Annotated in this window: 50 protein-coding genes (1 of these 50 only partly in view); 30 read left to right on the top strand and 20 right to left on the bottom strand. The window is 62.7% G+C overall.

What is annotated here, in order from left to right:
- On the top strand, positions 1 to 583 hold the end of the coding sequence (locus LL972_RS01135) for a transferrin receptor-like dimerization domain-containing protein (RefSeq protein ID WP_323134197.1). 1,703 nt of this gene lie to the left of the window's left edge; only the last 583 of its 2,286 coding nucleotides appear in the window; the start codon falls outside the window, past its left edge; the stop codon is at positions 581 to 583.
- A gap of 158 nt (positions 584 to 741) precedes the next feature.
- Here LL972_RS01135 and LL972_RS01130 read toward each other — a convergent pair whose 3' ends face one another.
- Entirely contained in the window at positions 742 to 2,130 is a 1,389-nt protein-coding gene (locus tag LL972_RS01130) for a DEAD/DEAH box helicase (protein WP_228326058.1), read from the bottom strand.
- A 377-nt stretch (positions 2,131 to 2,507) separates the two neighbouring features.
- On the opposite strand from LL972_RS01130, the gene LL972_RS01125 reads away from it, so the two are divergent.
- On the top strand, positions 2,508 to 3,497 hold the full coding sequence (locus tag LL972_RS01125; RefSeq protein WP_228326057.1) for a fumarylacetoacetate hydrolase family protein: 990 nt from the start codon (positions 2,508 to 2,510) through the stop codon (positions 3,495 to 3,497).
- A gap of 43 nt (positions 3,498 to 3,540) precedes the next feature.
- Positions 3,541 to 4,203 (top strand): maleylacetoacetate isomerase, encoded by a 663-nt coding sequence (maiA, locus tag LL972_RS01120; protein WP_228326056.1) that lies wholly within the window; start codon positions 3,541 to 3,543, stop codon positions 4,201 to 4,203.
- Positions 4,204 to 4,719: 516 nt separating this feature from the next.
- On the opposite strand, the gene LL972_RS01115 is transcribed toward maiA, so the two are convergent.
- Positions 4,720 to 5,853 (bottom strand): PilT/PilU family type 4a pilus ATPase, encoded by a 1,134-nt coding sequence (locus LL972_RS01115; RefSeq protein WP_228326055.1) that lies wholly within the window; start codon positions 5,851 to 5,853, stop codon positions 4,720 to 4,722.
- A gap of 98 nt (positions 5,854 to 5,951) precedes the next feature.
- Between LL972_RS01115 and LL972_RS01110 the strand changes: the two genes are divergently transcribed.
- The 14 genes from LL972_RS01110 to LL972_RS01045 all read left to right on the top strand — a co-directional run bounded on the left by LL972_RS01110 (position 5,952) and on the right by LL972_RS01045 (position 22,278).
- Positions 5,952 to 6,335 carry a DUF4398 domain-containing protein gene (locus LL972_RS01110; protein WP_228326054.1) on the top strand — a complete coding sequence of 128 codons (384 nt, stop codon included), beginning with the start codon at positions 5,952 to 5,954 and terminating at the stop codon, positions 6,333 to 6,335.
- Positions 6,332 to 7,222 carry a hypothetical protein gene (locus LL972_RS01105; RefSeq protein ID WP_228326053.1) on the top strand — a complete coding sequence of 297 codons (891 nt, stop codon included), beginning with the start codon at positions 6,332 to 6,334 and terminating at the stop codon, positions 7,220 to 7,222. Before LL972_RS01110 ends, LL972_RS01105 begins: the two co-directional genes overlap by 4 nt.
- 345 nt (positions 7,223 to 7,567) lie before the next feature.
- A complete protein-coding gene (locus tag LL972_RS01100) occupies positions 7,568 to 7,786 on the top strand; it encodes a YdcH family protein (RefSeq protein ID WP_002814034.1) in 219 nt (72 codons plus the stop codon).
- A 288-nt stretch (positions 7,787 to 8,074) separates the two neighbouring features.
- Positions 8,075 to 9,445, top strand: coding sequence for a pyridoxal-phosphate dependent enzyme (locus tag LL972_RS01095; protein WP_228326052.1), 1,371 nt, complete (start codon positions 8,075 to 8,077; stop codon positions 9,443 to 9,445).
- An 89-nt stretch (positions 9,446 to 9,534) separates the two neighbouring features.
- Positions 9,535 to 10,734, top strand: a complete 1,200-nt coding sequence (locus LL972_RS01090; RefSeq protein WP_228326051.1) for a cystathionine gamma-synthase — start codon at positions 9,535 to 9,537, stop codon at positions 10,732 to 10,734.
- The gene (locus tag LL972_RS01085; RefSeq protein ID WP_228326050.1) at positions 10,731 to 12,113 is read left to right on the top strand and encodes a glycosyltransferase family 4 protein; all 1,383 of its coding nucleotides are present in this window, start codon (positions 10,731 to 10,733) and stop codon (positions 12,111 to 12,113) included. The genes LL972_RS01090 and LL972_RS01085 overlap by 4 nt, the downstream gene beginning before the upstream one ends.
- Positions 12,114 to 12,211: 98 nt before the next feature.
- Entirely contained in the window at positions 12,212 to 12,997 is a 786-nt protein-coding gene (locus tag LL972_RS01080) for an ABC transporter permease (RefSeq protein WP_228326179.1), read from the top strand.
- The gene (locus LL972_RS01075; protein WP_228326049.1) at positions 12,994 to 14,280 is read left to right on the top strand and encodes an ABC transporter ATP-binding protein; all 1,287 of its coding nucleotides are present in this window, start codon (positions 12,994 to 12,996) and stop codon (positions 14,278 to 14,280) included. Before LL972_RS01080 ends, LL972_RS01075 begins: the two co-directional genes overlap by 4 nt.
- Before the next feature lie 40 nt (positions 14,281 to 14,320).
- The gene (locus LL972_RS01070) at positions 14,321 to 16,729 is read left to right on the top strand and encodes a methyltransferase domain-containing protein (RefSeq protein ID WP_228326048.1); all 2,409 of its coding nucleotides are present in this window, start codon (positions 14,321 to 14,323) and stop codon (positions 16,727 to 16,729) included.
- A gap of 51 nt (positions 16,730 to 16,780) precedes the next feature.
- Positions 16,781 to 17,842 carry a glycosyltransferase family 4 protein gene (locus LL972_RS01065; protein ID WP_228326047.1) on the top strand — a complete coding sequence of 354 codons (1,062 nt, stop codon included), beginning with the start codon at positions 16,781 to 16,783 and terminating at the stop codon, positions 17,840 to 17,842.
- Positions 17,843 to 17,862: 20 nt separating this feature from the next.
- Positions 17,863 to 19,611 (top strand): glycosyltransferase, encoded by a 1,749-nt coding sequence (locus LL972_RS01060; protein WP_228326178.1) that lies wholly within the window; start codon positions 17,863 to 17,865, stop codon positions 19,609 to 19,611.
- 31 nt (positions 19,612 to 19,642) lie between these two features.
- Entirely contained in the window at positions 19,643 to 20,242 is a 600-nt protein-coding gene (locus LL972_RS01055; RefSeq protein WP_228326046.1) for a glycosyltransferase, read from the top strand.
- Between the two features lie 79 nt (positions 20,243 to 20,321).
- A complete protein-coding gene (gmd, locus tag LL972_RS01050) occupies positions 20,322 to 21,356 on the top strand; it encodes a GDP-mannose 4,6-dehydratase (protein ID WP_228326045.1) in 1,035 nt (344 codons plus the stop codon).
- Positions 21,340 to 22,278: an NAD-dependent epimerase/dehydratase family protein gene (locus LL972_RS01045; RefSeq protein ID WP_228326044.1), complete on the top strand. Its 939-nt coding sequence runs from the start codon at positions 21,340 to 21,342 to the stop codon at positions 22,276 to 22,278. The genes gmd and LL972_RS01045 overlap by 17 nt, the downstream gene beginning before the upstream one ends.
- A 180-nt stretch (positions 22,279 to 22,458) precedes the next feature.
- Here LL972_RS01045 and LL972_RS01040 read toward each other — a convergent pair whose 3' ends face one another.
- From LL972_RS01040 to LL972_RS01010, 7 genes are all read right to left on the bottom strand, one after another.
- Complete coding sequence (locus LL972_RS01040) at positions 22,459 to 24,711, bottom strand: sugar translocase (RefSeq protein ID WP_228326043.1); 2,253 nt, start codon at positions 24,709 to 24,711, stop codon at positions 22,459 to 22,461.
- Between the two features lie 88 nt (positions 24,712 to 24,799).
- The gene (locus LL972_RS01035; protein ID WP_228326042.1) at positions 24,800 to 25,237 is read right to left on the bottom strand and encodes a GtrA family protein; all 438 of its coding nucleotides are present in this window, start codon (positions 25,235 to 25,237) and stop codon (positions 24,800 to 24,802) included.
- Positions 25,224 to 26,153, bottom strand: a complete 930-nt coding sequence (locus LL972_RS21665; protein ID WP_228326041.1) for a WxcM-like domain-containing protein — start codon at positions 26,151 to 26,153, stop codon at positions 25,224 to 25,226. The genes LL972_RS01035 and LL972_RS21665 overlap by 14 nt, the downstream gene beginning before the upstream one ends.
- A complete protein-coding gene (locus LL972_RS01025; RefSeq protein WP_228326040.1) occupies positions 26,150 to 27,121 on the bottom strand; it encodes a glycosyltransferase family 2 protein in 972 nt (323 codons plus the stop codon). Before LL972_RS01025 ends, LL972_RS21665 begins: the two co-directional genes overlap by 4 nt.
- Positions 27,106 to 28,209 (bottom strand): DegT/DnrJ/EryC1/StrS family aminotransferase, encoded by a 1,104-nt coding sequence (locus tag LL972_RS01020; protein WP_228326039.1) that lies wholly within the window; start codon positions 28,207 to 28,209, stop codon positions 27,106 to 27,108. Before LL972_RS01020 ends, LL972_RS01025 begins: the two co-directional genes overlap by 16 nt.
- Positions 28,210 to 28,659: 450 nt before the next feature.
- Positions 28,660 to 29,604 carry an electron transfer flavoprotein subunit alpha/FixB family protein gene (locus LL972_RS01015; protein WP_228326038.1) on the bottom strand — a complete coding sequence of 315 codons (945 nt, stop codon included), beginning with the start codon at positions 29,602 to 29,604 and terminating at the stop codon, positions 28,660 to 28,662.
- Positions 29,604 to 30,350, bottom strand: a complete 747-nt coding sequence (locus LL972_RS01010; RefSeq protein WP_104649390.1) for an electron transfer flavoprotein subunit beta/FixA family protein — start codon at positions 30,348 to 30,350, stop codon at positions 29,604 to 29,606. Before LL972_RS01010 ends, LL972_RS01015 begins: the two co-directional genes overlap by 1 nt.
- A 231-nt stretch (positions 30,351 to 30,581) precedes the next feature.
- Between LL972_RS01010 and rfbB the strand changes: the two genes are divergently transcribed.
- The 4 genes from rfbB (at position 30,582) to rfbD (ending at position 34,046) form a co-directional block, all read left to right on the top strand.
- Entirely contained in the window at positions 30,582 to 31,637 is a 1,056-nt protein-coding gene (rfbB, locus tag LL972_RS01005) for a dTDP-glucose 4,6-dehydratase (protein ID WP_228326037.1), read from the top strand.
- A gap of 62 nt (positions 31,638 to 31,699) precedes the next feature.
- Positions 31,700 to 32,587, top strand: coding sequence for a glucose-1-phosphate thymidylyltransferase RfbA (gene rfbA, locus LL972_RS01000; protein WP_228326036.1), 888 nt, complete (start codon positions 31,700 to 31,702; stop codon positions 32,585 to 32,587).
- The gene (rfbC, locus tag LL972_RS00995) at positions 32,584 to 33,141 is read left to right on the top strand and encodes a dTDP-4-dehydrorhamnose 3,5-epimerase (protein ID WP_228326035.1); all 558 of its coding nucleotides are present in this window, start codon (positions 32,584 to 32,586) and stop codon (positions 33,139 to 33,141) included. The genes rfbA and rfbC overlap by 4 nt, the downstream gene beginning before the upstream one ends.
- Entirely contained in the window at positions 33,138 to 34,046 is a 909-nt protein-coding gene (gene rfbD / locus LL972_RS00990) for a dTDP-4-dehydrorhamnose reductase (RefSeq protein ID WP_228326034.1), read from the top strand. The genes rfbC and rfbD overlap by 4 nt, the downstream gene beginning before the upstream one ends.
- 115 nt (positions 34,047 to 34,161) lie before the next feature.
- Here the strand turns inward: rfbD and LL972_RS00985 are convergent, their stop codons facing one another.
- Positions 34,162 to 35,565 (bottom strand): mannose-1-phosphate guanylyltransferase/mannose-6-phosphate isomerase, encoded by a 1,404-nt coding sequence (locus LL972_RS00985; RefSeq protein WP_228326033.1) that lies wholly within the window; start codon positions 35,563 to 35,565, stop codon positions 34,162 to 34,164.
- Positions 35,566 to 35,610: 45 nt separating this feature from the next.
- A complete protein-coding gene (locus LL972_RS00980) occupies positions 35,611 to 36,957 on the bottom strand; it encodes a phosphomannomutase/phosphoglucomutase (RefSeq protein ID WP_024938344.1) in 1,347 nt (448 codons plus the stop codon).
- A 134-nt stretch (positions 36,958 to 37,091) separates the two neighbouring features.
- Between LL972_RS00980 and LL972_RS00975 the strand changes: the two genes are divergently transcribed.
- Positions 37,092 to 37,823 carry a CoA transferase subunit A gene (locus tag LL972_RS00975; protein ID WP_228326032.1) on the top strand — a complete coding sequence of 244 codons (732 nt, stop codon included), beginning with the start codon at positions 37,092 to 37,094 and terminating at the stop codon, positions 37,821 to 37,823.
- Positions 37,823 to 38,461: a CoA transferase subunit B gene (locus LL972_RS00970; protein WP_228326031.1), complete on the top strand. Its 639-nt coding sequence runs from the start codon at positions 37,823 to 37,825 to the stop codon at positions 38,459 to 38,461. Before LL972_RS00975 ends, LL972_RS00970 begins: the two co-directional genes overlap by 1 nt.
- A gap of 23 nt (positions 38,462 to 38,484) precedes the next feature.
- Here the strand turns inward: LL972_RS00970 and LL972_RS00965 are convergent, their stop codons facing one another.
- The gene (locus LL972_RS00965; protein WP_228326177.1) at positions 38,485 to 41,220 is read right to left on the bottom strand and encodes a rhamnan synthesis F family protein; all 2,736 of its coding nucleotides are present in this window, start codon (positions 41,218 to 41,220) and stop codon (positions 38,485 to 38,487) included.
- A 109-nt stretch (positions 41,221 to 41,329) separates the two neighbouring features.
- On the bottom strand, positions 41,330 to 42,979 hold the full coding sequence (locus tag LL972_RS00960) for an electron transfer flavoprotein-ubiquinone oxidoreductase (RefSeq protein ID WP_228326030.1): 1,650 nt from the start codon (positions 42,977 to 42,979) through the stop codon (positions 41,330 to 41,332).
- Between the two features lie 126 nt (positions 42,980 to 43,105).
- Between LL972_RS00960 and LL972_RS00955 the strand changes: the two genes are divergently transcribed.
- Positions 43,106 to 43,705, top strand: a complete 600-nt coding sequence (locus LL972_RS00955; protein ID WP_228326029.1) for an alpha-ketoglutarate-dependent dioxygenase AlkB family protein — start codon at positions 43,106 to 43,108, stop codon at positions 43,703 to 43,705.
- Here LL972_RS00955 and LL972_RS00950 read toward each other — a convergent pair.
- The 4 genes from LL972_RS00950 to LL972_RS00935 all read right to left on the bottom strand — a co-directional run bounded on the left by LL972_RS00950 (position 43,702) and on the right by LL972_RS00935 (position 47,447).
- Entirely contained in the window at positions 43,702 to 44,364 is a 663-nt protein-coding gene (locus tag LL972_RS00950) for an ABC-type transport auxiliary lipoprotein family protein (RefSeq protein WP_228326028.1), read from the bottom strand. The genes LL972_RS00955 and LL972_RS00950 overlap by 4 nt on opposite strands.
- Positions 44,361 to 45,287 (bottom strand): MlaD family protein, encoded by a 927-nt coding sequence (locus LL972_RS00945; protein ID WP_023902524.1) that lies wholly within the window; start codon positions 45,285 to 45,287, stop codon positions 44,361 to 44,363. The genes LL972_RS00950 and LL972_RS00945 overlap by 4 nt, the downstream gene beginning before the upstream one ends.
- Before the next feature lie 2 nt (positions 45,288 to 45,289).
- Entirely contained in the window at positions 45,290 to 46,132 is an 843-nt protein-coding gene (locus LL972_RS00940; protein WP_228326027.1) for an ABC transporter ATP-binding protein, read from the bottom strand.
- Between the two features lie 85 nt (positions 46,133 to 46,217).
- Positions 46,218 to 47,447: an MlaE family ABC transporter permease gene (locus tag LL972_RS00935; protein ID WP_429002102.1), complete on the bottom strand. Its 1,230-nt coding sequence runs from the start codon at positions 47,445 to 47,447 to the stop codon at positions 46,218 to 46,220.
- A gap of 49 nt (positions 47,448 to 47,496) precedes the next feature.
- On the opposite strand from LL972_RS00935, the gene LL972_RS00930 reads away from it, so the two are divergent.
- Positions 47,497 to 48,756 (top strand): threonine/serine ThrE exporter family protein, encoded by a 1,260-nt coding sequence (locus LL972_RS00930; RefSeq protein ID WP_228326026.1) that lies wholly within the window; start codon positions 47,497 to 47,499, stop codon positions 48,754 to 48,756.
- A 57-nt stretch (positions 48,757 to 48,813) separates the two neighbouring features.
- On the opposite strand, the gene LL972_RS00925 is transcribed toward LL972_RS00930, so the two are convergent.
- From LL972_RS00925 to LL972_RS00915, 3 genes are all read right to left on the bottom strand, one after another.
- Positions 48,814 to 49,266 (bottom strand): H-NS family nucleoid-associated regulatory protein, encoded by a 453-nt coding sequence (locus tag LL972_RS00925; RefSeq protein ID WP_228326025.1) that lies wholly within the window; start codon positions 49,264 to 49,266, stop codon positions 48,814 to 48,816.
- A 144-nt stretch (positions 49,267 to 49,410) separates the two neighbouring features.
- Positions 49,411 to 51,105 (bottom strand): proline--tRNA ligase, encoded by a 1,695-nt coding sequence (locus LL972_RS00920; protein WP_228326024.1) that lies wholly within the window; start codon positions 51,103 to 51,105, stop codon positions 49,411 to 49,413.
- A gap of 114 nt (positions 51,106 to 51,219) precedes the next feature.
- Positions 51,220 to 51,621: a DUF4124 domain-containing protein gene (locus LL972_RS00915; RefSeq protein WP_228326023.1), complete on the bottom strand. Its 402-nt coding sequence runs from the start codon at positions 51,619 to 51,621 to the stop codon at positions 51,220 to 51,222.
- A 131-nt stretch (positions 51,622 to 51,752) separates the two neighbouring features.
- Between LL972_RS00915 and pssA the strand changes: the two genes are divergently transcribed.
- From pssA to LL972_RS00890, 5 genes are all read left to right on the top strand, one after another.
- A complete protein-coding gene (pssA, locus tag LL972_RS00910; protein WP_104583307.1) occupies positions 51,753 to 52,526 on the top strand; it encodes a CDP-diacylglycerol--serine O-phosphatidyltransferase in 774 nt (257 codons plus the stop codon).
- 40 nt (positions 52,527 to 52,566) lie between these two features.
- A complete protein-coding gene (locus LL972_RS00905) occupies positions 52,567 to 53,034 on the top strand; it encodes an alanine acetyltransferase (protein ID WP_228326022.1) in 468 nt (155 codons plus the stop codon).
- On the top strand, positions 53,031 to 53,513 hold the full coding sequence (gene rimI, locus LL972_RS00900) for a ribosomal protein S18-alanine N-acetyltransferase (protein ID WP_172453334.1): 483 nt from the start codon (positions 53,031 to 53,033) through the stop codon (positions 53,511 to 53,513). The genes LL972_RS00905 and rimI overlap by 4 nt, the downstream gene beginning before the upstream one ends.
- Positions 53,514 to 54,310: 797 nt before the next feature.
- Positions 54,311 to 55,444: a pectate lyase family protein gene (locus LL972_RS00895; RefSeq protein WP_228326021.1), complete on the top strand. Its 1,134-nt coding sequence runs from the start codon at positions 54,311 to 54,313 to the stop codon at positions 55,442 to 55,444.
- Between the two features lie 249 nt (positions 55,445 to 55,693).
- On the top strand, positions 55,694 to 56,836 hold the full coding sequence (locus LL972_RS00890; protein ID WP_228326020.1) for a pectate lyase family protein: 1,143 nt from the start codon (positions 55,694 to 55,696) through the stop codon (positions 56,834 to 56,836).
- Positions 56,837 to 57,195 lie beyond the last annotated feature (359 nt).

The following is a 57,195-nucleotide window of genomic DNA, read 5'->3' as shown; positions in this document are numbered from 1 at the left end:
GCTGCGTGTCGCCAACGCGCCGGTGTTGCCGCAGCGCTTCGGCGACTTCGCCGACGCGGTGGCCGGCTACGCGCAGGAGCTCAAGCAGCAGGCCGACAACGACCGCACTGCCGCACGCACCCAGGCCGAGTTGTTGCAGGCCGGCGCCTATGCGGCCGTCGACAACCCGAACCGGCCGCAACGCGCCCCCGAGCCGAAAGCCGCGGTGCCGCAGATCGACTTCGCCGCACTGGATCAGGCCATTACCCGCCTGCAAACCAGTGCCAGACGCTACGACGATGCGCTGGCATCGCGCGGCGGCGCGTTGGATGCACGCGTGCGCGGCAAGCTCAATGCCTCGCTGCAGCGCATCGACCAGACGCTGCTGGCCGAAGGCGGTCTGCCGGGGCGGCCGTGGTACCGGAACCTGATCTACGCCCCCGGCCTGGCCACCGGTTACGAGGTCAAGACCCTGCCCGGCATCCGCGAAGCGCTGGAAGACCGGCGCTGGGAGGATCTGAGCGCCTATATCGTGCAGACCGCTGCGGTGCTGGATCGGTACCGCGAGGCGATCGATCGCAATACCGCGTTGATCGAAGGCTAGGGGAGCGACGCACTGCGTTCGCGAGGTCTGCGCGCAGTTTTGTTCGCACCCGAGCGCCCACATCGTCTGTGCCACGCCCACAAAAAAGCCGCCCCGAAGGGCGGCTTTTTTGTCAGTTCAACCTACGCCTAAGCGCCGGCCAAACAGGTGCGCAGGATTCAGCGCGTACCGCTCGGACGCTGACCGCCACGGCCGCCATCGCGACGGCCTGCGCCGGCACCGGCGGCAACACCGGCCTGACGCGGCCCGCTGCTGCGCTGGCCACCCGGCTTCTTCGGGCCGGCATGCGCATGCGCCTGACGCGGTGCATCGCCATGCGGACGACGGGCGTGGCTCTTGCGCGGCGCGCGATCGCCACCCGGCTGCTCGGCACGACCCGGGGCACTGTTGCCCCAACGGATCGGGGTCTGCGGCTCGTAGCCCGGCACGTCGCGGATTTTCACATCGCGGCCCAGCATGCGCACGATCTGGCGCAGCAGCTTGGCTTCGTCCTGCGCCACCAGCGAGATCGCCTCGCCGGTCGAGCCGTTACGGCCGGTGCGGCCGATGCGGTGCACATAATCCTCGGCCACCATCGGCAGGTCGTAGTTGATGACCTTCGGCAGTTGGTCGATATCGATGCCGCGCGCGGCGATATCGGTGGCCACCAGCACGGTCACGCGGCCGGCCTTGAAGTCGCTCAGCGCGCGCATGCGCTGGCCCTGGCTCTTGTTGCCGTGGATTGCCGCGGTCTTGATGCCGGACTTCTCCAGGAACAGCGCCAGCTTGTCGCTGCCATGCTTGGTGCGGGCGAACACCAGGGTCTGCTCGCGGCTGTCCTGCGCCAGCAGGTGCAGCAGCAGGTCGCGCTTGCGCGCGCCATCGACCGGGTGCACGCGGTGGGTGATGCTCTCGGCCACGGTGTTGCTCGGGGTGACCTGGATCTGCATCGGGTTGCGCATGAACTCCAGCGCCAGCTGCTTGATGTTCTCTTCGAACGTGGCCGAGAACAGCAGGGTCTGGCGGTCCTGGCGCGGCAGCTTGGTCAGGATGCGCTTGATCGACGGCAAAAAGCCCATGTCGAGCATGCGATCGGCTTCGTCCAGGATCAGCACTTCGATGCCGGACAGGTCCACGCTGCGACGCTCGATATGGTCAATCAGCCGGCCCGGGCAGGCGATCAGCAGGTCCACGCCACGACGCAGGGTGTCGAGCTGGTTGCCCATGCCCACGCCGCCGTAGATCACCGCGCTCGGAATGCGCAGGTACTTGCTGTAGCCGCGCAGGCTGTCGTGCACCTGGGTGGCCAGCTCGCGGGTGGGGGTCAGGATCAGCGCGCGCGGCTTGCGCGGGCCGTTGACCGGCTGCGGCGTGGTGCCCAGGTGCTGCAGCAGCGGCAGGCCGAATGCGGCAGTCTTGCCGGTACCGGTCTGCGCGCCAGCCAGCAGGTCATGACCTGCCAACACCAGCGGGATCGCCTGCTGCTGGATCGCAGTGGGGGTTTCGTAGCCCTGCTCGGCCAACGCGCGCAGCAGGAAGGGCGCCAGGCCCAGGGATTCAAAAGACATCAGGAAGCTCCAAGTAAAGCGTCGCCGCCAGGACAGGCCCGGAGCGCAAACGCATTGCAGATGCAAAAAGGTGAGGCTCGGAGCGTTCCCGTGAACCGCGCTGCGAGATGGTGGAACAACCCAATCAAGAAGCGATGGGTTTGTCGGCACCACGAAAGGCGTCGGGTGGGGCGGGCGAGCGGATCGATCGATCCTGGCCTCGCCGGCTGTCCCTAAGGGAAACGGACGGCCGCATGCAGACCGGGCCAGTGTACGCGCGTTTGGCGCGCTGCACAAAAGGCGAGTTCATCGGTTGGGCTACGGGTTAGTTGTTTCAGTTGCAACTACTGTTGCCGCAGGCCGTACAATCGACCGATCAGCCACAGCACAGGACGGTCATGAAGCTAGGTTCCCTGAAGGAGGGCGGCCGCGACGGCAGCCTGATCGTGGTCGCGCGCGACCTGCGCACGGCAGTGCGCGCCACCGGTATCGCGCCCACGCTGCAGCGCGCGCTGGAAGACTGGAGCAATGTTGCGCCGCGCCTGAATGCCCTGTCGGCCTCGCTCAACGAGGGCAGCGCCGATGGCGTGTTCGATCTGGATCTGCAGGCGCTGGCCGCACCGTTGCCGCGCGCCTACGAGTTCGTCGACGGCAGTGCCTACCTGCCGCACGTGGAGCGCGTGCGCCGTGCGCGCAATGCCGAGGTGCCGGAAAGCTTCTACACCGACCCGCTGATGTACCAGGCCACCAGCGCCGGGTTCTACGGCCCGCGCGATGCGATCAAGGTGATCAGCGAAGACCACGGCATCGATCTGGAAGCCGAACTGGTGGTGATCACCGACGATGTGCCGATGGGCGCCTCGCCCGAGCAGGCCGCCGCGCATATCCAGCTGGTCGGCCTGGTCAACGACGTCTCGCTGCGCAATCTGATCCCGGCCGAGCTCGCCAAGGGCTTCGGTTTCGTGCAATCCAAGCCGCGCTCGGCGCTGTCGCCGGTGTTCGTCACCGTCGATGAGCTGGACGAGGCCTGGCGCGACAACAAGGTGCACCTGCCGCTGGTCACCCACGTCAATGGCGCCTGGTTCGGCGCGCCGGAAGCCGGCAACGACATGCAGTTCGACTTCGCCGAGCTGATCGCCCACGCCGCCAGGACCCGGCCGCTCTCGGCCGGCACCATTGTCGGCTCCGGCACCATCGCCAATCAGGACACCACGCTGGGCGCCTCGTGCTTTGCGGAACAGCGCGTGGTGGAAACCCTGCGCGACGGTGCGCCGAGTACGCCGTTCCTGTCCTTCGGCGACGTAGTTCGGATCGAGATGTTCTCCGCCGATGGCGGCAGCATCTTCGGTGCAATCGAACAACGCGTCGAACGTCAGCCGCTGCCATGACATCGGCGCTGGCGTCTGCACAACACCACACGCGAGACCGGGCATGAGTGCGCCACTGGAATTGTTCTCGTACTGGCGCTCCAGCGCCGCATATCGCGTGCGCATCGGCCTGCAGTTGAAGGCGCTGGCCTACCTCGCGCATCCGGTGCATCTGGTGCGCGATGGCGGCGAACAACACGCCCCCGCCTATGCGCAGCTCAATCCGCAGCAACTGGTGCCGACGTTGCGACATGGCGCGGTGGTGATTCCGCAGTCGCTGGCGATCCTGGAGTATCTGGAAGACGCGTTCCCGGACAGCACGCGGCTGCTCCCCGCCGCGCCGGCCGCGCGCGCCCGCGTGCGCGCCCTGGCGCAGGTGATCGCCTGCGATGTGCATCCGCTCAACAATCTACGCGTCACCCAGTTTTTCGAGCGCGAATGGCAGCTGGATGCCGCGCAACGCCAGCTGTGGACGCAGCACTGGATGCAGCGCGGCTTTGCGGCACTGGAAGCGCAGTTGGCAGGCGATCCGCACACCGGCACGTTCTGTCACGGCGACACGCCGGGCCTGGCTGATTGCGTGCTCATTCCGCAGCTGTACAACGCGCGCCGTTTCGCCGTCGATCTGATGGCATATCCCATCCTGCAACGCATCGAACAGGCCTGCCTGGCATTGCCGGCGTTCGATACGGCGCGGCCGGAAATGCAGACTGACGCGGCAGTGTAGAAGCGGGGAGTTGCCGGCCGCATCTGCCCGTCGGGCAGCCTCCTGCAATGCTAGAGGGCGCGCCAAGCCATCGACGCGCGTGCGGACCCTGGCGCTCACGCCGGTCTACTGCAGGTCGCTGATCTGCGGCCGCGCTGCAGGGCCCTTGCCCACCCACCATCGCGGGACACGCTGCAAGTACGTCCGTGTAAGCTCTTACGCGGCATCCATGCCGCGTAAGGTCCCGCGACGGTGGGCGGGCAAGGACCAGTCGAGATGGTCGGTGTGCAGGGGTGCAAACAAGGCAGGATGTGCGTTGTTTGAATAACGCCGCGTCGGATCAGCTTCGCAACCCAAGGCGATCAATCTGCAGGCTTTCAAAAAAGCTACCGATTAACTCTCTGGTGCGGTGAGGGCACCGCGCCCTCGACCCACTCAGCGTTTGAGCTGGACTTCTGGCTGCATCCACCAAAATGCGGCCGACAAAACCACTGCGCTCACCGCCCGGCGGCCGCACGCTCAATTTTGTTGGTCGCTCTAAACAAACCCGTGGCTGATCTTGGGCGCCGCGGCGGTCTCGTAATCGGCATACGGGTCATGCTCGCCGGAGCCGCCCTCGGACAGGCGAAACTTCAACGCCAGCCCATCGCGCGAGTCGGCCGCGCGCAGCGCTTCCTCCTGCTCGATTTCGCCGGACTTGACCATGCGGAACAGGCATTGGTCGAAGGTCTGCATGCCTTCTTCCAGCGATTCTTCCATCGCCTGCTTGACCTCGTGCACCTGGCCGCGGCGCAGCAGGTCGCGGATCATCGGCGTGTTGAGCAGTACCTCGGTCGCCGGCCGGCGGCGTCCGTCCACGCCCTTGACCAGGCGCAGCGACACCACGGCGCGCAGATTCAGCGCCAGGTTCATCAGCACGTTCTTGTGCGCGCTCTCGGGAAAGAAATTGAGGATGCGCTCGATGGTCTGGTCGGCATTGTTGGAGTGCAGCGTCGCCAGGCACAGGTGGCCGGTCTCGGCGAAGGCGATCGCCGCCTCCATGGTCTCGGCGTCCAGGATCTCGCCGATCAGGATCACGTCCGGCGCCTCGCGCATCGCGTTCTTCAGCGCACTCTGGAAGGCATGCGTGTCCAGGCCCACCTCGCGCTGGTTCACGATCGACATCTTGTGCTTGTGCAGATATTCGATCGGGTCCTCGATGGTGAGGATGTGCCCGGTGGTGGTGCTGTTGCGGTGGTCGATCATCGAGGCCAGCGAGGTCGACTTGCCCGAGCCGGTCGAGCCGACCACCAGCACCAGCCCGCGCGGGGTCATGATGACGTCCTTGAGCACCTGCGGCAGATTCAGCTCTTCGATGCTGGGAATCCGGCTGCGGATGGCGCGGATCACCATGCCCACCTCGCCACGCTGTTTGAACACGTTCACGCGGAAGCGTCCGGCGTCCTGCAGGGCAATGGCCATATTGAGTTCCAGGTCGCGCTCGAACTGCGGCACCTGGCCTTCGTCCATCAACGAGTAGGCGATTTTCTTGACCATTCCCGGCGGCAACCCCGTATTGCCGAGCGGGTAGAGCTTGCCTTCGATCTTGATGTACACCGGCGCGCCGGTGGTCAAGAACATGTCCGAGGCATTCTTCTCGGTCATCAGCTTCAGGAAATAGCCGATATCCATGCGCAATGGTTCCCCAACAAACAGCAGCGTCTCGTTGCAAGTCCGCCGCAGGCTTCCGACAATGGCCGTGCTCGAGACTTCTCGCTACGGCTCCCCTAATGACGGCTAGCTTCGCATACTTGCGGCGATCCCTGTATGGCATCGCCTGTTTCATGGTTCTTTCCTCTCCTGCTGCCGCCCAGGTGGCACCGGAGCTCACCGCCGCCGAACAGGCCGTGCAACGCGCCACCCAGGCCGATGCCGACCAATACGCCCCCGATCTGGTCAACCTGGCCCGCCAGGAACTGATGCAGGCCCAGCAGGCGCAACTGGACAAACGCCAGCGCAAGCAGATGCCACAGATCGCCTTGCGCGCAGCGGCCGACGCCGACCTGGCCAAGGCGCGCAGCGAAGAAGCGGTGGTCACCGCCCAGCTGGAACAACGCCGCAAGGAAGTGGCGCAGTTGCAGAACAGCCTCAACACCGGGGAGGCCGGCCGATGAAGCTGCGTCCGCTTCTCTATCTCGGTGTGCTGAGTCTTGCCACCTTGCCGCCGCTGGCAATGGCGGCCAAGGACGACCCGCAGGCCGATGCGCTCAACCGGCGCCTGGCCGCGTTGCAGAACGACCCGCAGACCAACGAACTGGCCCGCTTCGAGCGGCTGCAGGCGCAGCAGAGCGTGGCGGCGCTGGCCGAGGCCAAGCGGCGCGACCGCGACGAACTGGTGTTCCTGGCCGACCGCCGGGTTGAAATCGCCGAACTCACCGCCCGCACCGCGCTGGCACGGCGGGAGCTGGATCGTCTGGAGGGCACCCGCAACGACCTGTTGATCGAGGCCAGCCGCCGTGACGCCTCGCGCGCGCGCCAGGAGGCCGAGCGTCTGCGCGTGCAGGCGCAGATCCAGGCCGAGGAGGCCGAGCGCATGCGTCAGGCGGCCGAACAGGAGACCCTGGCCCGCCAGGATGCCGAGCTGGCGCTGACCAGCGTGGCCGGCAAGCAGACCGCCAAGCTCAATGCGGCCCAGCAAAAGGCCGTGCAACTGGCGCACGAAGAAGCCGAGCTGGTGTCCGGGGCCAAGTTGCCGTCCGCCAAGTTCGACAGCCGCGGCGAAGTGTTTTCGCTGGGCAGTGGCGCGTTCGGTGGCAAGGCGGCGCTGTCCGGCGATGCCGCAGGGCAGGCCAAGGCGCTGGCCGAGTATCTGAACATCGGCAAGAAGGGCCGGGTCAGCATCGTCGGCTACGACAACGATGCGACCACGGCCAAGAAGCGGGCCGAAGCAGTACGCGATGCGTTGGTGGCTGCCGGCATTGCCAGCGCACGCCTGCAGGTCAATGGCACCAAGGCCGCCGCCAGCAAGACGCGCGCTGCCGAGGTGGTTGTGTCGCCGTAATGCAAGTGGTTGGAAGTTAAGGTCTTTTAACCCGGGCATGACGCCCGGTTGAACCGCGGTCACTGATTGGCACAGGGAACGGCAAAAGCGGCCGTTCTGGCCTTGAACCCCCTCCGCGACCGGCGTAGGGTCGTACTCCCGGGCAGCACTCCGCTGCCTGGACGTACGGAGGGCCGGGCCAGTGACGCAAGGGCACGCATCAACGCAATTCGGTGGACAGCGTGTGGGTTCCGCCAGTGCGCTTGCCATTGTGATCCGCGAGTCTTCCATCCCCAAGCAGCGCCCCGTGCCGCCCGCGGCCGGGGCGTTCTTGTTTTAAGTGTTTCAAGTGAAGGAGGTAACGCCATGTTCGAAGGGCAACCGCAGACCGAAATCGACGCATTGGTCAAGTCCGATCCCGAGTTCAAGCAGCTGTACCAACGCCACAAGCTCTTGAACAAGAAATGCATGGACGCCGAACTCGGGGTGCTCCCCATCGACGACGTGACCTTGGGCCAGATGAAGCGCGAAAAGTTGCAGGCGAAAGAGAAGCTCACCCGGATGTACGACCAGCTCACCCACTGATCCTTCCCCACCGTTAGAACAAGTTCACCGTCGCGGGCGGTGGCGGCCTCCTCGTCGGCTTGCCACCGTCCGCGTCTTTATTTGCGCAACCCGTGTCACGCGGCTAGCAAGATGGTGCGAACGCCTGCCTGACGGCCTTGTAGTCAGGTCGTCGGTCGTCGTTGTAGTGCTTGTTGAGCCCGCTCGTTCATGGGCAGGCGCGATCGGGTCCAGTCTGAATGAGCATTCCCCAGCCGTTCGTCGGATAATGGGCGGCCAAGCCCCGCGCGACGCAGTGACGATATTCCGATGGCGATCCATTCCTCCGTACTCGAACTGATCGGCAACACGCCGATCGTCAAGGCACAGCACCTGGACACCGGCGTCTGCGAGCTGTTCCTCAAGCTGGAGGCGGCCAACCCCGGCGGATCGATCAAGGACCGCATCGGCCTGTCGATGATCGAAGCGGCCGAGCAGCGCGGTGACCTTACCCCCGGTGCGACCCTGGTCGAAGGCACCGCCGGCAACACCGGTCTGGGGCTGGCATTGGTGGCGCAGCAGAAGGGCTACACGCTGATCCTGGTGGTGCCGGACAAGATGAGCCGCGAGAAGATCTTCAACCTCAAGGCCATGGGCGCCCAGGTGGTGCTGACCCGTTCGGACGTGGCCAAGGGCCACCCGGAGTACTACCAGGACCTGGCCGCCAAGATTGCCGCCGAGACCCCGGGCGCCTACTTCATCAACCAGTTCGGCAACCCGGACAACCCGGCCGCGCACGAATTCGGCACCGGCCCGGAAATTCTGGCGCAGATGGGCGGCCAGCTGGACGCGATCGTGTTTGGCTGCGGCAGCTCCGGCACCATGACCGGCCTGTCGCGCGCGTTTGCCACCGCCTCGCCGCACACCGAGCTGGTGCTGGCCGACCCGGTCGGTTCGATCCTGACCCAGTACATCGAAGAGGGCACGGTCAGCGAAAAATCCGGCAGCTGGCTGGTCGAAGGCATCGGCGAGGACTTCCTGCCGGATATCTCCGATTTCTCGCGGGTCAAGAAGGCCTATTCGATCACCGACGCGGAAAGCTTCCACACCGCGCGCGAGTTGCTGGCCAAGGAAGGCATCCTTGGCGGTTCGTCCACCGGCACCTTGCTGGCTGCTGCGCTGAAGTACTGCCGCGAGCAGACCACGCCCAAGCGCGTGCTGGTGTTTGTCTGCGATACCGGCAACAAGTACCTGTCCAAGATGTACAACGACTACTGGATGCTGGACAACGGCTTCCTGGAGCGCCCGCAGCATGGCGATCTGCGCGACCTGATCCTGCGCCCGTACAACAAGCGCGACACCGTGGTGGTCGGGCCGAAGGACCTGCTGACCACCGCCTACCAGCGCATGAAGCTGTACGACGTCTCGCAGCTGCCGGTCATCGATGACGGCGAGCTGGTCGGCATCGTCGACGAGAGCGACGTGCTGTTGCATGTGTACGGCGACGAGGCGCGCTTCCGCGACCCGATCTCCACCGCCATGGTCAGCAAGCTCGATCGCCTGGATGTCGCCTCGCCGATCGAAGCGCTGCTGCCGGTATTCGACCGCGGCCAGGTCGCCATCGTCATGGACGGCAACCAGTTCCTCGGCCTGATCACCCGTATCGACCTGCTGAACTACCTGCGCCGCCGCGTGCAGTGATCGCTGTCGGCCGCGCGCCCGGACGAGACGCGCGGCACCGGCCATTCAGACCTGCTTGCTACAATCCGCCACTTTTTCCGGGAACCTCCATGTCCAATCGCACCCCACCCAGCCACGATGGCGAGCGCGCGCTGTCGCTCGCGACGCTGGCGATCCATGGAGGGCAGTCGCCGGATCCCAGCACCGGGGCGGTGATGCCGCCGATCTATGCGACGTCCACCTATGCGCAGTCCAGCCCGGGCGAGCATCAGGGCTTCGAATACTCGCGCACCCACAACCCCACGCGCTTTGCCTATGAGCGCTGCGTCGCATCGCTGGAAGGCGGCACGCGCGCGTTCGCGTTCGCCTCCGGCATGGCTGCCACCTCCACGGTGATGGAGCTGCTGGACGCCGGCAGCCACGTGGTGGCGATGGACGACCTGTACGGTGGCACCTTCCGCCTGTTCGAGCGCGTGCGCCGCCGCACCGCCGGCCTGGATTTCAGCTTCGTCGACCTGACCGATGCGGCCGCGTTCGAAGCGGCGATCCGCCCCGACACAAAGATGGTGTGGATCGAGACCCCGACCAACCCGATGCTCAAGCTGGTCGATATCGCGGCCATCGCCGCGATCGCGCGCAAGCACGGCCTGCTGATCGTGGTCGACAACACCTTCGCCTCGCCGATGCTGCAACGCCCGCTCAGCCTGGGCGCCGACATCGTGGTGCACTCGGCCACCAAGTACCTCAACGGTCACTCGGACATGGTGGGCGGCATCGCGGTGGTCGGCGACAACGCCGAACTGGCCGAGCAACTGGCCTTCCTGCAGAACTCCATCGGCGGCGTCCAGGGGCCGTTCGACAGCTTCCTCGCCCTGCGCGGCCTCAAGACCCTGCCGCTGCGCATGCGCGCACATTGCGACAACGCCCTGGCGCTGGCGCAGTGGCTGGAAACCCATCCCGCGATCGAAAAGGTGATCTACCCCGGCCTGGCCTCGCATCCGCAGCACGCACTGGCCCAGCGCCAGATGTCCGGTTTCGGCGGCATCGTCTCGATCGTGCTCAAGGGCGGCTTCGATGCGGCGAAGCGTTTCTGCGAACGTACCGAGCTGTTTACCCTGGCGGAATCGCTCGGCGGCGTGGAAAGCCTGGTGAACCATCCCGCCGTCATGACGCATGCCTCCATCCCGGTGGACCGCCGCGACCAGCTTGGCATCAGCGATGCGCTGGTGCGGTTGAGCGTGGGGGTTGAGGATGTGGGGGATTTGCGGGGGGATCTGGAGCAAGCGCTTGAGGCATTCAGGTCCCCATGACCGCGTCTCCGCAACGTCAGGGCATCTCTGCCTCTTGGCGGACCGGGCTTGCAGGACTGCACCTTCAGTCATGGGTGCGTAAGCAGCCTTGGCTGCAGCGCATCTATCGATTGTTCCCGCCCAGTTTGCGCGATCGCGTATCTGCAGCCCTGTCCGCCCGCTCTGTCGTCAATACGCGCTTCCAGCGGACCGATGCCTGGGAACACGCTCTGAAAGGCAGCGATGCGTCCTTAGGTATTGAGAAGGAGGGCATTGCGCCCAGGTCTAGATCGTTGGCGGGAATCAATATCCTTGGTTACATCCGCGGCGAATTCGGGCTGGCCGAGAGTGCCAGGATGTATGCGCGTGCGCTCATCGATGCGGGTGTTCCGGTGTCGTTGTACGACCTGGATATGGGCTTGCCGCATTCGTGGCAGGACCGGAGCATGGATAGCTTCATCGATCAGCGTCTGCCGCACCGGGTCACCGTCGTGTTCGTGAATCCGGACTACATGGAGGCCGCACTCGAGCAGGTCGGTCGTGCGCGCATGGAGGGGCATTACGTTATCGCCTGCTGGTTCTGGGAACTTGAAGTGGTCCCGCCAAGCTGGTTAAGCGCCATCGGGCTCGTGGACGAGATCATGGTGGCCTCGCGGTTCATCGAAGACGCCTTTGGGCGAGTGACAGACAAGCCCATCATGCGGCTGCCCCTGCCGTTGTCCGACTTGCGTGATAGTGGGCTGCAGAGACATGACTTCGGGCTTGATGCAGGCAAGTTCATTTTTCTTTTCACCTTCGATTTCCATTCCTTCGTCGCCAGAAAGAATCCCCATGCAGTTGTGCATGCATTTCAACAGGCGTTCCCGCGTGATCGTGACGACGTCTGCCTTGTCCTGAAGTCAAGCAATGGACACATGTATCCCGAACAGATGCGTGAGCTCCTCACACTCGTGGTCCAGGATTCGCGAATCCTGCTACGTGATGAAGTGATCGACAAAGCGCATGTGCGTGCACTCCAGCGCTGCTGCGATGTGTATGTCTCGCTACATCGGGCAGAGGGTTTCGGACTGGGACTTGCCGAATGCATGTCGCAAGGGAAGCCTGTCATCGCGACCGGATGGTCGGGCAATATGGAATTCATGACCGATCGGAACTCTTGTCTTGTAGAGTACGATTTGGTCGCCGTTGCAGGCCAGTACCCCGACTCGGACGGTGCCCGGTGGGCTGAGCCGCGAGTTGAAAGTGCCGCTGCTGCCATGCGGCGCCTTGCAAATGATCCCGAGCGCGCGCGCGAGCTCGGCGAAGCGGCAAGGGCAGATATCTGTTTGCAACTTTCTCCAGACAGCGCAGCGCGGCATTTGTCAGCGAGAGCTGCGGAAATCACAGAGGCTATGAACTGAACGCACAGGTAATGCAGCGCCCCCATCTCGGCATGCAGCCAATCGCGTGTATTCCATTCCGCCAGATAATAAAAAATCCAGAGGTAGTGACGTTGGACATGATCCGGTCCGTATGGGCTTTCCGATACTTCATTCTTTCATCAATCAGGAATGAACTGCGTGTCCGTTTTGTACGGAGCAAGCTGGGTGCGCTGTGGATGGTCATCCATCCGCTCATGCAGGTATTGATCTTTGCGACGATCCTCTCGGAGGTCCTGGCTGCGAAGCTGCCAGGTGTCAACAACAAGTTTGCTTATGCGTTATACCTGATGGCCGGAACACTTTGCTGGAGCATGTTTGCTGAGTGCATCGGTAAATGCGCTTCGTTGTTTGTGGACAATGGCAATCTGATGAAGAAGCAGGCTTTTCCGCGGATCTGCCTTCCGCTCATCGCTGGCGGCACCGTTCTGGTGAACAATCTTCTATTGTTTCTGGCGATCATCATCGTTTTTGCTGTATTGGGGCACACGCTGGGGCTGCAAGCATGCTGGCTACCCTTGCTGATGCTGCTGACGCTGGCTTTTGCGATGTCGATCGGACTGTTGCTCGGTGTCTTTAATGTCTTCGTGCGTGACATCGGGCAGGTTGTGCCAGTCGTTCTGCAGGCCATGTTTTGGGTAACACCTATCGTCTATACCATCGACATTCTTCCGGCGCAGACGCAGCAACTGTTCAAGCTCAATCCGCTATTCCCGCTGGTTAGCGCCTACCAGGGAGTTCTTCTCTACGGGCGCTCTCCGCAGTGGATGGATCTAGTGCCGTTGATGGCGGCGACGGCCGTTCTGTGCGCTGTGTCTCTGGTCGTTTTCCGTCGCGCAAGTGCCGAAATGGTGGATGCGCTATGAGTGCCGTGCTGACGGTTGAGGGTCTGGGGAAATCCTACCGTGTCTGGGGTAGTGAGTGGCTTCGTGCGGCCAGCTGGTTCGGCCTGAAGGTCAAGCCGCGGGAGGAGCACTGGGTTCTGCGGAATTTTGGGTTTTCGGTCGCTCCGGGTGAGTCGATCGGAATCATGGGGCGCAATGGCGCCGGAAAGAGCACATTGCTCAAGCTGATCACCGGTACATCGCAACCCACCGAAGGGCGTATCGTTCGGCGCGGGCGCATTGCTGCGATCCTTGAACTCGGTATGGGGTTTAATCCCGACCTGAGTGGACGGGAAAACGCCCGGCATTCGGCCGGACTTATGGGCTATACGCTGGAACAGATCGAGACGGTGCTGCCGGAAATACAGGAATTTGCGGAGATCGGCGAGTATTTCGATGAGCCGGTACGCACATATTCGAGTGGCATGCAAGTGCGTGTCGCGTTCGCAGTCGCTACTGCATTCCGTCCCGATATACTCATCGTCGACGAAGCATTGTCGGTCGGAGACGTGTATTTTCAGGCCAAATGTTTCAAGCGAATCCTGTCGTTCAAGGAACAGGGGATGACGCTGATCCTGGTGAGTCATTCGGTGGGAGACGTCGTCAAGCACTGTGACCGGGCTATCTTGATCAAGGACGGCGGCGTGCACGCCGATGGTCCGTCCCGCGAAGTATCCAACCTGTATCTCGATGAGCTATTTGGCAAGAAGCCCGTCTCGCTTGAAGCGGAGGCCAAGGACACCCCGATGGAGTTCCGTACCGGCAGCGAAGACGTGTTCCATACCCGGCCATATTACAATGCGGCTGAGCATCGCTGGGGGCAGGGCGGTGCACGAATTCTGGATTACGTGGTTGCCAGCGACGGTCAGGAATTTCCCGCGCGTGTGGAAAGCGGCTCAAGGACGACGTTCTACGTCAAGATCGCATTCGATCAGGATTTCGATAGCGTAGTCCCGGGTATCTTGGTAAAAACGCTTGAAGGATTGTTTCTCTACGGAACGAATTCCTTTCTTTCCAGTGAGGGTCGCACCGGGATTGCGGCTAAGGCAGGAGACGTGATTGTCTGCAAGTTCACCATGCCTCTTGATCTGAATGAAGCGAATTACCTGATTTCGCTCGGCATCTCCAGCGGAGATCCGCTAGTGGAATTGACACCACTGGATCGGCGTTACGATGCCATCGTGCTGAACGTGGCCAGAGGTATGCAGTTTTGGGGAATGATGGACCTAAAGGCCGATTTCGAAATCGTGGAGGCCTTGTCATGACGTCGGCAGGATTTCACATCAATTCAAAGAGCGAATAGTCATGACCGAGTTACTGAATATGGGCGCCCTTGTGTCAGCCCTGCCCGAGAAATATCAGCCGATTTTCGCGCATCCGGACCTGTCCGATGGCAGCTCGCGTGGTTGCGAGGATAGGCTGCTGTTAATTCGCCAGTGCGCGCAGCGCCTTCAGGCTGCGCTCGGGCGTCCGCTACGCGTCCTCGATCTTGGCTGTGCACAGGGCTTCTTCTCACTGAACCTGGCGTCTGATGGCCATACGGTACACGGCGTGGACTTTCTCGATCTCAATGTAAATGTGTGCAAAGCGCTGGCTGCTGAGAATCCGTCGTTTGCAGCGAGCTTTGAGCACGGTACGGTTGAGGACGTGATAGATCGGCTTGAACAGGATCAGTACGATCTGGTCCTCGGGCTCAGTGTCTTCCATCATCTCGTACACGCCAGAGGCATCCTGAGCGTATCGGAGCTGTGTCGTAAACTTTCGGAAAAGACTGCTGCGGGAGTGTTTGAACTCGCCTTGCATGAAGAGCCACTTTACTGGGCGCCATCATTACCGCAGGATCCTGCCGAAATCTTGTCCAGTTACGCGTTTGTGCGCCTGCTTTCGCGACAAGAGACACACCTTTCAGCAGTGTCAAGGCCGCTCTATTTCACGAGCAGCCAGTTCTGGTATGTGGACGGAATCATCGGTGATTTCACGTCCTGGTCAGCCGAGTCGCATGCGCATGGGCGGGGCACGCACCTGCAATCGCGTCGCTATTACTTCGGGGCGCAGGTTTTCGTAAAAAGAATGACGCTGGGCGTTGAAGAACGCGCAGAGATCAACTTGCGTGAATTCATCAATGAGGTGGAGTTTTTAAGCAATCCACCGCTGGGTTACCCGGCGCCGCGCCTGATCGCGTCGCTGAACGATTCCAGGGATTTGTTTCTTGCCAGGTCCATGATGGATGGGCGGCTTCTTTCCCAAGCGATCGACGATGGCTCGGCTTATGACGCCGATGAAATAATTGCGCAGATTCTTGGGCAACTTGTGTTGCTTGAACGCGCTGGCTTGTATCACAACGACGTGCGCTGCTGGAATATCCTCATCACATCGGAAATGCGCGCTGTACTGATTGATTACGGTGCGATTTCGACCAAAGCCGCCGACTGCTCCTGGCTTGAGGATTTGCTGTTTTCCTTCCTGATCACAGTCAAGGAGATTCTTGAACGCCGGGTTGTTTCCTCCAGTCCAAGCCGTGAGCCTGCGCTGGATTTCACGACACTTCCCGCGCGGTATTGCAATGCGTTTGTAGCGCTCTTTGGACAGAATCGTTCCCAGTTGACGTTCGCCATGCTGCAGCAGTGTCTTCAGCAAGCCGATGCCGCCCCGGCCCCGCTTCCCGAGTGGTCATCGATTTACCAACGTCTGCATAACGCGCTACTCATCTATAACGCGCGGCTGAGCGCGGTGCATATCGAAACGGAGCATCATCGGGTGGAGCTTGCCGCGCGTGGCGCGGCGATCGAGCATCTTCGCGATAACGCATCGAAAGATCAGGGGCGCATCCAGTTGCTTGAAGAGCAAATTGCCGCTTCCGAAAGCAGGTGCCAGCGACTTGAGGAGGACAGCGAGAAACTGGCGGCTTGGGCCAAAGGACTCGAAGCTCAAGCGATCGCATCTAACCGTGAGAGCGAAGCGTCGGCCGCGCGCGCTTCCGGTCTGGAATCAGGCAACGTTGCAGTTGCGGCGCGCATCGCCGAACTTGAGCAAGAGGTAGGGGAACGCCAGCGTGCGCGGGAGCTGACTGAGTTGCTGGCCGCACGTGCTGCCGAGCTGGAATCTGACAAGGCTGTACTTGCAGCCAGGATTGCCGAGCTTGAGCAAGAGCTGCAGGAGCGCCAGCGTGTGCGGGAGCTGGCCGAGTTGCTGGCCGTCGACGTGGCGCGACTGACCGAAGAGCGTGACGCTGCGAGGACTGATGTGCTGGGCATCCAACGCGTCGTTGAGCAGCAGGAAACGACGAATGCTGACTTGCAGGCTCGAATTGCCTCACAGCAGCAACAGATTGGCCAGCTCGAGAACTCGCGCGAGCAGGATAGAAGCCGATTGAAAGAGCTGCAGACCGATCTTTCCAGAAGCATGCAGATTGCCACTGCAGCACGAGAGCACATTCGTGAGCTCGAGTTGGCGGTGGAGGTCCTGGAAGGACAGATCGACAGCCTTCACGCAAGCCGGTCCTGGCGGATTACGGCGCCGCTACGTTTGTTCACCACACGAGTACTGAAACGTGGCGGCGGCAATGTTGCGAGTATCCGTGACGCGTCAGACCCACAGTTGGAGGACGTGGCCACTCCTGATGGTTCGGTGCCGAGTCCGGCCGAAGCTGCAATGGACAAGCGTGTTGCCGCAGTCGATCAGCTGGGTAGTCGTATCCGCAAGTCACGTAAATAATCCAGGGGAAGTCAACGTTGTGGTAAGGACATCATGTAGGGGGTTTGGGTCGTGAAAAGAGTCATCGTGCTCGGTGCGCAGGTGCCATTTATCAGGGGCGGGGCAGAGTTTCTCAATGAGGAGCTAGTCCGTCAGATCAATCTGTGGGGTAAGCAACGCCAGGTCGTCGCCGAGCTGGTGCAGCTGCCGTATCGTTGGTACCCCGAAACGGAAATCCTTTCCTCCACATTGGCGTGGCGTTTATTGGATCTGAATGAAAGTAACGGGCAGAAGATCGACCTGTGCATTTGTACCAAGTTTCCAACATATGCTGCCTCGCATGCGAACAAGACGCTGTGGCTGGTGCATCAGCACAGGGTACTTTACGATCTGGAGCGCACCCGTTTTGATTTCCCCCATCTGAACTCCCGGGATGTGGCGTTGCGCGACGCCTTGCGCGTTTCAGACACGCAACTGTTGTCGGACATCGAATCGCGCTACACCATCTCGCAGACCGTGACCGAGAGGCTTCAACAGTTCAATGGTCTTTCTTCGCAGGTTCTATACCCTCCATCCAAACTGGCCCCGTTGATCACATCTGGTGACTACGGCGATTATATTTTGTGCATCGGTCGACTCGAGTCGATGAAGCGGCCCGACTTGCTGATTCGCGCAGCGACACATGTGCCAAAAGCCAAAATCGTCATAGCGGGCACAGGAGCCAGTGATTACGCGCTCTCCCTGGCACCGCTGGTGCATGAGCTGGGGTTGCAGGACAGGGTGGAACTGACGGGTTTTGTCGAGGATGAGAAACTGCTCGCGTTGATCGCGGGTTGCAGGGCCGTTTTCTACTCTCCCGTTGACGAAGACTACGGATTCGCAACCCTGGAGGCATTTGCGGCGCATAAGCCTGTCATCACTGTGGACGACAGCGGCGAAGTCGGAAGGATCGTAAAAGCCACCGGAAGTGGGTGGGTCACCGGTCCCACGGCAGAGGAAATCGCGCAGAGTATCGGGGATTGCTACGCAAGAACCGGTGCGCAACTACGCGCGCTTGCCGATGAAGGATACCGACTCAGCACCTCGATTACATGGGATCGCGTGATACGCGAGCTCGTGGAGGAAAGGATTTGAACACGCGTTTCCGCATTGCCATGGTCGGGCCACTACCCCCCGAGCATTCCGGTATTGCCGAGTATTCAGCCGGGCTGGTGGAACTGCTGCGCGCGCGCGGCATGCAGGTCGACACAGTGGTCCGCGGTGACGTGGAACGCATGGGAGTCCAGAAGGTTGTCGATGGGCTGCTTGAAGCGGATGCCGTTGTCTACCAGATGGGAAATCATCCCGCCTTTCATGGGTGGATGCTTCCACTAATGGCATGTGTTCCCGGCGTTGTTCATCTGCATGATCTGGTGCTGCACCACATGGTGGCGGGTGTCCTGAGTGACGAGGCGCTGCTCGGTGACGGGTATGCGCGGGTGCTGGAACAATGGCATTCCGCTGTTGAAGTGAAGAACGCAACGCTTGCACTGCGCTATGGCTCTCCGATCTGGGGCCGAGACGACATCGTGCATTACCCGCTTCATCAGGTGGCGACGAAATTCGCACTCGAGGTGGTCGTGCATTCCCGATACGCGGCCGAAAGGGTTGCCAAGGAGTTTCCGTGGCTGCCTGTTACGGTCATCCCCCAGCTCTATCCTGTCGCCGCGCGGCATCGGGTGCGTGATCGTCTCAGCACCATTGCGGTGATGGGCGGTGGGCAGGTGAATCGCAGGTTCGACTGGATCGTTGAGGCGTTGCTGCAGGTCGCCCCCGAGTTGACTCACCCGCTTTCTCTCGAGATAGCCGGTGTGGTCGAACCTGCCGTGCAGCTACAGCTGGAACGGCTTTCGGGTTTGCAGAACGTGCGGCTGGTCAATCATGGTCGCATCGACGACGAGCAATTTCGCAGTGTGTTCGAGCGCGCCGACCTGATGATCGCGCTTCGCCAGCCAACCATGGGCGAAGCATCCGCGGTGGTGTCAAAGGCGTTGCAGGCGGGCCTGCCTGTCGTGGTATCGGATCAGGGCTGGTACGCAGAACTGCCGTCCTGCGTCAGGAAAGTGCCCCCCACTTCCGAATGTCCAGAGGTTCTTGGCAGTCTGTTGCGGCACTTTGCACTGGATTCGGCAGCGTACTCGCGTTGGGCAGAAGAATGTGGAGATCAGGCGAGTCGCCCGGAGCTTGACCCATACGGTGCTACCGACCGCTATGTGAAGCTGTTGAAATCCAACCGTGTCTTTTCCGATTTCAGGGATCGCGTCGCCGAGGCCTTGGTCGATCTCAAGATCGACCTTGATTCTCCGCTGTCGGGCGAAGTTCAGAGAATCGATGTCCGCAGTACGCTGCGTGGTGACCGGTGGGTCGATTCTGCGCTCAAGGCCTTATCCGAGCGCCAGGTCGACGCGCACGGACAAATGGTCTTCGCCACGGTCGAGCCGTACCCTTATACTGAGGCCTTGCCGGTCGAAGCATGCCAGGGAGGGGCGGCACTGATCGAAACCGATCTTGGCGTGGCGGAGCCCTCCAGCGAGGTCACCGTAAGGCTGATGCTGAACAATACCAGCGGGTTCCCGTGGCTCAGTCCGCCCGGCCACTCGGTGATGCCGTTCGGCATTTACATCGGATACTACTGGCGCTCCGTTGTTGCACCGCTGCAGCAAGTGGAGCAGCCGCGCCAATGGATCGACGAGCCAATCGAGCCAGCTTCGTGTCGCGAACAGGTCATCTCGCTTCGCGTGCCAGATGCAGTTGGTGAGTATGAATTGGAAATCGATCTCGTCCAGGAATCTGTTTGCTGGTTCAAAAGTCGGGGGTTTGTACCAGCCCGGCTGCTCGTACGTGTAGAAGCCACTCAATCATGAGGGCACATTCATCCAACCCAGGTCCTAACGCATGAAATCTTTTGTGAAAACCCCCGTCTCTTTGGGCACTGTCGCCATCCTGGCGACTGTCATCACTCTTGCTGGTTGCTCCAAGTCGCCTGAGGCAGACCAGCCGGCCACCTCGGCACCTCAACAGACTGCTACGGCGTCCGAAGCCCCCGGTATGACGACCCCCTTGACGCAGGAGCAGGTAGGGGCTCGCTATGCCATCGTTTCGGACCCTGTGGTCGCCAATAATGGCGAGTTGATACGAACCGTTGTGTCGGTCACCAATGCTGGCAAGGAAACGCTGAGTTCGAAGGGCACCTTGCCGGTCAACCTTGCAATCTCTCTGGTAGACAGTTCCGGCGCTGTATCGGCGAAGGATTTCGTACGTGCTCCGCTTCCAGCTGATGGGATCCCTGCGGGTGCCTCCGCCGAGGTGATCGCCGAGGTGCCCGCCCAGGCAGTGGTCGGAAAGAGCCTGCGATTTGGGCTGGTACAAGAAGGCGTCGCCTGGTTCAGCGATTTCAAGATCGAGCCGCTCGACTACGGCCCGTTCACCAGCTGCGCCGATCAGGGCAAGCAGACGATATGCGGTGCGGGTGGAAAGCCGCTGTCAACGCGTTGAGCTGCACCGTGCATCGGGCACAGCCCGATCCTGCATCGGCTCAAAGCCGGAACCAATACGTAAATAAGAGAATGTGTTAATGAAAACTGCGTTAATTACTGGAATCTCGGGTCAAGACGGCGCTTACCTGGCAGAACTGCTGTTGGACAAGGGCTACCGCGTATTTGGCACGTATCGTCGTACCAGTTCGGTCAATTTCTGGCGGATCGAAGAGCTTGGAATTGCAGCCCACCCGAACCTCAATCTGATCGAATACGATCTGACGGATCTAGGGTCGAGCATCCGTATGCTTGAAAGCACCGGAGCCACCGAGGTCTACAATCTGGCGGCCCAGAGCTTTGTGGGCGTGTCTTTCGATCAGCCGACCACAACGGCGCAGATCACCGGTATCGGTCCTGTCCACCTGCTGGAGGCGATCCGTCAGGTGAACCGGGATATCCGCTTCTACCAGGCCTCGACGTCGGAGATGTTCGGCAAGGTGCAGGCGGTCCCGCAGATCGAAAGCACGCCGTTCTATCCGCGCAGCCCCTACGGCGTCGCCAAGCTCTATGCGCACTGGATGACGGTGAACTACCGCGAGAGTTACGACATCTTTGGTTGCAGCGGCATCCTCTTCAACCACGAAAGTCCATTGCGTGGACGTGAATTCGTGACGCGCAAGATCACCGACTCGGTGGCCAAGATCAAGCTCGGCCTGCTGGACTGCATGGAGTTGGGCAACCTGGACGCCAAACGTGACTGGGGCTTTGCGCGCGAGTATGTGGAAGGTATGTGGCGGATGCTGCAGGCCGAGGAGCCGGATACTTTCGTGCTCGCAACCAATCGCACCGAGACCGTGCGCGATTTCGTCAGCATGGCGTTCAAGGGCGCGGGCATCCACGTCGAGTTCCGTGGAAAGGACGCTGAAGAGACTGCGGTGGACACTGCCACCGGCAAGGTGGTCATGCGCATCAACCCGAAGTTCCACCGCCCTGCAGAAGTGGAGCTGCTGATCGGCGATCCCGAAAAGGCGGCCCGCATCCTCGGCTGGAAGCCTGAGACCACGCTGGAGCAGCTGTGCCAGATGATGGTCGAGGCCGATCTGAAGAGGAACGAGCGTGGCTTCTCATTCTGACCTGGCGGGCAAGCGGGTTCTGATCAGCGGAGCGTCCGGGTTCACCGGGCGCTACATGACCCAGCAGCTCAAGGAACAGGGCTGCACGGTCATTGGCGTTGGGACGCGTTCGGACGCTGCCGGCACGGGCAGCACCGACGAGTTCTGGCCGATGGATCTGCGCGACGCTGCCGACGTCGCCCGCGCCGTTGCGCAGGCCCAAGCCGACTACGTTGTGCATCTGGCGGCAGTGGCCTTTGTCGGTCATGGGGATGCAGACGATTTTTACCGCGTCAATCTGCTCGGCACGCGTAACCTGCTGCAGGCGCTGGCCGCAAGCCAACACCGCCCGGAGAGGGTGCTGATCGCGAGCAGTGCCAATGTCTACGGCAATGCAACCGAAGGCGTGATCGACGAGTCGGTCACGCCCGCGCCCGCGAACGACTACGCGGTGAGCAAGCTCGCCATGGAGTATGTCGCCAGCTTGTGGCGCGAGCGCCTGCCCCTGGTGATTGCCCGCCCCTTCAACTATACCGGGGTCGGTCAGGCGACCAACTTCCTGATCCCCAAGATCGTTTCCCATTTCGCATCGCGTGCCTCTTCGATCGAGTTGGGCAACACCGAAGTGTGGCGCGATTTCGGTGATGTCAGATCGGTCGTGCTGGCTTACCGCAAGCTCCTGCAGGCGCCTGCAGCCGAGGGGCAGACCGTCAATGTGTGTTCGGGCGTCGCCAATTCGCTAGGGGACATCATCAGGATCTGCTCGAAGATCACCGGCCACGACATCGACGTCCAGGTGAATCCCGCGTTCGTTCGGCAGAATGAAGTCAGGAAGTTGCTTGGCAGCAATGCCAGATTGCAGAAGCTGATCGGCGATTGGCAGAGTCTTGCGTTGGAGGACACGCTGCGCTGGATGCTTGAAGCTGCGAGCACTGAGCAGTGAGAGCAATCCAAGGGCATCATTGAGAGCAATCGAGCTTCGGCTGGAACTCAGCCGAAGCTCGCTTTGCGGATGCTTGGTGTTTTTGTTCAGCGTTATCGTGAAGGCGCACCGGCATTCGCAAGAAACCGCGCCAAGTTAAAGGAGCGAGGAACGCGCCGGCGTTGGTGCTTCCCTGCCGGCTTATCTGCCGCAATCGGACTTGCAAATTTCAAGACTGGTCAGCCCGAAGGCAAGCAACCGCTGGTCCGCTGACATGCCTACCTGCGCGGGAGAGACCGGTACCTCGTAGTTCAGAACAAGATGCACCACTTCACCAGGCTGGTGGGTCGTGACAGGAACCCGTAGTTCCAGCGGCGCTGCTTGCGCTGCAGTGACACGGGTGTCGAGCGCTTGAACGCCGTTGACCGTGGCACGGATGCGCAGCGCTTGCTGGGGACCGGGCAGAAACGGGTTGCCGCGCAGAATCACCGTTGTCTTGCCGACTGTCGTTGAGTTGACACGGTAGCGCAGCGATGAGCTTTGGCCTTCCGACCAGACACCCCATGCCTCGTCGGACGACCAGCCTTGCGTGAGCAAGCTGCGGAGCGTGGGGAGCGTAATGCTGGTATCTGCCGCGGGCTCGGTGACCACGGTGTCCTTGGCAGCATCGGCGCTTGCAGGCTTTGCACCACCTGGCAGACGGAAGACCACAACAGCGCCATCTTCGCGCGTCATCGCCGGCGGCGCGCCAATGGCCTGTGTCCATTCAGCAATGACCTGCGCTCCTTGGTCGGCATAGCCGCGCTTGTCTATGTAGACAGCGTCGAAGCCGAAGCGGCTGATTGCCTGGAGCTGTGCTGCGGCGGGTTGGGTTTCCAGATTCCGGTAGAACAGGTCGCCCTCACGGCCCTTCATGCCTGCGTAGCTCCACTTCAGGTGCTGCGAGTGGACGAATCCCACCGCAAGGTCATATGCGTGCAGGGCATTCTTGGGCGGCACCTCCGGAAACGGCATGTAGGGCAACTGGTAAACCGCTGCACCGACAGGCAAGGCAGCTTCAATGCTGCGGATGAAACGCTTGTCCTGCTCGTACGCAGTGCGCGCGCTGGATTGACACGGGCCGCACACGGCCGAGGTCTGGTCCCAGATGCCGAAGACCAGCATGCCGGCGGCAGCGATCGAGGCGATGGTCATGCGGTACCGACGCCCCACCTTGTCGGACAGCATCTGCACGGCGATGGCCACCGCAGCCAGCGTGCTGAACGTGATGAAGATGCTGGCCCGATTCCAGCCGCGGATGGAGGGCGATACAACGTGCGCGAAGAGTGAGCCAAGCCCACCGATGGTCATGAATGCCAGAAGGACCCCAGAGAGAATCGCCAGTAGGGCAATGCGTTCTTCATTGCGCCGCTCGGACAGGCGCGCGAACGCGACCAGCGCCAGGATGGCAAGACCGAAGGAACCGATCAGGCCCAGGGAGGCAGTCGTGTTCTCGTTGATCAACGGTGTGCTGGCCATGTAGCTGGCCGTCACATTGGCTAGCTTCGGTAGCCTGTGGTCGGGCCGCGGCAGGATCAACTGCATCAACTTCACGCCGTAGATCTCGGACTCTGCCGGCGCGCGGGCAGCGACTTCCGGGTTGTGGCCGTTGATCCGTTCATTGATCACGTTGGGTGCAACATTTGCCAACGTGCCAAGCGCGAGGAAGAAAATGACGGGTGCTGCGAGGCGGGTGATGGAGACCCAGTTCTTCTGGAACAGCGCCATGAGGCACGCTGTTCCAATCAGGATCAGGCCGAATACCGTGTAGTAAACGCCGAAACAGCTCAGGACCAGGTACAGCGCAGCAAGCGCGATCTTGCGCGTGGGCCGGGCGCTCCAGAAATCCAGCGATGCGTCGGCGCGTGCAATCCGGATCGCAAGCATGAAGTAGATCGGGATGCCGAAATACCAGGTGTAGAAGATGTGCTGCAACCGCAGGAAATGGAACGGTGCCAGCGTAAAGAGCATGGCAGTGGTAAAGGACAGCGAACGACCGACGCGCAGCCAGCGCATCACCCAATATGCGGTCAGAAAGTTCGCGGCAAAGCCCAGCAGGAAGAACAGATTGAGTGCCGCGGCACTGCTGCCAGTCAGCATGCCGGCAAGCTTCAGGAACAGGAAGCTGCCGGAATCTGCTCCGGGATAATCCAGGAAGGATGAGCCGAATGGGAATCCGCTCCTGGCGTTTTCGAAGATCCATCCTTCCATTGCTCGCTGCGTCAGCCAGAGGCTACTCAAAGCGTCGCCGCTATACGAGAGTGGGTAATCCAGTACAGGCAACAGGCCCGCCCGCCAGCCGACAAGCAGGACGCTGCCTGCCACTACGGACAGAACGGCGCCTAACAGCATCGGCAGCCATTCGGCCTTGATAAGTGGGCGGGCCGGCGTCGTAGAAGGAAGTAGGGTGCTCATGTAATCCACAGTTCAAGAATGGATGCGCTGCGCCATCTGGGGCTGCAGGCAGGCGTGAGGTGGGGTGACATTCTGGGCCGTGTCTGGCTCAGCCCTGGGGGGAGTCAGGCTTGGGAGCCTGCAACAACAACTTGCTCAGGATGAACGACACGGGCAGCGTGACAACGATGGAGATCAGGGGACCGACCGCCGCCGGCACGCCCAGATGCCCGACGCTGAGTTTCAGCGCCAAGGCCCCAAGTGCGTAGGTCACCAGATAGATGAGCGGAAACGCCGCAAACTTCAACCAACTATGTTCAGCACGAAAGACATAACGGGTGTTGATCAGGTAACTGAGCAAGATGCCTGCACAGAAACTCGCAAGATAAGCCCACTGATAATGCATAAAGCGAAGGAGCACCCAGTACAGCACCAGGGTCAGGCCCGTGTTGAGTGCTCCGCCCAGCAGGAAGCGCAGTGCTACGGAGACCAATGGCCGATGCCGCCGAAGCAGGGTATCGGCCTGTGGGGACTCATCCGCCCGCATTCGCCAGACTCTTGAAGGACGCGTAATCGCGGATGTACTCATCGGTGTCGTAGGGCTCGGACGCAAACACCAGCAGCACGGCGTCTTTGGAATACTTGTACTGCGTGCCCCAGATCATCGGCGGCAGATGGATGCCCTGGTTCGGCGAGTTAAGTTCGACATCGATGCGGCGGGAACCATCGTCAGCCAGGACCCTGACCGAGCCCGATACGCAAATGAGAAACTGATGACAGCGCTTGTGCGCATGCTCGCCACGGGTTTCCTGTGTAGGTACGCCGTAGACAAGAAAGTACCGCCGCGCATTGAAGGGCAGGAAGCTGTCGAAGTCGCCGACCGACAGGGACCCGCGCATGTCGGCAAAGCTGGGCATCTGGTAAAGCTTGACGCCGGGAACGACAGTATCGGTGATGCCCTGGCCGGCGGGCAGTGGAGCCGTCTTGCTCGCATCCTTGTCGGACACGTAACCCACGATGCGCGCAGGATTGCCAACCACGATCGCATTGGGCGGTACCGAGCGCGTGACCACCGCACCAGCGCCGATCATCGCGCCACTGCCGATGGTGGTGCCGGCCAGAATGGTCGCGTTGGCGCCAATCGAAGCGCCCGATTCCACGACGGTGCCGAGGAACTTCTCGGGATACACCCGGCTGCGTGGGAACAGGTCGTTGGTGAAGGTGGCGTTGGGGCCTACGAAGACATCGTCGCCCAGGCGCACTCCGTCCCACAGTTGTACGCCGCACTTGATGGTCACACGATCGCCGACCACAACATCGGATTCAATGAATACGCCGTCGCAGATGTTGCAGTCGCGACCGAGGCGGGCACCGGGCAGCACGTGGGCAAATGCCCAGACGCGGGTGTCCTCGCCGATGGTGTCGCTTTCGCAAAGGGCATTGGGATGCACGAAATGACTCACAGGTTATCCTTTTCGAAGTTTTCAACCGACTGCATGATCGACAGCGGGCGTGCCTTGGTATTTTCGAACGCATGCCAGGCGTAGGTACCCACGATACCCAGGCCCAATGAATTGAGAGCGCCGAAAAAGAGAATGGTCAGGATGGTCAGGGTATAGCCTGGCACTGCGACAAGTCCGGAAAACTTTGCTGCCAGCACCAGCGCACCGAGCAGCGCGGTAAAGGCCAGCGCAATCAGGCCCAGCGCCGTCAGCATGCGGACCGGCAGGTCGGTGAAAGCAAAGACGCTGTCGGATAGATATCGCAGTTTCTTGCTCAAGGTCCAGGCGCTCTTGCCGTGCTGCCGCTCGCGCCGCTGATAGCTGACAAATTCGCGCTTGCCGCCCAGCCAGAATAGTTGCGCAAGCAGGCTGGAGTGGGCTTCGTTCAACAGCAACAGCCGTTCGAGGAAGCCACGGCTGACAGCGAAGATATCCACGCCACCCTTGGGAATGTCCTTGATGACCATCCGTCGGTAGGTCGCCCAAAACAAGGTCGACGCCAGCTTCGAGGCAGCCGGATCGCTGCGTGCTTCGCGCACGCCAAAGGCCACGTCGTAGCGTGCGCTTGCATAGCGCTGCCAGAAGTCGATCACCAGCGTGGGGGGTTCCTGAAGATCGGCGGCCATGACCGCCGTCAGCTCCCCGGAGCTGAGCTGTAGCCCGGTACGGATTGCCGGAAATGCGCCGAAGTTGCGGGTCAGCGTTGCGAGTTGCGAACGGAACGCGCAGCCAGGCAACTTTTCCCGCAGCAAGGCATAGCTACGGTCAGGGCTGCCGTCCACCACGAAAACCGCTTCGAAATCCCCATTCACGCTCCGTGCGATGAAGTCGATGGCCTGTAGCAGGTCGTCGATCGAACCCTCATTGCGATAGATCGGGACAACGAGGCTGAGGGAGGGTGGCTGCACGTCGCTCAGAACCGGTTGCATGCATCGATGACCTGGTCGACTTCTTCGTCGGTCAGCTCCGGGAAGCAAGGCAGCGTCATCACGCACGCCGCATCGGCTTCCGTGTTCGGTAGCGCCACCGACTCAAAAGCGCCCTCATGGCAGGGCTGGCGATGGTCACACAGCGGGTAGTGGACGTCGGTCTGCACACCGGCCGCTTGTAGATGGGCGCGCAGTGCCTCACGCTCGTCGCAGCGCACCACGTACAAGTGGGCCACATTGTCTGCCCCCACCACGCCAGCTGCTGCAATCTTCGGATTGGACAGCCCCCGGGCATAGCGGTTGGCTATGTCGCGTCGGCGTTGGTTCCAGCCATCCAGCAGCGCGAGCATATGCCGTAGCATTGCGGCCTGCAGCTCGTCCAGGCGGCTATTGCGACCGCCGCGCAGACTGTTGGTGTACTTGGCCGTCCAACCATACTGGCGCAGCTGTGCCGCACGGGTGGCCAAGGCATCATCGCTGGTCACGATGGCACCGCCATCGCCCAGGGCGCCCAGATTCTTGGTCGGGTAGAAACTGAAGGACGAAATATCGCCGAAGCTGCCCGCGCGGCGGCCATTGCGTTCTGCGCCATGCGCCTGCGCGCAATCCTCTACCACTTTGATGCCGCGTGCCTGACAGAGCGCGACGATGGCCTCGATATCGGCCAACTGTCCGTACAGGTGGGTCACGATCACGGCCTTGGGGGTTGTACCACCCGCCAGCGCAGCCTCTAGCGCGGTCACGGACATTAGTCCCGTGCCTGCACCTGTATCGACAAAAATGGGCGTCGCGCCACACGCCAGAACGGCGCTGGTACCGTACATGGCAGCATTGGCCACCACCGCAACCTTGTCACCTTGGCCTACGCCCAGCGCCTTCAAGGAGAGCTCAAGGGCGTCGGTGCCGTTGGCTACGCTGACGCAGTAAGCGGCGCCACAATAGCCCGCGAACTCCTGCTCAAAGGCCTTTACGTTCGGGCCGAGGACGTAGTAGCCGCTGGCGATGATGCTGCCGGCGATCTGGGACAGCGTGTCCTGCAAGGGAGCGATGTGGCGGGATAGCGAGTTAACAGGAATCAGAGCGTCCATGGGATCCGCAGAGTTTGAGTAGATGTGCAAGTTGGAATGACGTGCCGCCTAGTGTTGAGGCACCGTTGTACTGAAATCTTTGAACGAGACGATGCCGTCTGGTTCCAGGTGGCTACCGGGTTGGATTTCTAACAGTTCTGGTGGAACGTTGTCTGGGTCCTTCAAGCTGCGGTTAGCGCAATGCCCATGAACGAAAGTACGCCGCTGTTAAAAAGTACTCTCCCGAAGCGATGCAGGCCTCAGCTGTCGCCAGATCCGGCTTTCCCACTTCTCCACAAAGCGGTTATAGGCACAGGGACGAAATCAAAGGCGTCATTGTAGATTGGTCTGAAATTATAGCGACACGTTCTACCACGACGGATCATTTGTGCGCTGCTGCCGCTCGACCGCATCTGGATCGTTCAAGAAAAACCGCGTAGTCCGAAAGAATACGCGGGGTGCTTGCCCGGCTCAGTTCAGCGCTTGTTCCAGCTCCGGAAGCAGGGTGAACAGATCCCCCACCAGCCCGATATCGGCAATCTCGAAGATCGGTGACTCCGGGTCCTTGTTGATCGCCACGATCGTGCCGGCGTCCTTGATGCCGGTCAGATGCTGGATGGCGCCGCTGATGCCGATCGCCACATATAGCTCGGGGGCGATGATCTTGCCGGTCTGGCCGACCTGCAACTCGTTGGGCACGTAGCCGGCGTCCACGGCGGCACGCGAGGCGCCCACGGCGGCGCCGAGCTTGTCGGCCAGGCTGTAGATGTGCTGGAAGTTCTCGGCCGAGCCGACGCCGCGGCCGCCGGAGACCACGCGCTTGGCGCTCTGCAGGTCGGGGCGGTCGGAGCTGCCTGCGGCCAGGCCGATGAAGCGGGTGTGGGTCGGCAGCGCGGCATCCACAGCGACGGACTCGATCGTTGCGCTGCCACCGGCTGCCGCTTCCGGCCACGAGGCGCTGCGCACTGTTGCCACCACGATCTGGTCGGCCGGTGCCTTCACCGTGATGATCGCGTTGCCGGCGTAGATCGGGCGCTTGAAGGTGTAGGCGTCTTCGACCGCCATCAGGTCGGAGACCTGGTTGACACCCAGCAGCGCGGCCACCACCGGCATCAGGTCCTTGCCGAAGGTGGTCGAGGGGCCGAACACGTGGGTGTAGCCCTGGCCGGCGAGCTGGGCGATCTGCGGCCCCAGTACCTGCGCGATGGCATGTTCGTTGGCGGCGTTTGCCACTGTCAGCACGCGGGCAACACCCGCTAGCTGCGCGGCCTGCGTCGCAACCGCGGCAGGGTCGGCCGCCAGCACGACGACGTCGATGGACTCGGCCGACACGGCGAGCGCGGCGCTCAGGGTCTTGGCGGTGGCCGCGTTGAGCTGGCCGTTGAGATGTTCGGCAACGATGAGAACCTTGGCCATTACAGCAACCCCTTCTGCTTGAGTGCGGCCACCAGTTCGGCGGCATCCTTGACCATCACCCCGCGGCTACGCTTGGACGGCGGCGCATAGTGGGTGGTGCTGAGGCTGTCGTGCGCAGCGACGCCAAGATCGGCAAAGGCCAGTGTTTCCAGCGGCTTGCTCTTGGCTTTCATGATGTCCGGCAGCTTGATGAAGCGCGGCTCGTTCAGGCGCAGATCGGTGGTGATCACCGCCGGCAGGTCCACTTCCAGCGTTTCCAGGCCTGCGTCCACCTCGCGGGTCACCGTGGCCTTGCCGTCGGCGACCACCAGCTTGCCGGCGAAGGTCGCCTGTGGGCGCCCCCACAGCGTAGCGAGCATCTGACCGGTCTGGTTGGCGTCGTCGTCGATCGCCTGCTTGCCCAGGATGACCAGGTCCGGCTGTTCCTTTTCGACCAGCTTGAGCAGGGTGCGCGCGGCGGTCAGCGGCTGGATCGCCGCGTCGGTGACCACGTGGATAGCGCGGTTGGCGCCCATGGCCAGGCCGTTGCGCAGATGCGCCGCAGCATCGGCCGGCGCCAGGGTGGCGACCACCACCTCGGTGGCGATGCCGGCGTCGCGCAGGCGCAACGCCTCTTCCAGGGCGATTTCGTCGAACGGGTTCGGTGAGAGCTTGACGCCGTCGGTGACCACACCGGAGCCATCGGGCTTGACCTGAATGCGGACGTTGTAGTCCACCACGCGCTTGTAGGCGACGAGGATTTTCATCGTGTACGAGATCCTTCAGCTATTGCGGGAAGGCCCGGCCGCGGCGGCAGGCTCGGGAGTGCCGTCATTCTAACCGGGCCGGATGCACCATGCGATGGCGTATGGATGTTGCGGCGCAATAGCCCTGAGCATGGTTTGGGGGCAATGCTTAGGCCCGGTATTGCTCTGACCGTATATCCTGTGTGGTTTGAAAACGCGGCGCCGTGCGTGCGCGACCAGGAGGGGTAGACAGTGGCGACTTGGCTAGTAACCGGCGGGGCCGGATTTATCGGCGGAAATTTTGTTCTTGAGGCGGTCGCGCGCGGAATCCGCGTGATCAATCTGGACGCGCTCACCTATGCGGGGAACCTGAACACGCTGGCGTCGCTGGAAAGCAATGCCGACCACGTCTTCGTCAAGGGCGACATCGGCGACGGCGCGCTCGTGACCCGTCTGCTGCAGGAACATCAGCCGGACGCAGTGCTGAACTTCGCTGCCGAAAGCCATGTGGATCGCTCGATCGAAGGCCCCGGCGCGTTCATCCAGACCAACGTGGTCGGCACCCTGGCCTTGCTCGAGGCCGTGCGCGATTACTGGAAAGCGCTGCCGGATGCGCGTCGCGAGGCCTTTCGGTTCCTGCATGTGTCCACCGACGAGGTCTATGGCACGCTGGGCGAGACCGGCAAGTTCACCGAAACTACGCCGTATGCGCCCAATTCTCCGTACTCGGCGTCCAAGGCGGCCTCCGATCACCTGGTGCGCGCGTTCCACCACACCTACGGGCTGCCGGTGCTGACCACCAACTGCTCCAACAACTATGGCCCCTACCATTTCCCGGAAAAGCTCATTCCGCTGGTGATCGCCAAGGCGCTGGCCGGCGAGCCGTTGCCGGTGTACGGCGATGGCAAGCAGGTGCGCGACTGGTTGTTCGTCAGCGACCACTGCGAGGCGATCCGCACCGTGCTGGCCAAGGGCCAGGTCGGCGAGACCTACAATGTGGGCGGCAACTCCGAGCGCCAGAACATCGAGGTCGTGCAGGCGATCTGTGCGCTGCTGGATCAGCATCGCCCGCGTGCGGATGGCAAGCCGCGTGCGAGCCAGATCACCCATGTCACCGACCGCCCCGGACACGACCGTCGTTATGCGATCGACGCCTCCAAGTTGAAGAGCGAATTGGGGTGGGAGCCGGCGTATACCTTCGAGCAAGGCATCGCGCAGACGGTGGAGTGGTACCTGACCAACCAGGCCTGGGTGCAGGGCGTGCTGGATGGCAGCTACCGGCTGGAACGGATCGGCGCCGCGGCCTGACGCGAGCCCTTAGGTAATAGCCCGCGCATGCATGCGTGTGCGGGCCTCAACAGGACACCCTGATGACACAACGTAAAGGCATCATTCTGGCGGGCGGCTCCGGCACGCGCCTGTACCCGATCACCAAGGGCGTCAGCAAGCAGCTGTTGCCGGTATACGACAAGCCGATGATCTACTACCCGCTGAGCGTGCTGATGCTCGCGGGTATCCGCGACATCCTGATCATCAACACCCCACACGAGCAGGCGCTGTTCCAGTCGCTGCTGGGCGATGGTTCCCAGTGGGGCGTCAATATCCAGTATGCCGTGCAGCCCAGCCCTGACGGGCTGGCGCAGGCCTATCTGATCGGTCGCGAGTTCGTCGACGGCAAGCCGAGTTGCCTGGTGTTGGGCGACAATATCTTCCATGGGCATGGCCTGACCGACACCCTGCGCCGCGCCGATGCGCGTGAGCAGGGTGCCACCGTCTTCGGTTACTGGGTCAACGATCCCGAGCGCTACGGCGTTGCCGAATTCGATCAGCAAGGCAAGGTCATCGACATTGCCGAAAAGCCGGAAAAGCCTCGTTCCAATTACGCGGTCACCGGCTTGTATTTCTATGACGGCAAGGCCAGCGACTACGCGGCTGCCTTGAAGCCCTCGCCGCGCGGCGAGCTGGAGATCACCGATCTCAATCGTTGCTATCTCGAAGCCGGCAACCTGCACCTGGAGCCACTGGGGCGTGGGTATGCATGGCTGGATACCGGCACGCACCAGTCATTGCATGAAGCAGCCAATTTCATCGAGACCATCCAGATGCGCCAGGGTCTGCAGGTGTGCTGCCCGGAAGAAATCGCATTTGGTCAGGGCTGGATCGATGCCGAGCAGCTGGAGCGTCTGGCGGCGCCGTTGCTGAAGAATGACTATGGCAAGTATTTGACTGCATTAGCCAAGCGTGGGGTTGTCCATTGAAAGTGATCGAAACGACGTTGCCTGGCTGCGTCGTCATCGAGCCTGCAGTCTTCGGCGATGAGCGCGGTCAGTTCTTCGAAACATGGAATACAGAGCGCTTTGGGCGGCATGGCCTGCCGAAGAGTTTTGTGCAAAGTAATGTCTCCACGTCCGCCAGGGGCGTGCTACGCGGTCTGCATTACCAGTGGCCTCGGCCACAGGGCAAACTGGTGAGCGTGCTTGAAGGCGAGGTATACGACGTTGCGGTGGATATCCGCGCTGGGTCTCCTCACTTCGGGCGTTGGACCGCCATTTTACTGAGCGCAGAGAACCGACGCCAGGTCTGGATACCCGAAGGCTTTGCACACGGCTTCGCAGTGCTTTCAGAGAAAGCATTGTTCAGTTATCTGTGCACCGACGTGTACGTCAAGGAAGCGGATGCAGGCGTGCGTTGGGACGATGCGGCGATCGGGATCGATTGGCCGATCAGCGATCCATTGTTGTCCGCCAAGGATGCCAGGGCGCCGTTCCTGGATGAAGTGCCCGTTGATCGACTGCCGGTGTATATGCCGTGACCACGTTGGTGTTTGGTGCGAACGGGCAGGTCGGGACGGAACTGCTGCGCGCCTTGGCAGCCAATGGCTCGGTGCGGGCAACAACGCGCAGCGGCCAGCTGCCTGATGGCAGCGTGTGCGAGACGGCAGATTTTGACGCACCGCAAACGCTGACTGCCTTGCTGGACCGGGTTTCCCCGTCGCATGTGGTCAATGCGGCCGCCTATACCGCAGTGGATCGCGCCGAGCAGGATCGCGCCGGCGCCGTGCGCGCAAACGCCACCTCGCCTGGCGTCATCGCCGCATGGTGCGCATCCCGCAACGTACCGCTGGTGCACTACTCGACCGACTACGTCTTCGACGGTCGAGGCAGCGCACCATATACGGAAGACGCGCCGACCTCGCCGCTGGGTGTGTATGGCGAAACCAAGCTTGCTGGTGAGGAGGCCATCCGTGCTTCCGGCGCGCAGCATCTGATCCTGCGCACGGCATGGGTATACGCCTCGCATGGCGCGAATTTCCTGCGCACGATGTTGCGTGTCGGTGCCGAGCGCGAGGAGCTGCGTGTGGTGGCCGACCAGGTTGGAACACCGACGCCTGCGACCCTGATCGCCGATGTCACCGCGCAGTTGCTGCGTCAACGCAGACCCGACACTTCGGGCACATGGCATCTCACGGCTGCAGGGCAGACCAGCTGGCATGGCTTTGCCGAGGCGATCTTCCAGGAAGCGGTCAGCGCAGGCTTGCTGTCGCGCGCACCGCGTGTGGTGCCGATCCCCACCGTAGACTACCCGACGCCCGCACAGCGGCCGGCGTATTCGCGGCTGTCGATCGACAAACTGCAGCGCGATTTCGACATCGTGTTGCCGGACTGGCGAGTCGGCCTGCAGCGCGTGGTTGCCGAAATCGCCGCTGCCAGACAGTAAATCCGCGATCCCGGTCAGTGGCGATATTTCCGCCGACGCATTCAAGCCGCAAACGCAAACAGCCGGGAATCCCCGGCTGTTTGCTTATGCACTACAGAATCCCGAAAGCGAGCGATCAGGCGCGCCCGTAGGTATCTTCGAAACGCACGATGTCGTCTTCGCCCAGATAGCTGCCGGACTGCACTTCGATCAGTTCCAGCGGCAATTTGCCCGGATTGCGCAGGCGATGGGTCACGCCAAGCGGAATATAGGTACTCTGGTTCTCGGTGAGCAGCAGCACCTCTTCGCCACGCGTGACTTCTGCGGTGCCGCTGACGACGATCCAGTGTTCGGCGCGGTGGTGATGCATCTGCAGGCTGAGCACGGCACCGGGCTTGACGGTGATGCGCTTGACCTGGTGACGGTGACCCATGTCGATCGAATCGTAAGCACCCCACGGACGATAGACCTTGCGATGCCAGGTCGCCTCGGAGCGACCGTCGGCCTTGATCCGGCCGACCACATCCTTCACTTCCTGGATGCGATCGCGGTGACCGACCAGAACGGCGTCTGGCGTCTCCACCACAACCACATCCTCCAGACCGACCATGGCGATCAGGCGCGAGCCATACGCATAGGTGTTCTTGCAGTCCAGCTGGATGACATCGCCGTGGTGGGCATTGCCCTGGCCGTCCTGTTCGGAGACGTCCAGCAGCGACGACCACGAACCGACATCGTTCCAGCCGGCATCCATCGGCACCACCACTGCATCGGCGGTCTTTTCCATCACCGCATAGTCGATCGAATCCGATGGGCTGGAGGCGAACGCGTCCTTGTCCAGACGGGTGAAGTCGGCATCGCGCTTGCCGCCTTCCCACGCCTTCTGGCAGGCATCGGCAATGGCCGGCTGGAACTTGCGCAGTTCTTCCAGGTAGCGCGAGGCACGGAACAGGAACATGCCGCTGTTCCAGTAATACTCGCCGCTGGCCAGGTAGCCTTGCGCGGTGGCCAGGTCGGGCTTTTCGACGAAGCGTTCGACCGCGGTGGCGCCGGTACCGGCACCGGCCTTGATGTAGCCATAGCCGGTTTCAGGTGCGGTCGGCTTGATGCCGAAGGTGACCAGCTTGCCCTGTTCTGCGGCGGCAGCTGCAACAGTGACTGCCGCCTGGAAAGCAGCCTCGTCCCGAATGACATGATCGGAAGGAAGCACCAGCAACAGCGGATCGCCACCGTTACGGGTGGCTTCCAACGCAGCGACGGCAATTGCCGGGGCAGTATTGCGGCCCTTGGGCTCGAGCAGGATGGCCGAGGGCTTCACGCCCAACTGCTGCAACTGCTCGGCGGCCATGAAGCGGTGTTCTTCATTGGCCACCACGATGGGGGCATGCGCTGCCACCGGAGCGGAACGCAGCCAGGTGGCCTGCAGCATGCTGTGCTCGCCGACCAGCGGCAGGAACTGCTTCGGGTACGATTCGCGCGACAACGGCCAAAGGCGCGTGCCGGAACCGCCGGACAAAATAATCGGAAGGACGTCGCTCATGAGCGGGGGAAACTCCAGTGCGTCAAAGTGGGGGAAGATGTTAAATCAGCCGCGCAGCAGGTTGGAAATTTCCTGCGTACGCGTTTCCAGCAGTGCGGCGTCGCCGCGCGTTTCCACGTTCAGACGCAGCAGCGGCTCGGTGTTGGAGCTGCGCAGGTTGAAACGCCATTGGCCGAAGTCGGCACTGATGCCATCGGTGTAGTCCAGCTCCGGCGACTGATCGCCGTAGTGATCCATCACGCGGGCAACCGCCGCCTTGGCATCGTCCACCTTGAAGTTGATCTCGCCGCTGCAGGGGAATTTCTGCATGCGCGCCTCGACCAGATCCGCCAGCGAACGACCGGACTGCGACACCAGCTCGGCGATCAACAACCACGGAATCATGCCGGAGTCGGCGTAGGCGAACTCGCGGAAATAGTGGTGCGCGCTCATCTCGCCGCCATACACGGCGTTTTCGCTGCGCATCTTTTCCTTGATGAAGGCATGGCCGCTCTTGCACAGCACCGGGATGCCGCCGGCGTCTTCGACCATCTCGACGGTATTCCAGGTCAGGCGCGGGTCGTGCACGACCTTGCCACCCGGCTGCTTGGCCAGGATCGCCTGGGCCAGCAAGCCGACCAGGTAATAGCCTTCGATGAAGCGGCCGGTGTGGTCGAAGAAGAAGCAGCGATCGAAGTCGCCGTCCCAGGCGATACCGAAGTCGGCGCCGTGTTCCTTGACCGCCCTGGCAGTGGCGTCGCGGTTTTCCGGCAACAGCGGGTTGGGGATGCCGTTGGGGAAGTTGCCATCGGGTTCGTGGAAGACGCGGATGAACTCGAACGGCAGCTGCGGTGCGAGCAGGTCGACGATCAGGCCGGCGCCACCGTTGCCGGCGTTGACCACCAGCTTGAGCGGCTTGAGCGTGCTGCGGTCCACGTAGCTGAGCAGATGCTCCAGGTAGGCGGTCTTGTCGGTGCGGCTCTGCTCGCTTGCGGTTGGCTCGCCCGGCGCGGCGGTATCGGCAGCGACGGTGTCGCGGATCGCGAACAGGCCGGTGTCGGAGCTGATCGGCCGCGCCTGCTCGCGGACCAGCTTCATGCCGTTGTAGTCCATCGGGTTATGGCTGGCAGTGACCATCACGCCGCCGGCTGCCTTGAGGTAATCGGTCTGGAAATAGACCTCCTCGGTGCCGCACAAGCCGATGTCGATCACTTCGCGGCCGCTGGCGCGCAGGCCGGCCGAGAGCGCTTCCTGCAGACCGGGACTGGCCAGGCGCACGTCGTGGCCCAAGACCACTGGCCCTTGCTCCAGCTGCGCCGCCAATGCCACGCCGATGCGGCGCGCCAAGTCCTCGTTGAGTTCATCCGGCACGCGGCCGCGAATGTCGTAGGCCTTGAAGGCGGGTAGCGTCATGGGCAATTCCTGGGGTGGGGGAATTCCGAGTTTAGCGGCTGTGCCGTGTCTTGGGTGTGGCGGAATTGCGATCGGGGACAGGGAACAGTCAGCGGCTAGAATGGCCGCTTCACATCAGCGAGGCGAGGGCGGTGATGAGCAAGGGTGGACGTGGTGCGGCAAGCGGCAAACGCTATGCCGATGCCCGGGCGGCGCTGGATGGGGTGCTGGCCGATGGCCAGACCCTGGCGGTCGGCGGCTTTGGCTTGTGCGGAATTCCGGAGGCGCTGATTGCGGCAGTGCGTGAGAGCGGGGTCAGCGGATTGACCGTGATCTCCAACAACGCGGGCGTCGATGGATTCGGGTTGGGCCAATTATTGGCCACCCGGCAGATCCGCAAGATGATTTCGTCCTACGTGGGCGAGAACAAGGAATTCGAGCGGCAGTATCTGGCCGGCGAACTCGAACTGGAGTTCAATCCGCAAGGCACGCTGGCCGAGCGCCTGCGTGCGGGCGGCGCGGGAATCCCCGCGTTCTACACCGCAACCGGCTACGGCACCATCGTCGCGCAGGGCAAGGAAACCCGCGAATTCGACGGAAAGCAGTACGTGATGGAAACCGCGCTGCAGGCCGATGTCGCGCTGGTCAAGGCCTGGCGCGCGGATACCGCCGGCAATCTGGTGTTCCGCAAGACCGCGCGCAACTTCAATCCGGCCTGTGCCATGGCCGGTCGCGTCTGCGTTGCCGAGGTCGAGGAGATCTTCGAGGTGGGCGCGATCGATCCGGACCAGGTGCATCTGCCCGGCATCTATGTCGACCGGCTGGTGCTCAATGCCACGCCGGAAAAACGCATCGAACAGCGCACCGTGCGCGAAGGACAGCACTGATGGCCTGGACCAGAGACCAGATGGCCGCACGTGCGGCGCGCGAATTGACCGATGGGGCCTACGTCAACCTGGGCATCGGCCTGCCGACGCTAGTGGCCAATCACATTCCCGATGGCGTGGACGTGTGGCTGCAATCGGAAAACGGCCTGCTCGGCATCGGCCCGTTTCCCACCGAGGACGAGGTGGATGCGGACCTGATCAATGCCGGCAAGCAGACAGTGACCGCGCGTGCCGGTGCCAGTTATTTCGGTAGCCACGACTCGTTCGCGATGATCCGCGGCGGGCACATCGATCTGGCGATTCTCGGGGCGATGCAGGTCACCGAGCGTGGCGACCTGGCCAACTGGATGGTGCCCGGCAAGATGGTCAAGGGCATGGGCGGCGCAATGGACCTGGTGGCCGGCGTCAAGCGCGTTGTCGTGCTGATGGAGCACGTCGCCAAGGACGGCAGCCACAAGATCCTGTCCGAATGCGACCTGCCATTGACCGGCGTTGGCGTGGTCGATCGCATCATCACCGACCTGGCGGTATTCGACGTCACCGACGGCGGGCTGGTGTTGGTGGAGGCGGCCGATGGAGTAGCGCTGGAGGAGTTGCGACAGAAGACCGGTGTGACAATTCTGACGCCTCACCCGTGAGGCGAGGCCGGATGGCCGTCAGGTCATCCGGCCCGAACCGATCCGCGTCCGGTGAAGCGGTCGTCCAGTTGCAGATCCGCCAGCCACGGCGCCTGCCAGCGTCCGGAGCCGACGCACTGCAGCGGGATCTGGACCGCGGCTCGATCGAAATCCAGCAGGTAGCTTTCGTCCTGCGCAACCTTGCAAACGTCTGCAATGAACGCCAATGCACCTTCATGCACCTTCGCGATCGTCGCCCATTGCGCTGGCGACAGCTCCGCACTGGCGTAGACCGCAGTCGGAACCTCAGTGGAGTCTGCAAAATAGGAAAACTGCGGCGAAGGAGCGGTGAGAAGAGTTTCCAGAAGCAGATCGTGGCGCAGGATCGTCGATTGCTCCGGATCACCCTCGGTACGGCCATCAAAATAGCGGGCGGCGGCCCAACTCCGGGCAGTGATCTTGGTGGCGCGCCCATTCAATGCAAAATAGGCGCCGCCCAGCGGCTGCCCAGTCAATCTTGTGAGGTTGGCCTGGATGGTGCCGGAGTAACCTATGTCGGCCACCATGGCTGCACCGTCACCTGCGGTCGCTCTCCAGTAATGCAGATAGGCCGTTCTTTCAGTTTCGGCAAGCGCCAGCAGCTCATTGATCGCTGGGGCAATGAGTTCCAGCAGCTCGGCATGCATTTCCGGCAGGTAGACATCGCGTTGCATGACCGAGCGCCCCAGGCGACGTTCCAGCATATCTGCTACCGCATCTCCCAGGCGCGCCTGTATCAGGTTGCTCAGCGTGCCGGTGTAGGTACTATCCAGCAGCAATGCAAGATCATCCGGTGCATGCAGCGAGGGTGTTCCGGTTCCCCGCCGCGATGCCAGCAGATACGTGCCATGAAGCTGCTGTAGTGCAGGCAAGGTTTGTCTTACCAGCTGAAAACCCTGCTCAAGCAGATAGCCTTCTCGGCTCAAAAACAGGATTGTTTCGACATTGCCTTGCTTCGCCGTGCGGATCAGCCAGGCGAGATAATCGAAGATCAGCGGGCCGATGACCAGGTAGCCAAGACATGCCGGGGAGAGAATCGGCAGCGGCATCATCGTTTCCGGGTGCCGGTCGGCAAGATCGGCGAACCGATTGGCCAATAGGCCAAGCCACAACTGGTCCTGCCACCGCGTTGCGGCACCCGACGGCGGTCTGAGCGGGCGCAATGCAGGAACCACCTCCAGCAGCGCGGATGGGCGAAGCACATGCACCGGTGTCAACAGCTTGTGCATCTGTGGACGCTGGACATCTGCGTGTTCGTTGTCGCCGACATGCAGCCACTGCGAGGCATCGATTTTCTCGATGGCCGGAAGCTCCTTCCAGGCGCTGTCAGCATCCTTGCGCCAACCCGTCTCGCAGGACACATACCAGGCAGCTGGCAATGCGTTGACGTCGGCCGGCAGGACCTGCTGCAGCAGTGCGCTATCCAGATACATGTCCGAAAGCGCAACCAGGCGGATGCCACGTTGTTGCAGCTGCGTCGCTGCTGCGATCACACCTCGACGTGGTTGCAGCAATCTGGCCTCCAGCGCCACTTCCAGCGCCTGAAGGTCACCGATTGGAAGTTCCCCCGCACCGGGCAGGCCAGACAGCGTTGCGTAGATGCTCGATAGATCGACATCGGCGCCACGTTGATGGCGTGCTTTTGACTCGGCAAGCTCGCGGAGTTCGAGAAAATTTCCGACCCCGAATTGTCGCGCGATCAGGTGGGCAAGATAGGCGCGCGCACCCGCCGGAAACAGGAACGGCCTCACCACCAAGGTATCGAAGATATCCAGCGACACCAGTCGAGCTTGAAGAGAGGACAGTGTCAACCGCGTGGCGATCGGCGTCTCGAACGACGCCTGCCAGTTGCGTCCACCTTCGCCGCTGAGTGCCAGCGTGCCGTCCTGCGGTAATACGCCGATCCGATACTGCTGATGGCGCACGACAGTGACGAAGATGCGTTCCACCGCGTGGTGCAGGGTGCCATCGATCTGGCCGTGTTCTTCCGGAAAGTCCTTGAGTTCTAAATCCAGCGCGTACAACGGCCGCAGTGCATCCACCTTCGCCCAAAACATTGATCCAGCAGGAAAATCGATGTACTCCGAGGGGTTGATGTCGAATCCGAGTTGCTGTGCAAGCGCGCGACAAACGCTGAAATTGCTGAGCCAGGTATGCGCCCACAGCAGCACCCGTTCATAACTCTCGGGATAGAGCATGCCAAGCCGCGGCTCGGCCTGAAACATTCCCAGTTGCCAGGCGATACGCTCCGGGCTCCCCATCAGGGACGACACCAGGTAGCGGCGCCACTCGCCTTGCTCGCTGCCTGTATACAGCGACTTTTTTGTGTGCAGATGGCCGACCACATCCAATGCCAGGACCTGTTCGCGAAACGTCACCAACAGCGGTGCGATGTCACGGCCACGGTTGGGCACGACGCGTATATCGAGCTTCTCCACCCGCGGCAACGTTGAAAAACGCTCTCGCGCCTGGGCGGCGGCGGCTTCATCCATCACCGATACCAGCAGGTCATAGCTCACCGGCATGTGCTGGAGTGACTGAGCGAATTCGTCGATCAGGTCGGGATAGAAGACGTGCAGCATCACGCCAATCTTGAGCCGCAGCTGCGACAACGGGGCAGGCGCGACAAAAGGTTCCTGGTCAGACAGGTGATGGACCGCCGGCTGCGTGCGCCCTGCCAGTTGCAGCCGCCCCACCAGGCCACGTATGCCCATGGCGCGGATGACCTTGAATGCCCGTATTGCGACCGCGGCTGCGCCCGCGAAGCCGCCACCATGCAGCTCTACCGAGCGACGTGCCGCAGCCAGGAGTTTGGAGAGACTGCCGGTCACGCGGTATGCCAACCGTTGCTCACAGATTCTGGTAGTTCGGGCCCGAACCACCCTCCGGGGTGACCCAGGTGATGATCTCGTACGGGTCCTTGATGTCGCAGGTCTTGCAGTGCACGCAGTTGGCGGCGTTGATCTGCAGGCGCTTGCCGGACGGGCTGCCGGCGTCTGCGACCATTTCGTAGACGTTGGCCGGGCAGAAGCGGGTGCAGGGATTGTCGTATTCCTGCACGCAGCGGGTAGCGCACACGTCGGTATCGAGTACCTTCAGATGCACGGGCTGGTCTTCGTCGTGCTCGGTGGCAGCGAAGTAGACCGCCTGCAGGCGGTCGCGCGGGGCGAGTTCGCGCGTGCCGTAATCACGCGTGGGTTGCTCGTAGTCGCCGATCTTGTGCAAGGCCGACCAGTCGGGTTTGTTCTTCAGCGTCCATGGCGAGGCGCCCTTGAGCGCGGTTTCCCAGGCGGCATTGAGCAGGCCGAACCACAAACCCTTCTTGAAGCCGGGCTTGATGTTGCGCACCTGCTTGAGCTCGGCCATCGCATCGGACGCACGCAACTTGGCGTCGAAGCCTTGCGGCGCCAGCTGCGATTGCACCAGATGTTCGGCGGCCAGCATGCCGCTGCGGATCGCCTGGTGGGTGCCCTTGATCTTGGGCACGTTGAGCAGGCCGGCGGTGTCGCCGATCAAAAGGGCGCCGGGCATTTCCACCTTCGGCAGCGATTGCCAGCCGCCGGTAACGATGGCACGCGCGCCAGCCGAGAGGATGCTGCCGCCTTCCAGCAATGGCTTGATCAGCGCGTGGTTCTTCCATTGCTGGAAGGCTTCCCACGGCTGGTACTTCGGGTCGCTGTAGTCCAGCCCGCTCACATAACCGAGCGCGATCTGGTTGTTGTCCAGGTGATACAGGAAGCTGCCGCCGTAGGTGCGGTTGTCGGCCGGCCAGCCCAGCGTATGCACGATCTTGCCGGGGCTGACGCGCCCCTCCGGGACCTGCCACAGCTCCTTGATGCCGATCGAATAGCCCTGGGGGTCGGCGTTGGCGGTGAGGTCGAAGCGCTTGAGCAGGCGCTTGGTCAGGTGCCCACGCGCGCCTTCGGCCAGCACGGTGACCTTGGCACGGATGTCGATGCCGGCTGTGTAGCCCGGCTTGTGCGATCCATCCTTGGCCACGCCCATGTCGCCGATACGCACGCCAATGACCTGGTCGTTGGCGTCGTGCAGGGTTTCGGCAGCGGCAAAGCCTGGGTAAATCTCCACGCCCAGCGCTTCGGCCTGCGGCGCCAGCCAGGCGCACATTGCGCCCAGGCTGACGATGAAGTTGCCGTGGTTGCGCATGCCCGGCGGCACCACCGGGAACTTGCGCGCGCTGTCCTTGCCGAGGAACCAGAACTCGTCGTCGGTGGCAGCCACGCAGATCGGCGGCGGGTTGTCGCGCCAGCCTGGCAGCAACGCATCCAGCGGGCCCGGCTCGATCACCGCGCCGGACAGGATATGTGCACCGATGGTGCTGGATTTTTCGATCACGCAGACGCTGATGGCCGGATCGAGCTGCTTGAGCCGGATCGCAAAGGCCAGCCCAGCCGGACCGGCGCCGACGGTGACGATGTCGTACTCCATCACGTCGCGCTCGACCGTCTCTGGCGCACTTGCGCCGACTCCTGCTTCCGACATTGCTCCGCTCCCGTTGGCTCGATGGCTGCTGCGCATTTTCCGGGATTCGATGTGACGGCGGCAAATCGGATCGATTCATCGACGCTGCGCGGCCTCTACTCCGTGGGGCGTGCTAGCGTTTGATGCATGAAGATTCGGGTTGCCTTGCCGCAGGCGGAGATCACTTGGTGCCGCGGCTGGTTGCCACGCGCGCAGGCCGATGCGCTGATGCAGGCACTGCTGACGCAAGTGCAGTGGGAAGTGCACCGCATCCGCATGTTCGGGCGGACGGTGGATTCGCCGCGTCTGAGCAGTTGGGTTGGCGATCCGGATGCCAGCTATCGCTATTCGGGCACGCAGTTCGCGCCGCAGCCGTGGCTGGAGGTATTGCAGCCCTTACGCATGCGCTTGCAGGCCGAGACCGGGGCGCCCTTCAACAGCGTGCTGCTTAACCGTTACCGCAGTGGCAACGATGCAATGGGCTGGCACAGCGACGACGAGCCGGAGCTCGGAGCGCGACCGTTGATTGCTTCGGTGAGCCTGGGCGCGACACGGCGCTTTGCCTTCAGGCATCGCGACGATGCGGGGTTGAAGCAGGCGCTGGAACTGGGGCACGGCGATTTGCTGCTGATGGGAGGCGATACCCAGCGCCACTACAAGCATGCGTTACCGCGCACCGCAAAACCCATTGGCGAGCGCATCAATCTGACGTTTCGCCGGATTGCGCCGCGTTGCTCTGAGCGTTAGTTCGGCTGTCGCGGTGACAGCGGGCCCGGCAAGCGTTGGCTATCCTGCTGCCCGGTGACCAAGGTCCAGCCCACCAGCTCGGTGGTGACCTGCGTCATCGCCTGTTCGAATGCCGCTGCCACTGCCGCCGTGTCGGTGCCGCTGGACGGGTGTGCGACCAGGAAGGTGCGCGAGGCCACCACGCGCTGGTCGGCGGCGTGCAGCAGCTTTGCATTGAGTTCGATGGTGGCCGAGGGCAGCGCCTGGCCGGCGTAATCGGACTCGAAGCGGCGCAGGTCGATCGCCAGCTTGTAGTCGGAGCGGATGCCGGTGCCGATGCGGGCGACCGCGGCGATCTTGCCGGAGTCCTCGAATGCGCGCACCACGCTGTCTTCCAGCATATCGGTGGCCGGCTGCGCCCAGCCTGCGCCGTGGTAGACCTGCAATTCGCTCGGGGTCGGGCGCACGTTGATGCGCGGGCTGTCGATGATGCGCGCCGCGCTCGGCTTGGCTACCGCCAGTTGCCAGTTCACCTGCGGCCAGGACGGATTGGGCGTCACCCGCACGGTCGGCGCGTAGATGGTGGCCGGCTTCTGGTCGCCGCCGGTCAGCAGCGAGCAGCCGCCCAGCGCCAGCAGGGAGATGCACAACACGGGACGCAACAGGCGCATGGCAGTCATTTCGGTTCGAACTCCTTGGGTGCGTCGCGGCCGAGCAGGTAGCGCGCAGGGTTGTTGTCCAGTTTGTCGCTGACCCGGCGCAGATCGCGGATCAGGCCGCGCAATTCGGTCAGCGTGGGTCCGAGCTGGCCCAGCCCGTCATTGGCAAAGCTGTTGATGGCCGCGCGGTTCTCGCCGAGGATGTTGTCGGCGTTGCCGGCGGCCGAATCCAGCTTGACCAGGGTGGCGTCGAGCTTGGCCAGGATGCCCGGCAGCTGCTGCACCAGGTTCTGGTCCAGCCGCTTGATGGTGCCGTTGGTGGTGGTCAGGGTGGTGTCCAGATTGCGTGCGGCATCGCGCGCGCTGACGATCAGCGCCTGCATGCCTTCGTCGCGATCGGCGATGCCGCCGCTGATCTTTTCCAGGTTCTGCAAGGTGGCGGTGATGCTGGCCACGTTCTTGTCCGAGAGCATCTGGTCCATGCGCTCGACGATGCGGTTGGCGGTGTCGGTGATGTTCTGCAGCGCCGACGGGGTGGTCTGGATGATCGGCGCGTCGCTCTTGTCGATGGTGGTCAGCGACGGTGCCTCTGGCGTGCCGCCGGAGAGCTGGATGATCGACGGGCCGGTCAGGCTGGTGATGGCCAGCTTGGCGCGGGTGTCGCTCTTGATCGGCGTGGTGGAGTTCACCCGCACGTGCGCGACGACCTGGCGCGGGTCGTTCGGCGCCAGCGTCAGCTCGGTGATCGAGCCCACCGCGATGCCGTTGTACTGCACCGGACTGCCGACCGTCAGGCCGGTCACCGCCTCACGGAACACCACCCGGTACTGCTGCCAGGTGCGGTCGGAGGAATATTTTGCGGCCCATAGCCCGAACAGCAGCAGGGCCAGGCCCGCCACGATGGTGAAGGCGCCGATCAGGACGTAATTGGCTTTGGTTTCCATGCTCAGGCGGTCTCGGTGGAGTCGGTCTTGGCCGCGCGCGCGGCGCGGGCGCGCGGACCGTGGAAGTATTCCTGGATCCAGGGATGGTCGACCTGTTCGATCTCGGCCAGCGGCGCGTTGGCGATCACCTTGCGATCGGCCAGCACCGCGATGCGGTCGCAGATGGCGTACAGCGTATCCAGGTCATGCGTGATCAGGAACACGGTCAGGCCCAATGCCTGCTGCAAGGTGCGGATCAGGCGGTCGAAGGCGGCCGCGCCGATCGGGTCCAGCCCGGCGGTGGGCTCGTCCAGGAACAACAGCGGCGGATCCAGCGCCAGCGCCCGCGCCAGGCCGGCGCGCTTGCGCATGCCACCGGACAACTGCGAGGGCAGTTTGTCCAGCGCATCGGCCGGCAGGCCGGCCAGCTTGATCTTCAGCAGCGCCAGCTCGAAATACCAGCGCTCCGGAAACTCGCCGTGATGCTCCTTCAGCGGCACCTGCACGTTTTCGCCGACGGTCATCGACGAGAACAGCGCGCCGTCCTGGAACAGCACGCCGGTGTTGCGGGTGATGTGCTGGCGGTCGGCGAAGCGGCCCGAGCGCGCATCCGCCCCCAGCACCTGGATGCTGCCGGCATCCGGCTCGCGCAGGCCCAGGATGCTGCGCATCAGCACCGACTTGCCGGTGCCCGAGCCGCCGACCACGCCCAGGATCTCGCCGCGACGCACGTCCAGATCCAATTCCTCGTGCACGACCTGGCTGCCGAAACGGTTGGTCAGCCCGCGCACCGAGATCGCCAACTGGTCGTCGTCGGCGTCGGTCTCTGTGCCGGGAGTGGGGATTGGGGATTCGGGATTGGTCAAAGCACTTTTCTCCCGGATACCAGTGCAAGCGCTTTGCGTCTGCTCTGCACGAATCCCAAATCCCGAATGTCGAATCTCGGCCTCATCACCACCCCATCTTCATGAACCACAGCGCGGCGATCGCGTCGAGGATGATGACCAAGGAAATCGTCTGCACCACCGAGGAGGTGGTGCGCTCGCCAACCGATTGCGCGGTACCGCTAACCTTCAGACCTTCCAGACAGCCAATCAGGCCGATCACCAGCGCAAACAGCGGCGCCTTCGACAGCCCGACCAGAAAATGCCGCAGCTGGATGGTGTCGTGCATGCGCGCCAGATACATCTGCGGCGGAATATCCAGATCGAATGCGCCCACGGTGACACCGCCGGCCAGGCCAGCGATCATCGCGATGAAGGTCAGCAGCGGCAGGGTGAAGATCAGCGCGAGCAGGCGCGGAATCACCAGCAGGTCGATCGGGTCCAGGCCCAGGGTGCGGATGGCGTCCACTTCCTCGCGCGATTTCATCGCGCCGATCTGCGCGGTGAAGGCGCTGGCGGTGCGCCCGGCCAGCACGATGGCGGTCAGCAGCACCGCGAACTCGCGCAGGAAGGCGATGGACACCAGCTCCACCACATAAATCTCCGCGCCGAAGTCGCGCAGGATGGTCGAGCCCAGGAATGCGATCACCGCGCCGACCAGATACGACAGCAGCACCACCAGCGGCACCGCATCCAGGCCGACCTGCTCCATGTGGTGCACGGTGGAGGTCAGGCGGAAGCGGCGCGGCTCGTGGATCAGCCGCGCGATCTTGACCAGGTTCTCGCCCAGAAAACTGTTCAGCTCCAGAATGCCCTGGCCGACGCCGTGGGTGGTGCGGCCCAGACGGTCCAGCGCGGCGACGAAGCCGTAGTCGCGTTTGGGCTTGGGGCGTTCGTCGTTGAGTTCCTCGATGGTGCACACCAGGGCCTGGTGCTCGTCGCGGAAATCGATCGCGTCTTCCTTCAGGCCCATGCGGCTGGCGAAGCGCAGCAGCTGCAGCACGCCGGCCGAATCCAGTTGCCCGATGCCGCGCGCGTCGATGCGCCGGATCCCCTCGGGTACGGCCTGCAGCAGCTCGGCCTGGGGCAATGCGGTCGCCAGGACCCAACTGCCAGCAAGGCGGACCTGTGCGTGATCCTGCGAGTCTTGTTCGATGCGTGGAGGTTGCGCTTTGATCATGGGTGGCCTGTCCGTGGCGCCAGCATACCGCGCCCGGCGTGAGCGAATGATGGGGACGCTTCGCACCTGCGGTCCCGGCACAGACAATCGGCGCGCCGGCCAGGTGCGCTGCGGCATACACTGGCGGCCTCGCCAGACGGCGTTTCTCCGATCCGACCCGCCACGCATGTCCGCTGCCACCGTCGTCCAACCGTCCGCCAGCGCCACCTATGCCCAGCGCGTCGCCTTTGTTTCGGAAATCGCCGGACGCCTGCATTCCTATGGCACCACTGCGCAGCGTCTGGAGGCCGCCGTGGTCGGACTGTCGCAGAAGTTGGGCCTGGACTGCGAGCCCTGGTCCAATCCCACCGGGATCATTTTGAGCTTCAGCGACCCGACCAAGGCGATTGGCTCCAGCGACATCACCAGGGTGATCCGGCTGGCCCCGGGCGAGAACGACCTTTACAAGCTCAGCGTGGCCGATTACGTGGCCGACAGCGTGGCCAACGGGCGCATGAGCATCGCCCAGGGGCACACCGCGCTGCGGCGGCTGGACCGCGAGGTCGATCGGCGCGGCAAGACCATGCAGGTGCTGGCATTCGGGCTGGCCGCCGCCGGCGTGGCAGGGCTGTGGAAACTGCCCTGGCTGGATATCGCCACCGCTGGCGCGATCGGGATGTCGATCGGCCTGCTGACCCAGTACACCGACAAGCGGCCGGCGACCAAGGAAGCCGGCGAGGCGCTGGCCGGGCTATTGGCCGGGGTGGTGGCCGCGGTGGTGGCCTCGCTGCTCGGGCCGCTGAACCTCAATACGGTGATCATCGCCTCGCTGGTGGTGCTGCTGCCCGGCATGTCGTTGACCAATGCCTTCAACGAGCTGGCCAGCCAGCATTGGGTCTCGGGCACGGCGCGGCTGGCCGGTGCGGTGACCACGGTGCTCAAGCTCACCGTCGGTGCGGTGATCGCGGTGACGCTGACCCAGGTGCTTGGCTTGCATCCGCAAGTGGCCGCATTGCGTCCGCAGGCCGGCTGGGTGGAATGGGCCTCGCTGTTGGTGGCCGCTTATGCGTTTGCGGTGTTGTTCAAGGCCAATCGACGCGATTATTTATGGATCATGGCAGCGGCCATGTCCGGGTATGTCATTGCGCGTTATGCCGGACATGCCTGGGGTGGTCCGGCCGGTGTCTTTGCATCGGCCATGGCATTGACCGCCGCCGGTAATCTGTTCGGGCGGGTGGTGCAAAAACCCGGTGCATTGATCCGTTTGCCCGGCATCATCATGCTGGTTCCGGGCAGTGTCAGCTTGCGTGGCTTTCTGACCCTGGTACAGCAACAGGATGTCAGCGTCGGGCAGGCCGCCCTATTGGCGGTGACCAATATCGTGATGGCCTTGATGGCCGGATTGCTGTTCGGCAATCTGTTGATTCCGGCCCGCAAGAATTTATGACAGATAAAAAACGCGCAATAAAAACGCCGGCAATGCCGGCGTTTTTATTGATGTGAATCAGGCGGCCTTGGATTTCTTGGTCGCGCGCTTGGTGGCGGCTTTGCGCGGCGCGGCCTTCTTGGCCGGGGTCTTCTTGGCGCTGACCTTGCTGATCAGAAAGTCTTCGACTTTCTTGCCGGCGGCAGTCAATTCGGCCAGCCAGCGCGGCTGCTTGCCACGGCCGGTCCAGGCTTCCTGGGGATTGGCGGGGTTGCGATACTTGGGCGGAACCTTGCCAAGCTTGCGGCCGGCGCGCGGACCCGGCTTGGCAGCGGCAGCCGGACGACCCGGGCCGGCGCTGGCGCCAAACAATTCTTCGATGGAATAACCCTGGGCTTTTGCCGCGCGGGTCAGTTGCGTGCGGACCTTGGCAATCGGGGCGCGCTTGGCAACCACGGTTTGCTGCTTCTTCGCATTTTTGATCAGTGCACCCAACTGCTTGGCCGACAGGCCGCTAAGATCGATCGACATCACTACTCCGGAAGATGAGAGAAAAAAGAATGCCGGTCCGTGGCAGCGCTGGCCATCATAATGTCAGAAAACCCGGGTGACAAATGCGCCGAAATAATTCGGCGCCTTGTGTTCATCCAATCGAAGTGGTTTCGGGTGATTTGATCAACGACCCAGGCGGGAGAATAACCCGGCCTTATCCAGGTTTTCTGCTGCCTCTGCAGTGCGCGCGCGATATTCAAATGTACCGGCGGCCAATCCGCGTTCGGAGACCACCACCCGATGCGGAATGCCCAGCAGTTCCATATCGGCAAACATCGCGCCCGGGCGCAGCCCGCGATCGTCCAGCGCCGCTTCGATCCCTGCGGCGATCAATTCGTCCAGCAATGCCTGAGCGGCGGCAACCACCTGCGCATCCTGCTTGGGGTTGATGATGCAGACCACCACCTGCCACGGTGCCATCGGCGCGGGCCAGACGATGCCGGCATCGTCATGGTTCTGCTCGATCGCCGCGGCCACGATGCGCGAAATGCCGATGCCGTAGCAGCCCATCTTCATCACCGCGGCCTTGCCGTTCTCGTCGATCACGGTGGCCTGCAGCGCCTGCGCATACTGGTCGCCGAGCTGGAAGACGTGTCCCACTTCGATGCCGCGGGCCAGCCGCAGTTCGCCGCCATCGGCCGCGCGTTCGCCTTCGATGACGTTGCGCACATCCGCAACGGTGTCAGGTTCGGGCAGGTCGCGGCCCCAGTTGACGCCCACCAGGTGCGCGCCGGGCACATTGGCGCCGACCACGAAATCGGCCAGGGCTGCGACGTCGCGATCGGCCACCACGCGTACCGGGCGGGCGGTGTTCACCGGGCCCAGGAAGCCGGGCTCGCAGCCGAGGTGGTCGCGGATTTCGGCCTCATTGGCCATCCGGTAACCGGCCAGCCCGGCGACCTTGGCCAGCTTGATCTCGTTGACCGCGTGGTCGCCACGCACCAGCACCAGCACGAAGCCGGCCTCGGTCATCACCGCCACCGACTTGACCGTGCGCTGCAGCGTGATGCCCAGCAACCGGGCGACGTCTTCGCAGGTCTTCTGGCTGGGTGTTGCGACCTGGCGCATCGCCTCACCAGCCTCGGCACGCGGTGCGGGCAGGGCGGCGCTGGCGGTTTCCACGTTGGCGGCGTAATCGGAGCCGGTGGAGAATGCCAGCGAGTCTTCGCCGGAGGCGGCGATGACGTGGAATTCCTGCGAGGCGTCGCCGCCGATCGCACCCGAGTCGGCCTGCACGGCGCGGAATTCCAGCCCCAGCCGGGTGAAGATGCGGGTGTAGGCCGCGCGCATGTTGTCGTATTCGCGCGCCATGTCGGCATCGGTGAGATGGAAGGAATAGGCGTCCTTCATCAGGAATTCGCGCGCGCGCATCACGCCGAAGCGCGGACGGATCTCATCGCGGAACTTAGTCTGGATCTGGAAGAAGTTCAGCGGCAACTGCTTGTAGCTGTTGATCTCCTGACGCGCGAATTCGGCCGCGGCCTCTTCGGCGGTCGGGCTGTAGCAGAACTCCTGTTCCTTGCGATCCTTGATCTTGAGCAGTTGCCCGCCGAACTTTTCCCAACGGCCGGTGGCGTCCCACAGCTCGCGCGGCTGGATGGTGGGGAACAGCACTTCCACCGCCCCGGCGCGGTTCATCTCCTCGCGCACGATGGCCTCGACCTTGCGCAGCACGCGCAGACCCAGTGGCGACCAGGTATACAACCCGGAGGCCAGCTTGCGGATCATGCCCGCGCGCAGCATCAGACGGTGGCTGACCAGCTCGGCGTCGGCCGGGGTTTCCTTGGTGGTGTGCAGGTGGAACTGGGAAAGACGCATCGGGCTTCGCTTGGGCGGAAAGCCCATAGTTTGCCAGTCTCGCGCCTGCCGGTCAGTGGCGCCGGCCGAATCGGCCGGCGCCACTGACCGGCACGTGACCGCTCCCGAGCCGGCTCAGGTGGCCGGAGTGCTGCTCGCCGCCGGCTTGCAATAGGCCTTGGCGGCCGCCTCGGCGAGATTGCGCTGCGCAGTACGGGCGTCCGGGTCCAGCGGGGTGCCGGGCTTGCCGTCGGCGCCCGCGCCCATGGTGACCTCGCCCTTGCCGCTGAGCAGTTCCAGGTTGCGGCGTGCGGTCAGGCAGTCGGCCGATTCGGGCGTGGCGGCCTCCCGCGCGGCGATGGCGGCAGTGCCGCTACGTGCATCGATCCGGCGCGCTTCGTAGCGCTGGCCGGTCGGTGGCGGGGTTTCGGTGTAGTGGGTGACGCCCTTGGCGTCCTTCCATTTGTACAGATCGGTCGCGCCGGCGGCGGCGCTGACCAGCATCAACAGGGCGCAAAGCCCGGACGACAGGTGCATGTGGCTTCCCCTGGATGATTCCCGCGGCGATTGCAGCATCCGCGGCCGGCGCTGGCAAGTGACGCCGCTTGCGCACACGCACGACGCAGGCGCGCTACCGCCGGACGGACCTCAGGCCCTACACTTGCCGGATGGATGAGATGAGACCGCCCCCGCGCTCGCGCACGATCTACCTGCTGCCGAACCTGTTCACCACCGCCGGGCTGTTTTCCGGTTTCTACGCCATCATCGCCGCCGCCAACGGGCAATTCGTCCAGGCCGCCATGGCGGTGTTCGTGGCCGCGGTGATGGACGGACTGGACGGCCGGGTCGCGCGCCTGACCAATACCAGCAGTGAGTTCGGCGTGCAGTACGACTCGCTGGCCGATCTGGTCAGCTTCGGCATGGCCCCGGCGCTGGTGATGTATCACTGGTCGCTGTCGGCGCTGAAGTACGACAGCAACGTGATGGGCCGGGTCGGCTGGTCGGCCGCGTTTCTGTATGCGGCCTGCGCGGCGCTGCGCCTGGCGCGCTTCAACACGCAAGTGGGGGTGGTCGACAAGCGCTGGTTCATCGGCCTGGCCAGCCCGGCGGCGGCCGGCCTGATGATGTCCTTCGTCTGGGCGTTTGCCGACGACAGCCTGGGCTTCGATGGCGAGCAGCTGCGTTATCTGGCGCTGGCGGTCACGGTGGTGTCGGCCTTGCTGATGGTCAGCCGGATCCGGTTCTGGAGCTTCAAGGGTGGTGCGCGTGGTCCGCGTGCCGACCGTGTGCCGTTTCTGGCGCTGGCGATCGCCACGGTGGTGATCGCGCTGCTGGTGATCGATCTGGCCCGTTCGCTGCTGGTGATCGGCGTGCTGTATGCGCTGTCCGGCCCGGTGATGTGGCTGTGGCGGCGCTGGCGGCGTACGCCCGAGCTGCCATGAGCTGGCGCCGCCCCGCGCACACTGCCATGAGCCACGTGCCATGAGTCAATTCACCTCCGAGCCGATGTGGTCCGATCTGCAGGTGTCGTATCTGCAGGCGTTGGGACACACCGTCTATCTGGACCGCGACAGCGTGGATGCGGCGGCGCCTGAGGAGACGAGCGAGCGTGCGCCGGCCGCCGCACCGCCGCGTGTGGAGCGCACGCCACCAATGCCGGCGTCAGTGGCACCGCCGGTGGTCCGTCGCAGCGCTCCGGCAGCACCGGCCGACGCGCCGCGGACGGTCTCGACTGCGCCGTCGGCAGCGCCACAGCGGCGCAGCCGGGTCGGCATGCCCGATCGCCTGCAGATGGCGTTGCTGCGGGCCTCCGGCTGCAACCCGGGCGATCCGAATACGCAAGCCTTGATGGCGTCCTGGCCGCTGGCCGAGCTGCGCGGCAATCCGGCCGCCAAGCGCGCGCTGTGGCCGCAACTGCGCGCGCTGCGGCGGCGCCGGGACCCGGCATGAGCGCCTTGAACGCGCCGCTGCCCACCTCGCTGCGCGCCATGCGCGAGAGCGATCTGGATGTGGTGATGGAGATCGAACATCGCGCCTATCCGTTCCCGTGGACGCGCAGCATCTTTCGCGATTGCCTGCAGGCCGGTTATCCGGGCTGGGTGATGGAGCAGGGCGGGCAGGTCATTGGCTATGGGGTGATCAGCATCGCTGCCGACGAGGCGCATGTGCTCAATGTCTGCATCGCACCGGAGGCGCAATCCCAAGGGCATGGCCGCGTGCTGTTGCGCGCGCTGATCAAGGGTGCCTGCGATCGCGGCGCGCGGCGCGCGTTTCTGGAAGTACGCCCGTCCAATCCGTCGGCGATTGCGCTGTATCACTCCGAAGGCTTCAATGAAATCGGGCGGCGCCCACGCTACTACCCCTCCAACACCGGCCGCGAAGATGCGTTGGTGATGGCGATCGAGTTGTTCTTCGAAGGGTTCTCCTGAACCTCATCGGCTGTTGCTGACGGGAGTGTTCTCTCGTCCGGCTGGATCTGCACCCACTCACCTGATATCCGCCGCGCGGTTGCATCGCTGAGGCATGTGTCACGACCTGGAGACATCAGCCCGGCGCTTGCATGGCGGTCAGACGATCGCGCCTGTGCTCTTCTGTTTGGCTGCAAATGCGGCGGTGTCGTGACGCACTATGACCAGGTCATCAGGCAATGCACTTGCTGTGCCCCGAGCTCTTGCGCATCGCTGCAATCGATCGCAACAGGGTGCATTTTTTCCCGAACCCACCGCTTGAGTCGGCCGCTTGCGCGTCGACATCCGACATGACGCACCTGCATGCGGAATGGTGATTCTTTCACCACCTCTCCTTTCATGCTTTCAGTGACGTGATCGGTTGTGCCCACGCGTGCGAGAAGGCGCGTGACGGCAATACATCGCATTGCAGCCGCTGTGCGCGCCAAGAAAACATGCAGGCATGTGATGGTGGCGGCACACCGTGCTGGAGCTGTGTCGGTCTGCGTTGCGATGCAGATCATGCTGCGCTGCAGTGTCCTTGCGCCTGTCTCCGCGTGTCTTGATTACAGCGTTTTGTCTCCTCTTGGATGTCTCGCAACCGTTTGCGTGACTGCGCGTGCACATCGATACATCGGCTAGATACAAGCCATTGCGATGCTCCTAGTATCGGCGTCGCGGAACTGAAAAGTACAGAGATGAAAAGTATGTTCCGCGCCTGCTAGACGAGGGGTGTGCCGCCGCGCGGCGCATCGAACCTATCCGAGGGAGAGATCAAGATGAAGCCGAAATTTTCAACGGCGGCCGCCGCGTCGCTGTTTGTCGGGTCGTTGCTGGTTGTTGGCGTTGCCTGCGCCGATCCTGCACTGGAAGTTGCAACCACTGGTTGGGCAACACAGAACGGAGGCACCAAGGGCGGCTCCAAAGCGGCCGCTGCCAACATCTACACGGTCAAGACTGCCGCCGAGCTGAAGAGCGCGCTGAAGGCCAGCGTGGGCAGCAACGGGCGCATCATCAAGATCAGCGGCATCATCGATGTCAGCGAGGGCAAGCCGTACACCAAGACCTCGGATATGAAGACCCGCGCGCGTCTGGATATTCCCACCAAGACCACGCTGATCGGCATCACCAGCAATGCGGAGATCCGCGAAGGCTATTTTTACGTCAAGGCCAACGACGTCATCATCCGCAACCTCACCATCGAAAATCCGTGGGATCCGGAGCCGGTCTGGGACCCGGATGACGGCAGCGCCGGCAACTGGAATGCCGAGTACGACGGCCTCACGGTCGAAGGTGCGACCAATGTGTGGGTGGACCATGTCACCTTCACCGACGGTCGTCGCACCGACGATCAGAACGGTACCGCCAACGGCCGCCCGAAGCAGCATCATGATGGTGCGAGGGACGTCAAGAAGGGCGCCAACTTCGTCACCATCTCCTACTCGGCGTTCAAGTCGCACGAGAAGAACGACCTCATCGGCTCAAGCGACAGCGCTTCCAGCACCGACAGCGGCAAGCTCAAGGTGACCATCCACAACACCTTGTTCGAGAACATCTCTGCACGCGCACCGCGTGTGCGCTTCGGGCAGGTGCATCTGTACAACAACTATCACGTTGGTAGCACCACCCATCCGGTTTACAAGTTCTCGCACGCGCATGGTGTGGGCAAGGAGTCGAAGATCTTCTCCGAGCGCAACGTGTTCGACATCAGCGGAATGAGCAGCTGCGACAAGATTGCGGCCGATTACGGCGGCAGCGTCTATCGCGATCAAGGCTCGCTGCTCAACGGCAAGGCGCTGACCTGCTCGTGGAATAGCAACATCGGCTGGACCCCGCCGTACACCTACAGCCTGCTGTCGGCCGACAAGGTTGCTGCAGACGTCAAGGCGAAGGCCGGCGCCGGAAAGTTGTAAGCCTTACCAACGCAACGCCGAGTGCAGTGCCCGCAAAACGGGTGCTGCATTCGCGTGTGCGCTACATGCAGAGTATGCGTGTGTAGAAAAATAGTTTTCAGAAACAGACTATTCAATAGTTTTCATAAGTATTAGGATCGAGTCGCGTTCGCTAGGGGACTGGCCTTGATGGCCTGGGCGACTGCACCGGGGAGCGCGTCGTCTCATGCGACGCGCCATTGCGTTACGCATTCAAGAGAATTCATCACCATGTCGAAAGCATCGACAGTCGTTGGTAGTACCGTTGTGGGCGTCGTTCTGGGGGCTGCGCTGTTGTCTCCTGCAGCCTACGCTGCAGATCCGTCGCTGGATGTGGCCACCACCGGTTGGGCCACCCAGAACGGCGGAACCAAGGGCGGTTCCAAAGCCGCCGCGGCGGACATCTACACCGTCAGCACGGCAGCGCAGTTGAAGGCTGCGTTAAAAGCCAAGGCGGGCAGCAACGGCCGCATCATCAAGGTCAAGGGTGTCATCGACATCAGCGAAGGCAAGGCCTACACCAAGACCTCGGACATGAAGACCCGCGCGCGGCTGGACATCCCGACCAAGACCACCTTGATCGGCGTCGGTACCAATGCGGAAATTCGCGAGGGCTATTTCTACATCAAGGCCAACGACGTCATCATGCGCAATCTCACGATCGAAAATCCGTGGGATCCGGAGCCGAAGTGGGATGCCGACGACGGCGACAACGGCAACTGGAATTCCGAATACGACGGCCTGACCGTGGAAGCGGCCACCAACGTGTGGGTGGACCATGTCACCTTTACCGACGGTCGCCGCACCGACGATCAGAACGGCACCGCCAACGGCCGCCCCAAGCAGCATCACGATGGTGCGATGGACGTCAAGAAGGGCGCCAACTTCGTCACCATCTCCTACTCGGCGTTCAAGTCACACGAGAAAAACAGCCTGATCGGTTCCAGCGACAGCGCTTCCAGCACCGACAGCGGCAAGCTCAAGGTGACCATCCACAACACCTTGTTTGAAAACATTTCCGCACGCGCGCCGCGGGTGCGCTTCGGCCAGGTGCACCTGTACAACAACTACCATGTCGGCAGCACCAGCAATAAGGTCTATCCGTTCTCGCACGCGCATGGCGTCGGCAGGGAATCGAAGATCTTCTCGGAGAACAATGCGTTCGACATCAGTGGTGTGAGCAGCTGCGACAAGATCGCTGGCGACTACAAGGGCAGCGTGTATCGTGACCAGGGTTCGCTGATCAACGGCAAGGCGCTGACCTGCTCGTGGAACAGTAATATCGGCTGGAAGCCGCCGTATACCTACAACTTGCTGGCCGCCAACAAGGTGGCGGCAGACGTCAAGGCAAAGGCCGGCGCGGGCAAGCTATAAGGCGTCTGCGCTACGCAACGCCGCGATGCATGTAGCGTTGCACATCTTTCCACAACGCCCGCAGCACTGCGAGCGTTGTGCGTTTGCGCAATGTCTTTATCGATGTCTCGTTGTCCGGCGATATACGCCGTTTCAACACCGTGGCGCATGTGTGCAGCATTACGCGTCTTCGGTCCGCGACCGAACGCTGAAAGCATGCAGGACGCAGGAACCATGCAGGACGCAGGACCATGCAGGGCCCTTGCCCGCCCACCATCGCGGGACGCGCCGCAAGTACGTCCATGTAGCAACTGTGTTGTTGGAGGGGGTTCTGACCGTTCTGGAAGCCGGGCACGGGAGCGCCGGCCGCTGGTCAGCAG

The sequence above is a fragment of the Xanthomonas campestris pv. asclepiadis genome (assembly GCF_020784175.1).
GTDB lineage: Bacteria > Pseudomonadota > Gammaproteobacteria > Xanthomonadales > Xanthomonadaceae > Xanthomonas > Xanthomonas campestris_D.
The sequence above is the reverse complement of the archived record's forward strand: the minus strand, read 5'-3'. Positions and strand labels throughout refer to the sequence as shown.

What these genes read in the sequence shown, in the direction of transcription:
- LL972_RS01130 (WP_228326058.1), bottom strand. Translation starts at nt 2,130, where the DNA reads ATGTCTTTTGAATCCCTGGGCCTGGCGCCCTTCCTGCTGCGCGCGTTG.
- LL972_RS01125 (WP_228326057.1), top strand. Translation starts at nt 2,508, where the DNA reads ATGAAGCTAGGTTCCCTGAAGGAGGGCGGCCGCGACGGCAGCCTGATC.
- maiA (WP_228326056.1), top strand. Translation starts at nt 3,541, where the DNA reads ATGAGTGCGCCACTGGAATTGTTCTCGTACTGGCGCTCCAGCGCCGCA.
- LL972_RS01115 (WP_228326055.1), bottom strand. Translation starts at nt 5,853, where the DNA reads ATGGATATCGGCTATTTCCTGAAGCTGATGACCGAGAAGAATGCCTCG.
- LL972_RS01110 (WP_228326054.1), top strand. Translation starts at nt 5,952, where the DNA reads ATGACGGCTAGCTTCGCATACTTGCGGCGATCCCTGTATGGCATCGCC.
- LL972_RS01105 (WP_228326053.1), top strand. Translation starts at nt 6,332, where the DNA reads ATGAAGCTGCGTCCGCTTCTCTATCTCGGTGTGCTGAGTCTTGCCACC.
- LL972_RS01100 (WP_002814034.1), top strand. Translation starts at nt 7,568, where the DNA reads ATGTTCGAAGGGCAACCGCAGACCGAAATCGACGCATTGGTCAAGTCC.
- LL972_RS01095 (WP_228326052.1), top strand. Translation starts at nt 8,075, where the DNA reads ATGGCGATCCATTCCTCCGTACTCGAACTGATCGGCAACACGCCGATC.
- LL972_RS01090 (WP_228326051.1), top strand. Translation starts at nt 9,535, where the DNA reads ATGTCCAATCGCACCCCACCCAGCCACGATGGCGAGCGCGCGCTGTCG.
- LL972_RS01085 (WP_228326050.1), top strand. Translation starts at nt 10,731, where the DNA reads ATGACCGCGTCTCCGCAACGTCAGGGCATCTCTGCCTCTTGGCGGACC.
- LL972_RS01080 (WP_228326179.1), top strand. Translation starts at nt 12,212, where the DNA reads ATGATCCGGTCCGTATGGGCTTTCCGATACTTCATTCTTTCATCAATC.
- LL972_RS01075 (WP_228326049.1), top strand. Translation starts at nt 12,994, where the DNA reads ATGAGTGCCGTGCTGACGGTTGAGGGTCTGGGGAAATCCTACCGTGTC.
- LL972_RS01070 (WP_228326048.1), top strand. Translation starts at nt 14,321, where the DNA reads ATGACCGAGTTACTGAATATGGGCGCCCTTGTGTCAGCCCTGCCCGAG.
- LL972_RS01060 (WP_228326178.1), top strand. Translation starts at nt 17,863, where the DNA reads ATGGTCGGGCCACTACCCCCCGAGCATTCCGGTATTGCCGAGTATTCA.
- LL972_RS01055 (WP_228326046.1), top strand. Translation starts at nt 19,643, where the DNA reads ATGAAATCTTTTGTGAAAACCCCCGTCTCTTTGGGCACTGTCGCCATC.
- gmd (WP_228326045.1), top strand. Translation starts at nt 20,322, where the DNA reads ATGAAAACTGCGTTAATTACTGGAATCTCGGGTCAAGACGGCGCTTAC.
- LL972_RS01040 (WP_228326043.1), bottom strand. Translation starts at nt 24,711, where the DNA reads ATGAGCACCCTACTTCCTTCTACGACGCCGGCCCGCCCACTTATCAAG.
- LL972_RS01035 (WP_228326042.1), bottom strand. Translation starts at nt 25,237, where the DNA reads ATGCGGGCGGATGAGTCCCCACAGGCCGATACCCTGCTTCGGCGGCAT.
- LL972_RS01025 (WP_228326040.1), bottom strand. Translation starts at nt 27,121, where the DNA reads ATGCAACCGGTTCTGAGCGACGTGCAGCCACCCTCCCTCAGCCTCGTT.
- LL972_RS01020 (WP_228326039.1), bottom strand. Translation starts at nt 28,209, where the DNA reads ATGGACGCTCTGATTCCTGTTAACTCGCTATCCCGCCACATCGCTCCC.
- LL972_RS01015 (WP_228326038.1), bottom strand. Translation starts at nt 29,604, where the DNA reads ATGGCCAAGGTTCTCATCGTTGCCGAACATCTCAACGGCCAGCTCAAC.
- LL972_RS01010 (WP_104649390.1), bottom strand. Translation starts at nt 30,350, where the DNA reads ATGAAAATCCTCGTCGCCTACAAGCGCGTGGTGGACTACAACGTCCGC.
- rfbA (WP_228326036.1), top strand. Translation starts at nt 31,700, where the DNA reads ATGACACAACGTAAAGGCATCATTCTGGCGGGCGGCTCCGGCACGCGC.
- LL972_RS00985 (WP_228326033.1), bottom strand. Translation starts at nt 35,565, where the DNA reads ATGAGCGACGTCCTTCCGATTATTTTGTCCGGCGGTTCCGGCACGCGC.
- LL972_RS00980 (WP_024938344.1), bottom strand. Translation starts at nt 36,957, where the DNA reads ATGACGCTACCCGCCTTCAAGGCCTACGACATTCGCGGCCGCGTGCCG.
- LL972_RS00975 (WP_228326032.1), top strand. Translation starts at nt 37,092, where the DNA reads ATGAGCAAGGGTGGACGTGGTGCGGCAAGCGGCAAACGCTATGCCGAT.
- LL972_RS00970 (WP_228326031.1), top strand. Translation starts at nt 37,823, where the DNA reads ATGGCCTGGACCAGAGACCAGATGGCCGCACGTGCGGCGCGCGAATTG.
- LL972_RS00960 (WP_228326030.1), bottom strand. Translation starts at nt 42,979, where the DNA reads ATGTCGGAAGCAGGAGTCGGCGCAAGTGCGCCAGAGACGGTCGAGCGC.
- LL972_RS00955 (WP_228326029.1), top strand. Translation starts at nt 43,106, where the DNA reads ATGAAGATTCGGGTTGCCTTGCCGCAGGCGGAGATCACTTGGTGCCGC.
- LL972_RS00950 (WP_228326028.1), bottom strand. Translation starts at nt 44,364, where the DNA reads ATGACTGCCATGCGCCTGTTGCGTCCCGTGTTGTGCATCTCCCTGCTG.
- LL972_RS00945 (WP_023902524.1), bottom strand. Translation starts at nt 45,287, where the DNA reads ATGGAAACCAAAGCCAATTACGTCCTGATCGGCGCCTTCACCATCGTG.
- LL972_RS00935 (WP_429002102.1), bottom strand. Translation starts at nt 47,447, where the DNA reads ATGCCGCAGCGCACCTGGCCGGCGCGCCGATTGTCTGTGCCGGGACCG.
- LL972_RS00930 (WP_228326026.1), top strand. Translation starts at nt 47,497, where the DNA reads ATGTCCGCTGCCACCGTCGTCCAACCGTCCGCCAGCGCCACCTATGCC.
- LL972_RS00925 (WP_228326025.1), bottom strand. Translation starts at nt 49,266, where the DNA reads ATGTCGATCGATCTTAGCGGCCTGTCGGCCAAGCAGTTGGGTGCACTG.
- LL972_RS00920 (WP_228326024.1), bottom strand. Translation starts at nt 51,105, where the DNA reads ATGCGTCTTTCCCAGTTCCACCTGCACACCACCAAGGAAACCCCGGCC.
- LL972_RS00915 (WP_228326023.1), bottom strand. Translation starts at nt 51,621, where the DNA reads ATGCACCTGTCGTCCGGGCTTTGCGCCCTGTTGATGCTGGTCAGCGCC.
- pssA (WP_104583307.1), top strand. Translation starts at nt 51,753, where the DNA reads ATGGATGAGATGAGACCGCCCCCGCGCTCGCGCACGATCTACCTGCTG.
- LL972_RS00905 (WP_228326022.1), top strand. Translation starts at nt 52,567, where the DNA reads ATGAGTCAATTCACCTCCGAGCCGATGTGGTCCGATCTGCAGGTGTCG.
- rimI (WP_172453334.1), top strand. Translation starts at nt 53,031, where the DNA reads ATGAGCGCCTTGAACGCGCCGCTGCCCACCTCGCTGCGCGCCATGCGC.
- LL972_RS00895 (WP_228326021.1), top strand. Translation starts at nt 54,311, where the DNA reads ATGAAGCCGAAATTTTCAACGGCGGCCGCCGCGTCGCTGTTTGTCGGG.
- LL972_RS00890 (WP_228326020.1), top strand. Translation starts at nt 55,694, where the DNA reads ATGTCGAAAGCATCGACAGTCGTTGGTAGTACCGTTGTGGGCGTCGTT.